General features: G+C 57.4%; 55 protein-coding genes and 1 tRNA gene (2 of these 56 running past the window's edge). 18 read left to right on the top strand and 38 right to left on the bottom strand.

Annotated features, from left to right (window positions below; translation table 11 throughout):
- The 5 genes from WNY39_RS12040 to WNY39_RS12020 form a co-directional block, all read right to left on the bottom strand.
- Positions 1–71, bottom strand: the 5' end (the start) of a protein-coding gene (locus tag WNY39_RS12040) for an efflux RND transporter periplasmic adaptor subunit (RefSeq protein ID WP_342845764.1). 1,087 nt of this gene lie to the left of the window's left edge; only the first 71 of its 1,158 coding nucleotides appear in the window; it begins with the start codon at positions 69–71; its stop codon lies beyond the left edge, outside the window.
- A 313-nt stretch (positions 72–384) separates the two neighbouring features.
- Positions 385–1,920: an alkaline phosphatase D family protein gene (locus WNY39_RS12035; RefSeq protein WP_342845763.1), complete on the bottom strand. Its 1,536-nt coding sequence runs from the start codon at positions 1,918–1,920 to the stop codon at positions 385–387.
- A gap of 181 nt (positions 1,921–2,101) precedes the next feature.
- The gene (locus WNY39_RS12030) at positions 2,102–2,830 is read right to left on the bottom strand and encodes a lysophospholipid acyltransferase family protein (protein ID WP_342845762.1); all 729 of its coding nucleotides are present in this window, start codon (positions 2,828–2,830) and stop codon (positions 2,102–2,104) included.
- Positions 2,830–3,729, bottom strand: coding sequence for an FtsX-like permease family protein (locus WNY39_RS12025; RefSeq protein ID WP_342845761.1), 900 nt, complete (start codon positions 3,727–3,729; stop codon positions 2,830–2,832). Before WNY39_RS12025 ends, WNY39_RS12030 begins: the two co-directional genes overlap by 1 nt.
- Positions 3,730–3,731: 2 nt before the next feature.
- The gene (locus WNY39_RS12020) at positions 3,732–4,409 is read right to left on the bottom strand and encodes an ATP-binding cassette domain-containing protein (RefSeq protein ID WP_342845845.1); all 678 of its coding nucleotides are present in this window, start codon (positions 4,407–4,409) and stop codon (positions 3,732–3,734) included.
- Between the two features lie 164 nt (positions 4,410–4,573).
- On the opposite strand from WNY39_RS12020, the gene WNY39_RS12015 reads away from it, so the two are divergent.
- Complete coding sequence (locus tag WNY39_RS12015) at positions 4,574–5,389, top strand: zinc-ribbon domain-containing protein (protein ID WP_342845760.1); 816 nt, start codon at positions 4,574–4,576, stop codon at positions 5,387–5,389.
- 27 nt (positions 5,390–5,416) lie between these two features.
- Here the strand turns inward: WNY39_RS12015 and WNY39_RS12010 are convergent, their stop codons facing one another.
- From WNY39_RS12010 to argH, 5 genes are read right to left on the bottom strand one after another with little or no spacing between them, the layout of a single operon-like run.
- Positions 5,417–7,945 carry a TIGR02302 family protein gene (locus tag WNY39_RS12010; protein ID WP_342845759.1) on the bottom strand — a complete coding sequence of 843 codons (2,529 nt, stop codon included), beginning with the start codon at positions 7,943–7,945 and terminating at the stop codon, positions 5,417–5,419.
- A 39-nt stretch (positions 7,946–7,984) separates the two neighbouring features.
- Positions 7,985–9,250 (bottom strand): diaminopimelate decarboxylase, encoded by a 1,266-nt coding sequence (gene lysA, locus WNY39_RS12005; RefSeq protein WP_342845758.1) that lies wholly within the window; start codon positions 9,248–9,250, stop codon positions 7,985–7,987.
- 40 nt (positions 9,251–9,290) lie between these two features.
- Complete coding sequence (locus WNY39_RS12000; RefSeq protein ID WP_342845757.1) at positions 9,291–9,608, bottom strand: DUF2834 domain-containing protein; 318 nt, start codon at positions 9,606–9,608, stop codon at positions 9,291–9,293.
- Between the two features lies 1 nt (position 9,609).
- Complete coding sequence (locus WNY39_RS11995; RefSeq protein WP_342845756.1) at positions 9,610–9,774, bottom strand: argininosuccinate lyase; 165 nt, start codon at positions 9,772–9,774, stop codon at positions 9,610–9,612.
- Complete coding sequence (gene argH, locus WNY39_RS11990; RefSeq protein WP_342845755.1) at positions 9,771–11,162, bottom strand: argininosuccinate lyase; 1,392 nt, start codon at positions 11,160–11,162, stop codon at positions 9,771–9,773. The genes WNY39_RS11995 and argH overlap by 4 nt, the downstream gene beginning before the upstream one ends.
- 22 nt (positions 11,163–11,184) lie before the next feature.
- Between argH and WNY39_RS11985 the strand changes: the two genes are divergently transcribed.
- A complete protein-coding gene (locus WNY39_RS11985) occupies positions 11,185–11,754 on the top strand; it encodes a TlpA disulfide reductase family protein (RefSeq protein ID WP_342845754.1) in 570 nt (189 codons plus the stop codon).
- 37 nt (positions 11,755–11,791) lie between these two features.
- On the opposite strand, the gene WNY39_RS11980 is transcribed toward WNY39_RS11985, so the two are convergent.
- Complete coding sequence (locus WNY39_RS11980; RefSeq protein ID WP_342845753.1) at positions 11,792–12,865, bottom strand: Hint domain-containing protein; 1,074 nt, start codon at positions 12,863–12,865, stop codon at positions 11,792–11,794.
- 166 nt (positions 12,866–13,031) lie between these two features.
- The gene (locus tag WNY39_RS11975) at positions 13,032–13,949 is read right to left on the bottom strand and encodes a lipid A-modifier LpxR family protein (protein ID WP_342845752.1); all 918 of its coding nucleotides are present in this window, start codon (positions 13,947–13,949) and stop codon (positions 13,032–13,034) included.
- A gap of 220 nt (positions 13,950–14,169) precedes the next feature.
- Between WNY39_RS11975 and WNY39_RS11970 the strand changes: the two genes are divergently transcribed.
- Positions 14,170–14,694, top strand: a complete 525-nt coding sequence (locus WNY39_RS11970; protein WP_341233301.1) for a winged helix DNA-binding protein — start codon at positions 14,170–14,172, stop codon at positions 14,692–14,694.
- Here WNY39_RS11970 and eda read toward each other — a convergent pair.
- Both eda and edd read right to left on the bottom strand, forming a co-directional pair.
- Positions 14,691–15,332, bottom strand: coding sequence for a bifunctional 4-hydroxy-2-oxoglutarate aldolase/2-dehydro-3-deoxy-phosphogluconate aldolase (gene eda, locus WNY39_RS11965; protein WP_342845751.1), 642 nt, complete (start codon positions 15,330–15,332; stop codon positions 14,691–14,693). The two genes, WNY39_RS11970 and eda, sit on opposite strands and share 4 nt — an antisense overlap.
- Before the next feature lie 21 nt (positions 15,333–15,353).
- Positions 15,354–17,153 (bottom strand): phosphogluconate dehydratase, encoded by a 1,800-nt coding sequence (gene edd / locus WNY39_RS11960; RefSeq protein ID WP_342845750.1) that lies wholly within the window; start codon positions 17,151–17,153, stop codon positions 15,354–15,356.
- Positions 17,154–17,323: 170 nt separating this feature from the next.
- Here edd and WNY39_RS11955 point away from each other — a divergent pair, with 170 nt between their 5' ends.
- Positions 17,324–18,199, top strand: a complete 876-nt coding sequence (locus WNY39_RS11955) for a BadF/BadG/BcrA/BcrD ATPase family protein (protein WP_342845749.1) — start codon at positions 17,324–17,326, stop codon at positions 18,197–18,199.
- Positions 18,196–19,326, top strand: a complete 1,131-nt coding sequence (gene nagA, locus WNY39_RS11950) for an N-acetylglucosamine-6-phosphate deacetylase (protein WP_342845748.1) — start codon at positions 18,196–18,198, stop codon at positions 19,324–19,326. The genes WNY39_RS11955 and nagA overlap by 4 nt, the downstream gene beginning before the upstream one ends.
- A 35-nt stretch (positions 19,327–19,361) precedes the next feature.
- Here nagA and WNY39_RS11945 read toward each other — a convergent pair whose 3' ends face one another.
- From WNY39_RS11945 to WNY39_RS11915, 7 genes are all read right to left on the bottom strand, one after another.
- A complete protein-coding gene (locus WNY39_RS11945; RefSeq protein WP_342845747.1) occupies positions 19,362–19,883 on the bottom strand; it encodes a UGSC family (seleno)protein in 522 nt (173 codons plus the stop codon).
- 24 nt (positions 19,884–19,907) lie between these two features.
- A complete protein-coding gene (locus WNY39_RS11940; RefSeq protein ID WP_342845746.1) occupies positions 19,908–21,497 on the bottom strand; it encodes a redoxin domain-containing protein in 1,590 nt (529 codons plus the stop codon).
- Between the two features lie 63 nt (positions 21,498–21,560).
- Positions 21,561–21,655: transfer RNA gene (locus WNY39_RS11935), tRNA-Sec, on the bottom strand.
- A gap of 41 nt (positions 21,656–21,696) precedes the next feature.
- Positions 21,697–23,583: a selenocysteine-specific translation elongation factor gene (selB, locus tag WNY39_RS11930; RefSeq protein WP_342845745.1), complete on the bottom strand. Its 1,887-nt coding sequence runs from the start codon at positions 23,581–23,583 to the stop codon at positions 21,697–21,699.
- A complete protein-coding gene (selA, locus tag WNY39_RS11925) occupies positions 23,580–24,965 on the bottom strand; it encodes an L-seryl-tRNA(Sec) selenium transferase (protein WP_342845744.1) in 1,386 nt (461 codons plus the stop codon). Before selA ends, selB begins: the two co-directional genes overlap by 4 nt.
- 67 nt (positions 24,966–25,032) lie before the next feature.
- Positions 25,033–25,950 carry an MYG1 family protein gene (locus WNY39_RS11920; protein WP_342845743.1) on the bottom strand — a complete coding sequence of 306 codons (918 nt, stop codon included), beginning with the start codon at positions 25,948–25,950 and terminating at the stop codon, positions 25,033–25,035.
- A 105-nt stretch (positions 25,951–26,055) separates the two neighbouring features.
- Positions 26,056–26,367 (bottom strand): ETC complex I subunit, encoded by a 312-nt coding sequence (locus WNY39_RS11915; protein WP_342845742.1) that lies wholly within the window; start codon positions 26,365–26,367, stop codon positions 26,056–26,058.
- 138 nt (positions 26,368–26,505) lie between these two features.
- On the opposite strand from WNY39_RS11915, the gene WNY39_RS11910 reads away from it, so the two are divergent.
- The 4 genes from WNY39_RS11910 to WNY39_RS11895 all read left to right on the top strand — a co-directional run bounded on the left by WNY39_RS11910 (position 26,506) and on the right by WNY39_RS11895 (position 30,238).
- Complete coding sequence (locus WNY39_RS11910; protein WP_341233290.1) at positions 26,506–26,790, top strand: antifreeze protein; 285 nt, start codon at positions 26,506–26,508, stop codon at positions 26,788–26,790.
- Positions 26,791–26,876: 86 nt separating this feature from the next.
- Positions 26,877–29,093: an excinuclease ABC subunit UvrB gene (gene uvrB / locus WNY39_RS11905; protein WP_342845741.1), complete on the top strand. Its 2,217-nt coding sequence runs from the start codon at positions 26,877–26,879 to the stop codon at positions 29,091–29,093.
- Between the two features lie 153 nt (positions 29,094–29,246).
- On the top strand, positions 29,247–29,432 hold the full coding sequence (locus tag WNY39_RS11900) for a PLD nuclease N-terminal domain-containing protein (RefSeq protein ID WP_093916737.1): 186 nt from the start codon (positions 29,247–29,249) through the stop codon (positions 29,430–29,432).
- A gap of 134 nt (positions 29,433–29,566) precedes the next feature.
- Positions 29,567–30,238 carry a hypothetical protein gene (locus tag WNY39_RS11895; protein ID WP_342845740.1) on the top strand — a complete coding sequence of 224 codons (672 nt, stop codon included), beginning with the start codon at positions 29,567–29,569 and terminating at the stop codon, positions 30,236–30,238.
- A gap of 38 nt (positions 30,239–30,276) precedes the next feature.
- Here WNY39_RS11895 and WNY39_RS11890 read toward each other — a convergent pair whose 3' ends face one another.
- Positions 30,277–32,565: a glycosyl hydrolase family 28-related protein gene (locus WNY39_RS11890; RefSeq protein ID WP_342845739.1), complete on the bottom strand. Its 2,289-nt coding sequence runs from the start codon at positions 32,563–32,565 to the stop codon at positions 30,277–30,279.
- 239 nt (positions 32,566–32,804) lie between these two features.
- Positions 32,805–34,385 carry a lysine--tRNA ligase gene (locus WNY39_RS11885; RefSeq protein WP_342845738.1) on the bottom strand — a complete coding sequence of 527 codons (1,581 nt, stop codon included), beginning with the start codon at positions 34,383–34,385 and terminating at the stop codon, positions 32,805–32,807.
- Positions 34,386–34,503: 118 nt separating this feature from the next.
- On the opposite strand from WNY39_RS11885, the gene WNY39_RS11880 reads away from it, so the two are divergent.
- Positions 34,504–34,926: a tellurite resistance TerB family protein gene (locus tag WNY39_RS11880; RefSeq protein ID WP_341233285.1), complete on the top strand. Its 423-nt coding sequence runs from the start codon at positions 34,504–34,506 to the stop codon at positions 34,924–34,926.
- A 6-nt stretch (positions 34,927–34,932) separates the two neighbouring features.
- Here WNY39_RS11880 and dacB read toward each other — a convergent pair whose 3' ends face one another.
- Positions 34,933–36,429: a D-alanyl-D-alanine carboxypeptidase/D-alanyl-D-alanine-endopeptidase gene (gene dacB / locus WNY39_RS11875; protein ID WP_342845737.1), complete on the bottom strand. Its 1,497-nt coding sequence runs from the start codon at positions 36,427–36,429 to the stop codon at positions 34,933–34,935.
- An 89-nt stretch (positions 36,430–36,518) separates the two neighbouring features.
- Here dacB and WNY39_RS11870 point away from each other — a divergent pair, with 89 nt between their 5' ends.
- Entirely contained in the window at positions 36,519–37,343 is an 825-nt protein-coding gene (locus WNY39_RS11870) for a DMT family transporter (protein ID WP_342845736.1), read from the top strand.
- On the opposite strand, the gene WNY39_RS11865 is transcribed toward WNY39_RS11870, so the two are convergent.
- The 3 genes from WNY39_RS11865 to WNY39_RS11855 all read right to left on the bottom strand — a co-directional run bounded on the left by WNY39_RS11865 (position 37,335) and on the right by WNY39_RS11855 (position 40,031).
- Entirely contained in the window at positions 37,335–37,937 is a 603-nt protein-coding gene (locus tag WNY39_RS11865; protein WP_341233282.1) for a nicotinate-nucleotide adenylyltransferase, read from the bottom strand. The two genes, WNY39_RS11870 and WNY39_RS11865, sit on opposite strands and share 9 nt — an antisense overlap.
- Positions 37,938–38,013: 76 nt before the next feature.
- Positions 38,014–39,579: an alanine/glycine:cation symporter family protein gene (locus WNY39_RS11860; RefSeq protein WP_342845735.1), complete on the bottom strand. Its 1,566-nt coding sequence runs from the start codon at positions 39,577–39,579 to the stop codon at positions 38,014–38,016.
- Between the two features lie 11 nt (positions 39,580–39,590).
- Positions 39,591–40,031, bottom strand: a complete 441-nt coding sequence (locus tag WNY39_RS11855; RefSeq protein ID WP_341233280.1) for a universal stress protein — start codon at positions 40,029–40,031, stop codon at positions 39,591–39,593.
- Positions 40,032–40,490: 459 nt separating this feature from the next.
- Between WNY39_RS11855 and ettA the strand changes: the two genes are divergently transcribed.
- Positions 40,491–42,146 (top strand): energy-dependent translational throttle protein EttA, encoded by a 1,656-nt coding sequence (gene ettA / locus WNY39_RS11850; RefSeq protein WP_342845734.1) that lies wholly within the window; start codon positions 40,491–40,493, stop codon positions 42,144–42,146.
- 64 nt (positions 42,147–42,210) lie between these two features.
- On the opposite strand, the gene WNY39_RS11845 is transcribed toward ettA, so the two are convergent.
- Positions 42,211–43,164: a response regulator transcription factor gene (locus tag WNY39_RS11845; RefSeq protein WP_342845733.1), complete on the bottom strand. Its 954-nt coding sequence runs from the start codon at positions 43,162–43,164 to the stop codon at positions 42,211–42,213.
- A 386-nt stretch (positions 43,165–43,550) separates the two neighbouring features.
- On the opposite strand from WNY39_RS11845, the gene WNY39_RS11840 reads away from it, so the two are divergent.
- Positions 43,551–43,757: a cold-shock protein gene (locus tag WNY39_RS11840; RefSeq protein ID WP_005851393.1), complete on the top strand. Its 207-nt coding sequence runs from the start codon at positions 43,551–43,553 to the stop codon at positions 43,755–43,757.
- Between the two features lie 137 nt (positions 43,758–43,894).
- Positions 43,895–44,446, top strand: coding sequence for a L,D-transpeptidase (locus WNY39_RS11835; RefSeq protein ID WP_341233277.1), 552 nt, complete (start codon positions 43,895–43,897; stop codon positions 44,444–44,446).
- Between the two features lie 76 nt (positions 44,447–44,522).
- On the opposite strand, the gene WNY39_RS11830 is transcribed toward WNY39_RS11835, so the two are convergent.
- The 7 genes from WNY39_RS11830 to WNY39_RS11800 all read right to left on the bottom strand — a co-directional run bounded on the left by WNY39_RS11830 (position 44,523) and on the right by WNY39_RS11800 (position 51,385).
- A complete protein-coding gene (locus tag WNY39_RS11830; RefSeq protein WP_342845732.1) occupies positions 44,523–45,503 on the bottom strand; it encodes an ABC transporter substrate-binding protein in 981 nt (326 codons plus the stop codon).
- Positions 45,504–45,543: 40 nt separating this feature from the next.
- Positions 45,544–46,383, bottom strand: coding sequence for an ABC transporter permease (locus WNY39_RS11825; protein WP_342845731.1), 840 nt, complete (start codon positions 46,381–46,383; stop codon positions 45,544–45,546).
- The gene (locus WNY39_RS11820) at positions 46,380–47,246 is read right to left on the bottom strand and encodes an ABC transporter permease (protein ID WP_342845730.1); all 867 of its coding nucleotides are present in this window, start codon (positions 47,244–47,246) and stop codon (positions 46,380–46,382) included. Before WNY39_RS11820 ends, WNY39_RS11825 begins: the two co-directional genes overlap by 4 nt.
- Before the next feature lie 69 nt (positions 47,247–47,315).
- Positions 47,316–48,098 carry an ABC transporter ATP-binding protein gene (locus WNY39_RS11815; RefSeq protein ID WP_342845729.1) on the bottom strand — a complete coding sequence of 261 codons (783 nt, stop codon included), beginning with the start codon at positions 48,096–48,098 and terminating at the stop codon, positions 47,316–47,318.
- Between the two features lie 110 nt (positions 48,099–48,208).
- Positions 48,209–49,669, bottom strand: a complete 1,461-nt coding sequence (hydA, locus tag WNY39_RS11810) for a dihydropyrimidinase (protein WP_342845728.1) — start codon at positions 49,667–49,669, stop codon at positions 48,209–48,211.
- A 77-nt stretch (positions 49,670–49,746) separates the two neighbouring features.
- A complete protein-coding gene (locus WNY39_RS11805; protein ID WP_342845727.1) occupies positions 49,747–50,070 on the bottom strand; it encodes a hypothetical protein in 324 nt (107 codons plus the stop codon).
- Positions 50,071–50,134: 64 nt separating this feature from the next.
- Positions 50,135–51,385, bottom strand: a complete 1,251-nt coding sequence (locus WNY39_RS11800; RefSeq protein WP_342845726.1) for a Zn-dependent hydrolase — start codon at positions 51,383–51,385, stop codon at positions 50,135–50,137.
- Positions 51,386–51,592: 207 nt separating this feature from the next.
- Here WNY39_RS11800 and WNY39_RS11795 point away from each other — a divergent pair, with 207 nt between their 5' ends.
- Both WNY39_RS11795 and WNY39_RS11790 read left to right on the top strand, forming a co-directional pair.
- A complete protein-coding gene (locus WNY39_RS11795; RefSeq protein ID WP_342845843.1) occupies positions 51,593–52,177 on the top strand; it encodes a TetR family transcriptional regulator C-terminal domain-containing protein in 585 nt (194 codons plus the stop codon).
- Between the two features lie 112 nt (positions 52,178–52,289).
- Complete coding sequence (locus WNY39_RS11790) at positions 52,290–52,760, top strand: hypothetical protein (RefSeq protein WP_342845725.1); 471 nt, start codon at positions 52,290–52,292, stop codon at positions 52,758–52,760.
- 6 nt (positions 52,761–52,766) lie between these two features.
- On the opposite strand, the gene preA is transcribed toward WNY39_RS11790, so the two are convergent.
- Together preA and WNY39_RS11780 are read right to left on the bottom strand one after the other, a co-directional pair.
- Positions 52,767–54,068 (bottom strand): NAD-dependent dihydropyrimidine dehydrogenase subunit PreA, encoded by a 1,302-nt coding sequence (gene preA / locus WNY39_RS11785; protein ID WP_342845724.1) that lies wholly within the window; start codon positions 54,066–54,068, stop codon positions 52,767–52,769.
- Positions 54,069–54,090: 22 nt separating this feature from the next.
- Positions 54,091–55,413, bottom strand: a complete 1,323-nt coding sequence (locus tag WNY39_RS11780) for an NAD(P)-dependent oxidoreductase (RefSeq protein WP_342845723.1) — start codon at positions 55,411–55,413, stop codon at positions 54,091–54,093.
- Positions 55,414–55,695: 282 nt separating this feature from the next.
- Between WNY39_RS11780 and WNY39_RS11775 the strand changes: the two genes are divergently transcribed.
- A complete protein-coding gene (locus WNY39_RS11775) occupies positions 55,696–55,902 on the top strand; it encodes a cold-shock protein (RefSeq protein WP_093917047.1) in 207 nt (68 codons plus the stop codon).
- 48 nt (positions 55,903–55,950) lie between these two features.
- Here the strand turns inward: WNY39_RS11775 and WNY39_RS11770 are convergent, their stop codons facing one another.
- Positions 55,951–56,598, bottom strand: a complete 648-nt coding sequence (locus WNY39_RS11770) for an arylesterase (protein ID WP_342845722.1) — start codon at positions 56,596–56,598, stop codon at positions 55,951–55,953.
- 48 nt (positions 56,599–56,646) lie between these two features.
- On the opposite strand from WNY39_RS11770, the gene WNY39_RS11765 reads away from it, so the two are divergent.
- A protein-coding gene (locus WNY39_RS11765; protein ID WP_342845721.1) for an ABC transporter ATP-binding protein crosses the window boundary here: on the top strand, positions 56,647–57,247 show its 5' portion. It continues 68 nt past the right edge of the window; the window shows 601 of its 669 coding nt (coding positions 1–601); the start codon lies at positions 56,647–56,649; the stop codon falls past the right edge of the window.

The following is a 57,247-nucleotide window of genomic DNA, read 5'->3' as shown; positions in this document are numbered from 1 at the left end:
GCGGGAAATGCGAGGGCAGCAAGCGTAAGGCAAAGCAACGGCAAGCGCCGGAAGGGGTGGATCGAATGCATGGTTTGATGGTCCCGTCAGACGTTGCGGATGACAAACTTGGGTTGAGTATAGCGCCTTGCGGCAAAATATAGTTGGCAGGTCAGAAACAGCGTTTGAAAATACAACGCTATATACTAAGCCAAGCTTACTAAACGCCTATTTATTTCGTACGGCGAAGAAGTCAATCCAAACCTTCTAACATATACTTGAACGCTTGCCGGATCGTAGTCCCGCAAGCGTCTATACAGCTCACAATACCCGTCGCAGAATGCACCTCTCCTTTGGAATCAAAGAAGGGGCGGCCTGTCGCAGCCGCCCCCGTTGATTGATCGTTCAGACTGTTTTTGGTTCCAGCTCGACCGACCACAGCTCGACATCTGCGCTGTCCATCAGGCGCACGGTCATCACGCCCGTGTCGGCGGCAATGTCGACCTTGCCAAAAAACTGCAAACCGTCGCTTGGCGGCAGGTTGGCTTTGCCTTCTTCGGGATGCTTGGCAAAGCGTACTTCGGGGCCAAAGGTGTTGTCATAGCTGGACGGGCCAAAGGTGCCAGCATGCAGCGGGCCAGACACGAATTCCCAAAAGGGCTCGAACTCCTGAAACACGGCACGATCCGGCGAGTAGTGATGCGCCGCCGTGTAATGCACGTCTGCGGTCAGCCAGACAGTGTTCGCGATTTCCGCAGCCTTGATAAAGGACAGCACAGCCGCGATGTCTTTCTCGCGCCCCAGCGCCGGACCGTCACCATTCGCCCCATTCTCCATATTCGTATCGCCGTCGCGCACCATCATCCCGATCGGCATATCTGACGCGATCACCTTCCAGGTCGCGGTGGAGTTCACCATTTCGCGCTTGAGCCATGCCAGTTGCTCTGCACCCAGAAACGGCGTGCCCTCTGCTTCGGTATTGGCGGTGTTGTCACCCCGATAGGTGCGCATGTCGATCACAAAAATATCCAGAAGCGGACCATAGGACACCTTGCGGTACACCCGCATCGGTTCAGCCAGATTTTGCCGCGTTGGCATCATCTCGTGAAACGCATGGGCCGCGCGCGCCGAAAGCGTCTGCATCGACTTGACCGCATAGCGGTCGTCGCTGGCAAGCACCTCGTTCGGGTACCAGTTGTTTGTCACCTCATGGTCATCCCATTGCGAAATCATCGGTACCGCTGCATTGAACGCCTGAACATTGCGATCCATGTAGTTGTACAGGTGCTGGCCCCGGAATTCGTCGAGGGTTTCGGCCACCTTGCTTTTGGCGGGCGTGACGATGTTCTTCCAGATTGTCCCATCTTCCAGCTCCACCTCTTCCTTGAGGGGGCCATCGGCATAGACCGTGTCGCCGGAATGCAGGAAAAAGTCAGGCATGTGGCCCAGCATCGTGGCATAGGTGGTCATGCCGCCGCGATCCTCGTCGATACCCCAACCTTGCCCGGCGGTGTCGCCCGACCAGACAAAACTGACATCGCGGTTGCCCATCGGGGCGGTCCGGAATTTGCCCAATGTCGGCTCTGACATGGTGCCATCTGCCAGATCGGTCATTGTCACACGGTAAAAGATATCCTGATCGCTGGGCAGCCCCGTCAACGCCAACTTGCCTGTGTAATCCGATGGGGCACCAACGGCCAAGGCGGGGACAGCCTGCGCGTCTGACATGCTCTCGGTCGTGGCCCATTCCACAAGCATCTTGGCCTCGCGGTCAGCACGGCTCCAGATCATCGCGCCGTCATGGGCAACATCGCCGGACATCACGCCGTGGGTAATAACAGGACGCGACTGCGCGCGCGAAAGGGACGGCATAGACAACGAAGCCCCAAGAGCGGCGGAGCCCAAGAGAGCCTGACGGCGGGTGAAGGAAATACGTGGCATAAACTGCGACTCCTGAATGATTTCTACAGACGAGACCATTCAGGCAGAGGGTTTCACTCCACCGACAGTTTTATGAAAGCTTTATGATAATGGGGGAGTGGGTAGGTGTTTCTTTATCGTAATTCTGCCAATCAACCTGCCAAACAGTTCTATTTCAGCATCACCCGCAAGGTCGGGAGGGTTAAACCCTCCCCGCGCCGGACTTTGCTTCGGCCAACAAGGCGTCCGACCGTGCTTCGACTGTCTGTTCAAGGCGGGACATGAACGCGTCGCGCGGCAGGCCTGCTGGGATCGGATCCAGAAACTCGACCACCGCCACACCCGGGCGACGGTACAGCCCCCGACGTGGCCAGAAATATCCGACGTTTGTGGCAACGGGCACACAGGTTTGCCCCATCTGTTCGTACAAGGCTGCTGTTCCCTTTTTATAGGGGGCAGACACGCCCGGTGCCACGCGTGTGCCTTGGGAATAGATAATCAACTGTCCCGCCTCGACGTGGCCTGCTTTGACGTCCTCAAGCATTTTCGCCACTGCCGCGCCGCGCTTGCCACGGTCAACGGCGTACATCTTCATCCGTTTTGCGTATTGCCCGATCACTGGCGTCCAGAGGATTTCCTTTTTCATAATGAATTTACCAAGCGGCACCGCCTGAAAGATCATCATGATATCTAGGAACGATTGATGTTTTGCGGCAATCAGGACCCCATCAACAGGGGGCGTGCCGCGCACTTCGCAACGCATGCCGACCAGATGTTCGGCGAGCCACATGATGAAACGGGAATAGCTTTTGCAGCAGACATAGGCACCGCGCAGCGAAAACATGGCCCACGGCGCATAGACCAGCCCAAAAATTGGCATGGCGATTGTGGATATTGCGACAAACGCCAGCGATCGTATCCATTGGAGCATCAAGCAAGTTCCTTTAGCGTGCGTTTGGCGGCGGCACCCGTGGCGGCAAAGGCAACAGCCCCGGCCAGAAACGGGATCAACAGCGGGACCAGCCAATGCCGCCCCTGAAAGCCTAGCCCCGTCAAAAATCCGCCGACGTCCTCTGTGCTGGGCAGCAGCAACATGGCCAGCATCCCCAGCACCGTCCCTGCGGCGGCCCCTGACAGGGCGCGAAAGGTGAAACGGCGAATAAAGGCTTGGGCGATATAGCTGTCGGTGGCCCCGACCAGCCGCAGCACCGCGATCACCTGCGCATTCGCCGACAGCGCCGCATTCGCGGCCAGCGTCACCATCGCCGCCAATGTGGCTGTGATCAGGATTGTCGATATCCACCCCAGCAGTTTCAACCGCGATGCGGCTTGAACCAGCGGCGCGCGCCAGCGGTTGTGATCGTCTAGAATGGCCCCCGGCACCTCAGCAGCCAACCGCAGGCGCAAGCCTTCGGGGTCCAGCCCTTCGTTATCCTCAACAATCTCGATCAGGCGCGGGACCGGCAATGCGTCAATCGCCAGCTCTGCCCCGAACCATGGGGCCAGCAGCGCCTGTTGTTCAGCGTCCGTTAACGCACGGGCAGAGGCGACGCCCTTGGTCGTTTCAAGAATACGCAGGGCTGCTTCGGTTTGGGCGGCACGTTGATCTACGGGGGCCACCACCCTGATCGTTGCCGTGCGCGCCAATTCCTGCCCCCAGATCGTGGCCAAGCGGCCCGACGCCAGTGAAAGCGCCAGCGCAAAGACAGCCAGAAACGCCATCGTTCCCGCCGCAAACAAGGTCAGTTGCGCCGTGAACCCCGAGGGCGGCACCACGCGGTCCGCTTGCCGGTCCCCTGTCCAAAGGGCTGCGATGGCAAATCGAAACATGTTCACAAATCCGCCCCCGCCAGTTGAATGCGCCGGTTGGCGATGCGCAAAACGCGGGCTTGCACATGCGCCTTGGTGGCGCGGATCAGGCCCAGGTCATGGGTCGCGATCAACACGGTTTTGCCCATCTTGTTCAGTTCGATCAGCAGCCTTAGCAAGCGTTGTGACATTTCCCAATCGACGTTGCCGGTCGGCTCGTCCGCCAGCACCACATCCGGCGACATGATCACCGCACGCGCCAATGCGGCGCGCTGCCGTTCCCCGCCGGACAATTCAGGCGGCAGCGCGTCGGCACGATTGGAAAGGCCAACCCAGGCCAGCAGCTCTGACAGGTCATCGCCGCCGGTTTCGGCGTGCCGGCCGGACACCGTTAACGGCAAGCCGATATTTTCAGCGACCGACATATGGTTCAGGAACTGGCAATCTTGATGTACGACCCCCACGCGGCGGCGCATCATCGCGATATCATCGCGGTCAAGGCTGCGTGCATCCCTGCCAAACAATGTCACATGGCCGGCCGTTGGCAGCAGTGCACCATAGCACAGTTTCATCAAGGTGGTCTTGCCCGCCCCCGACGGCCCCGTCAGAAAGTGAAACGAACCCGGTGCCAGCTTGACCGAGATATCGGACAAAAGCTCGCCTCCGCCGTAACTATAGGCCACGTTTTCAAATTCGATCACAGGCATATCCCATTTCGTTTGGACTGTTGTGCCTCAGCACCGCATGGGTTTCAATGCGCCCGAACACCCCACCCGACGAAGATTGCACTTTTACTGCGGTTTTCTAGGCCATATGGTGGCAAGCACGTGCAAACGATGGAGTTTTCAATGGGTACGGACGCGACATGAGATTGATCTGTCCCAATTGTGATGCGCAATACGAAGTGCCCGATGACGTCATGCCCACCTCGGGGCGCGACGTGCAATGCTCTAACTGTGGGCAAACTTGGTTCCAGCATCACCCTGATTATGAACCAGACGACACCCCCGGAGAGTTGGGCGACCCCGCGCCAACCCCGGACGAGGAAACAGCCACACCGCCACCAGCCGCGCCGCCGGCGAAGCCAACGCCAACGCGCAAACAGTTGGACCCGTCGGTCGCCGACATCTTGCGGCAAGAAGCCGAAGCCGAAAAACTGGCCCGGCAAAGCAAGCAGGCTGAAGTGCTGGAAAGCCAACCCGATCTTGGTCTTGATGATACACCCGATGAACCCGACGCGGATGAACGCGCCCGCTTGGCCAAAGAACGCACAGCACGCTTGCGCGGTGATGCCACGCCGAGCGAACCCGTAGCGACACCAAGTGCCGCGATGACTGCGTCACGGCGCAATCTTTTGCCTGATATCGAGGAAATCAATTCGACACTGCGCACCGGAAACGAGCGCCGCTCGGCGGACCCCGACCTGGAAGACACGACCATGGGTGCGGGTTCAAAAGGTCAAAGCGGGTTCAAGCGCGGTTTCGCCTTGGTTATCATATTGGCAGCGCTGCTTTTGCTTATCTACATCTTCGCCGCACAGATTTCATCGGCGGTTCCCCAGCTTCAGCCGCTTCTTTCCAAATATGTTGCCACAATAAATCAGGCACGTGTGTCGCTCGACAGCTCAGTGCAAGGCGTTCTGCTGTGGTTAGAGGCGAAAGCATCTCAATCCGGCGGCTAAGCCCGCCAGACGGTGTTCAACCCTGCCTTAAAACCGATCCAACAACCTGTTGAGGTAATCACGTTCGACCTCGGGGCGCTCTGTCTCGCCCGAACGGCGACGGATTTCATCCAGCAATTCGCGCGCGCGGCCATAGGCATCGTTATCCAACGCCAGATCTCCTTGGGTGCTTTCGCCCCCGTTTGACGATTGATCGCGCCCCAACGGATCGCGCTGATTAGCGCGCTGATTACCCTCTGCATTGCCTTGACCCGCTTGTTGCTGCTGCTCTTGCGCAAGTGCATCCCCTAGCGCACGCATGCCTTCGCGCAGCGCTTCCATTGCGCGGGCTTGATCGTCGATGGCATCCGCCAACTCGTTCTGGCGCAGGGCTTGTTCGGCATCATCCATAGCGCGGCCAGCCCGATCCAATGCTTCACGCGCGGCCTCTCCCTCCGCCGATCCTTGGCCGGGCAGGCGCCCCTCTTGGCGGTTCAACTCATTGCGCAGCGCTTGCTGACGTTCGGCAATGGAATCCTGTCCCGGCTGTTGACCCTCGCCCGGTTGTTGGCCTTGCCCTTCCTGTTGGCCGCCCTCTTCGCCCGGCTGATCCTGATTTCCATTGGGGTTGAACTGTTCTTGAAGATCACGAAACGCCTGATCGCTCAGCTCTTGCTGTTCTCGCAACGTATCCGCCAGACCCTCCATCGCCTGTTCGCCGGGGCTTTCACCCCCTTGACCAGGTTGGCCTTCAGTGACGCGCATGTTCTCCATCATCTCTTGCAACTCGCGCAGCGCCTGTTCGGCTTCGGCCATGCGACCCTGCTCCATCAGCTCTTGAATGCGGTCCATCATGCGTTGCAGATCGTCTTGGGTCATCTGCATGGTTTCACCTTGCTGACCTTGCTGCTGCTCGCCGTCTTGCCCTTCTTGGGCCTGCTGACGCTGCAATTGCTGCATGTACTCTTCCGTAGCACGGCGCAACTCGTCCATCAGCTCGGCAATCTCTTCGTTGGACGCGCCGTTTTTCATCGCTTCGGCCAAACGCTCTTGGGCGCGCCGCATCCGCTCCAACGCGTCGGCCAGCACCCCTTCCTCCAATTCAATCGCCAAGTCCCACAGGTCTTCCGCAATCTCGGCTTGCAGGTCATCCGTCAGCCCGTATTTGGCGCGAATGTCCAACCGATTGATCTGACGGCGCAAACGCAGGGCCGATGTCTCTGTCCGGAACACATCTTGTGGGCGGTATGACACCGCCTTGAGCAGTTGCACCAACCGCGGCGCATTCGCCTTTGACCATAGCAAATCACGGCGCTGTTCAATCACCGCAGCGGCCAGCGGATCAAAAAAACGCCGTCCCGGCAGGATCATATCGCTGGGCGCGGTGGTGAATTGCTGCTCTGACGCGTCCAACACGCTCAGACTGATTTTTACGGGCAGGTTCGCCCACGGGTGCTTGGAAAAATTCTCGATCAAGTTTTCTTCGAAATTCGTGCGCTTGCCCGAGATCGGCATGGGCAGTGGAACAGTCACATCTGGCCGCGCGTCCGGTTCAATCGCCAACCCATAGCGCCGGTCAACCGACGCCAGATCAAGGCTGATGCGCGCCTCTCCGGCCTCAACGCCGTAGTCGTCGCTGGCGGCAAAGGGCAGGCTCATTTCGCCCAAGGCTGCGACCTGCGGTTCACCCGCAATCTCGACCTTTGGTGCCGCATCGGGCAGCATCGCCACATCCCAGTTGCGCCCGCCGGGGCCATCGATGCCAATCCCGCCGCTTTGGTTCACTTTGAAATCAATCACCAAGGCTGGCTCGACATCAGCAGGTCGCCCCTGCCCCGACACAGTCTCGACCACCTCAAGTGCGCCAACCTCGCCGTACAGCCGCACGGTGATCAACGTGCCCTTTGGCAGGCTCAGCGGCCCTTCCTCAAGGTCCGCCAAATACAAGGTGGGTTTGCCGGTATAGCGCGGCGGCTCTGCCCAGCCTTCCCAAACCGGACCACTCGCCAGACCGCTGGCACCCGGCACCATCCCCGCAACAGACCCTACCCGCAGAACAGAGCCGAATATCAACGCGACCGTGAAAAATAGCAGCGCGACATAGCGCAGGGCATAGGGGTCACGGCCCGACACCCGCAGGTCGGCGGGTACCGCCCGCGCCGTTGCAGCCCGATCTGCCATGCATTTCTGGTGGGCGCGCCATACCGCCATGGATGCCGCATCGCCCGCACCAATCGCCTGATCATCCATCAAAGCCTGAATAGGTCGCCCCGGCAGGCTGGCGTCTAGCCGCGCCAGCGCCTCGGCCCGGGTCGGGATATAAAAATTGCGAAACGCATAGACCAGCGCCGCGCAGGCCGCGACAAACGCAACGACAGCAGCACCATAAACGATGTCTAAAACTACGACATCCTGCAACCCCAGCATCAACCCGGCAAGGACCAGTAAAACAACAGCCAGCATCGGCCACAGCGCCCGAACAAGGCTTTCCGCCCACATTCCGGCCCATGTCAGCCGAAGCGGCCCGCGAATTTTCGCAAGCCCGGGATGCTGATCATCGTCTTTGAATGGGGCCATTTACACCGATCTCCCGCGTGGCTGACACGCAGGGCGCGGTCAAAGCCATTCAGGGATGGTATCGCGATTTATCATTTCGTCAAAGGTCGGACGTGCGCGAATAACCGCAAATTGATCGCCTTTGACCAACACCTCGGGAATAAGGGCGCGCGAATTGTATTCGCTGCTCATTACCGCGCCATATGCACCGGCACTTCTGAACGCGACCAAATCACCCGCCGCCAGCTTGGGCATCATCCGTTGTTTAGCAAAGGTGTCACCGGATTCGCAGACCGGGCCAACAATGTCATAGGGCTGCTGCTCGGCCCCTGCGGCAGGTTCAACCACCGGCACGATATCATGGTGGGCCTCATACATCGCAGGGCGGATCAGGTCGTTCATCGCACCATCAAGGATCAGGAAATCGCGCCCTTCGCCAGATTTGACATAGATGACTTCGCTGACCATCAGCCCCGCATTGCCCGCGATCAAACGACCCGGTTCAATCTCGATCTCGCAGCCCAGATGACCCAGCTTGCGCTGTACCATCGCGCCATAGTCACTGGGCAAGGGCGGTGCCTCATTGCTGCGCTCGTATGGGATCCCCAGACCGCCGCCCAGATCAAGGCGTTTGATGGTATGGCCATCGGCGCGCAAGGTTTCGGTCAGCTCTGCAACCTTGTCATAGGCCATCTCGAACGGGGCCAGATCGGTCAACTGGCTGCCGATATGCACATCGATCCCGATCACCTCTAGACCGGCCATACCGGCGGCCATGGCATACACCTCACGCGCACGCGCAATGGGGATGCCGAATTTATTCTCGGATTTGCCCGTGGCGATCTTGGCGTGGGTCTTGGCATCAACATCCGGGTTCACACGAATGGTAATCGGAGCGACCACGCCCATGGATTGGGCAACAGCGTTCAACACTTCCATCTCGGGCTCGGATTCCACATTGAACTGCCGAATACCGCCCTCAAGCGCCAACCGGATTTCAGCGGCGGTTTTGCCTACGCCGGAAAACACGATTTTATCGCCCGGCACACCTGCGGCTTTGGCACGCAAATATTCCCCGGCTGACACAACATCCATGCCTGCGCCCGCCTGGGCCAAGGTCTGCAACACCGCCTGATTGGAATTTGCCTTCATGGCATAGCACACCAGATGGTCCATCCCCTCCAACGCGTCATCAAACGCCTTGAAGTGCCGCAACAACGTCGCTGTGGAATAAACGTAAAACGGTGTCCCGACCGCTGCTGCGATCTCGGCAATGGCGACATCCTCGGCGAACAGCGCACCGTCGCGATACAGGAAATGATCCATCTTCTCTGGCTCCCAAATATCCCCGCCGGAGGCTCCGACGCTATTTTACAGGGGCCGACCGCAGAAATAGATACAAAGGCAGGCCACAGCTTACCCCAATACCAAAGGTTGCGGGAATGGCAATCAGCGCCAGCCAATTTCGCCGGACTGCGACCTCGGCGATGATCCAAACGGTCAAGGCGACAGCGGCAATGGTCAAATCCCAGACCAGCCCGCTGGACGCTGCATTGGCATGCCACGCGTCAACCATCGCCATCAGATCAACACCGTTGGCGCTGAACCAGGTGATGAAATAATACATCGGATGAATGGCACCCCAGAGGGCCAGCGCCAAATATATCATCCGCAAAACCGACATTCTAAAAATTCTTAACCACCCCAAATTCGGCATAGCCTGAAACAGACACCCCCGGCTCCGTCGCCGAGGGTTGCTGGCGCTGGTGAACCTGCGGTGGTTTCGGCTCTCCGTCCGCGCCACAGGCCGCGAGGGTTATCAGCATGACAATCGCGATGGCGCGGTTCATCCGAGGATCCCTTTCCAACGGGCGACCTGCGCGCGGACCTGCGCGGGCGCGGTACCCCCGTAAGACATACGCGAATTGACGGAATTTTCCACGCCTAACACGTCAAACACATCCGCCGTGATCCCGTCATGAGCGGTTTTCATCTGGTCCAGCGTCAGATCGGGCAAGTCGCAGCCGTTCTTTTCGGCCAGCGCTACTAGCGATCCGGTGATGTGATGCGCATCGCGGAACGGCAGGCCCAACACCCGCACCAGCCAGTCGGCCAGATCGGTCGCGGTCGAAAAACCGGACCCCGCCGCCGCAGCAAGGCTGTCGCGGTTGGCGGACATGTCTTTAACCATGCCTTCCATCGCGGCCAGCGCCAGCATCAGGTTGTCAGCAGCGTCAAATACTTGCTCTTTGTCTTCCTGCATGTCCTTGGAATAGGCCAGCGGCAGCCCCTTCATCACCATCATCAGCGCCACATTGGCCCCCATGATGCGCCCGATCTTGGCGCGGATCAGTTCCGCCGCGTCGGGGTTTTTCTTTTGCGGCATGATGCTGGAGCCGGTCGAAAACCGGTCCGACAGGGTTACGAAACGGAATTGCGCCGACGACCAGATCACCAGTTCTTCGGCAAAGCGGCTAAGGTGCATTGCGCAGATCGACGCGGCCCCAAGGAATTCGAGCGCAAAGTCACGGTCGCTGACCGCGTCCAGCGAATTGGCCGACGGGCGGTCAAAGCCAAGCGCCTGCGCCGTCATGTCGCGGTCGATGGGAAAGGATGTGCCAGCCAGCGCCGCAGCCCCCAAAGGCGATTCATTCATGCGGGTACGTGCATCGCGCATCCGGCTTAGATCGCGGCCAAACATCTCGACATAGGCCATCATATGGTGGCCCCAAGTGACCGGCTGTGCGGTTTGCAGATGGGTGAAACCGGGCATGACCCAATCGGCACCGGCCTCTGCCTGACCCAACAATGCTTGGATCAACGCCAGCAAACCGCTTTCTGCGGCGTCAAACTGGTCGCGGGTCCAGAGCTTGAAATCCGTCGCCACCTGATCGTTGCGCGACCGGCCCGTGTGCAAGCGGCCTGCGGGTTCGCCGATTACCTCTTTCAGGCGCGCCTCGACATTCATGTGGATGTCTTCCAGCGCGGTCGAATAGGCGAATGTACCGCCTTCGATCTCTGACAAGACCGTGAGGAGGCCTTTCCGAATGGCATCGGCATCGCTATCACTGATGATGTCTTGTGCAGCCAACATGGCGGCATGGGCGCGCGACCCGGCAATGTCCTGGGCGGCCATACGCTGGTCAAACGAGATCGAGGCGTTGATCGCCTCCATGATCGCGTCTGGTCCGGCGGCAAAACGGCCACCCCACATTTTGTTCGAAGTCGTATCGGTCATCAGGCAACCCCTCGGAGGGAAAATGAAAAAGATAATGCTCGCGCTCGTTTATACGGCCCTAGCGGTCGGTGCAAACCCCAGCTTTGCGCAAACAGCCGACATCGCGGCTTTGCGGGATGGCGACATGAAGAAATTGGTCGTGCATGACGCGCCTGTGGCCACGTCCACGGTTGCCTTTGATCTGGCCGACGATGCAGGCAGCGCCACCCTAGAAGACTGGCGCGGAAAGTTTGTGCTGTTGAATTTCTGGGCCACATGGTGCGCACCCTGCCGCAAGGAAATGCCGCAATTGGATGCCTTGCAAAAGGAATTTGGCGGTGACGACTTTGGCGTACTAACCCTCGCCACGGGACGCAATTCGCCCGAAGGGATCAAACGGTTCTTTGAGGAAGCCGGCGTTGACAGCCTGCCCCGCCACCAAGACCCCAAACAGGCATTAGCCAGCCAGATGGGCGTCTTTGGCCTGCCCATCACAGTGATCCTAGACCCCGAAGGGCGCGAAATCGCGCGGTTGCGCGGCGATGCGGATTGGTCAAGTGACAGCGCCAAGGCAATTATTAAAGCGTTAATCGACAGCCGCGCGGACAGCTAAGCGGTTTCGGGCCCGCTGTATCGGAGCCCGAACCACCTTATGCAGCGTGTTGCAGGATCGCGGCCTCGGACATCGACAGGTTTCTGCGGGCATAGCGACCATAGCTTTGCGGATCAGAGTTGAGGTCGGGGTAATGCGCGGCCAAACGTTCACGGTCCTTGGCATCCAGACTGTCCAGCGCCGCCGATGCGGGATGAAAGCTTTCAGTTTCCACGCCGTTTGCCCACATGATCTGATGCTGATCCAGCAGCAGGTGGATATAGGTCACTTCGCGCAGATGTGCATCAATCGTAACGCTTGAACCATTCACCAAATCCCGCGCTGTCACCAACACTTCGCTAGTGTTAAACAGGCTTTGGGCCGCGTCACCGGTGATCAACATGCGATGGCTGGGCGAGACCAGCAAATCCTGATCCGGACGGGCAAGCCCCAAGGCATTAGCGTGAAACCGCACCGGGCGCAGTTGCGGCATGGTAAACAAGCGCGCGCCGCTCATCCGGCGTTTGCCGATCCAGCGCACCGGCTGCACACCGTTGTCTTTGGTCTGCACCAGATCGCCTTCGTGCAAGTCTTCGATCCGCGCCAGACCATCCGCAGTGCGGATCAACGTGCCGGGTGTGAAACAAATCACCCCGCCATTTTGCTGGGCGACTTTGTCCAGGGACGTGGTGCTGAGGCTGTGGTGCACGACCCAAAGGTCGCAATTGCGCGGGGGAATATCATCGATAAACATCAAAAGCGGCTGCTTGCCACCGCCGACCTCGATCAGCGTGACGGTATAGCTTTTGCCGCCATCAGTAACGACAAAGCTGTTATCCATCAGTGTGTTAAAGGGGTCATCGCTGTGGTCTTTGCGCGGTTTTGGCGCGTCTTTATCTAGCGCCGCACCGACAAGCCGATGCACCATACGCGCCGCGCGCTTGCGAAGTTCTTCTGCACCGTCTGCCTGATCCAGTCGCAAAACGTCAGATGGCCCGTCAACGCGTATCGCGTCGCCTCGCCATGCCCATGCAGCCCCTACCTCAAGAGATTGCACCGGCGCGGCTTCCAGCCCGTCTATGTCTGTCTGCGACCAGCTAATGACAAACGTGCCTCGAAAGCCCGTTTTCACCACTGTTCTGCTGCCTCATCGTGTTTTTATTACCGTTAGAGTAGCAAAGACCGTGAGATATGCAAAGACTGTAACTGCCAAATTTTCACGCGCGTTGCAAAAAGCGGGCAGGCCAGTCTGCAAAACGGCGGATTAGACCAGATAAACCATAGGTTGTGATGCCGTTTTAGAACGATAAGTTTATACGGACGGAGCCTACGACTTGATCATCGGGCTGGGTTTCATATTCTTTCCCCAACCATGTCGCGCCGTAAAAAATCGATGCGTTTTTGCCCTGCCAATGCACACCCAGCCGCACACGGTCACGGTGATCGGTCAGCATATAACCGCGGTTTTCTGGCAAAAACGTGCTTTCGCTGACATAGGCGACATCGGCCCCCGCAACAAAGCTATAGCCTTCGACCTTGTCATTCTGGATCACGCGGTAGCGGTGCCCGGATGTACTGTCTCGCACGAAAAACGCATCCTTTGCTGCCGCCCCGAATGTCACATCGAACCCTGCGCGCATCATCGTCTCAATACCCGCTTGGCCTTCAATAAACGGACGTATTGCTTTGTTTTCCCCGAGGGGGATCGTGCGCGCGGCCTCTACCAGAACGGTGGGATGAAAGCCGTTTTCGATCTGACTGTCCAAGGTGCTCTCACTCGGGGGCGGATCGCCGATTAGCTCGTGGAGTTCGCGTTGAAAGCTGCCCAAGCCGGTCTGCGGGCCGGTCACGTAAAGCGATGCACCGACAGCGTATTCGATATCCTTGGGCTTGAAATGTGTATGTATCCCCGCCGATATGGCCCCGGCCCAGGGGCGCGACCCTGAGGAGGGATTAGCGAGATTTGCAGGTGCCAGCACCTCGAACCCCAAGCGAAATTCAACCAGTTCACCAAGGTTCTTGGGCAATGCGCCCGTCCATTCCGGCCCCCAGACCCGCGAAGACTGCACTGCGCCGGTCCGTTCGCGGTCTTGCAAATCGCCAAGATAATCGTTGGTGATCAGCCGCCCATAGCCAAGATATTCGCGCCCTTCTGCGGCCCCGGCCTGCGGCAGGGACAATACAAAAATCGCGGCGGCGGCGATGGCCTTGAGCATCCTTGGGCTCTCCTGTGTTGGACCCGATTGGACAGCGCAGCCATTAGGGTCACCAGATTCGATGCTGCACATTGGCAACGCGATACCATCTAACGGGGAAATACGTCCAGAATTGGGCCGCTCATATTAAAATCAAATGCCCCGAAGTCATTCCCGAAACATTGCAAGACGCACACAAATCGCTAACGTAACGACAACAATAATCAGTTGTAGGTGCCCCATGTCAGACGCAAAATCGCAACCTTCCCGCCGGATTGTATCCTCACGCCACTTGGCCGAGGGCGAGGGATGGGAGGCGTCCGAGCTCGAATACGGGATGATCATCGCCTATAACGCCTTCAGCCGATGGATGTCGCGCTGCATGACGGCGGCGGGCAATTCTGATCTGACGCCTTTGGAAATTCTGGTTCTGCACAACACAAATCATCGGGGCCGCGAAAAACGTCTGACCGATATCTGCTTTATGCTGAACATCGAGGACACGCATACAGTCAACTACGCCCTGCGCAAATTGCTCAAGTCCGACCTGCTTGAGGCGGATAAGCGCGGCAAAGAAGTTTTTTACCGTACCTCAGCCGCCGGTGCCGAACTGATCGAGGCGTATCGCGCGGTGCGCAATACCTGCCTGATCGACAACCTAAATCGCACCGATATGAAAGGCGACGATCTGCGGGATATCGCCGCCCATCTGCGCGCCATTTCCGGCCAATATGATCAGGCCAGTCGCGCGGCTGCGTCGCTTTAGCGGCCCAACTGGCTGGCCGCGCGGGCCAGTTTCGTGATCGCTGCCCAGTCGCCTTTGCGCACCAGCGCGTCGGGGGCGACCCAACTGCCGCCCGCACAAACAACGTTCGGCAGTGACAGATAACTTTCAGCGTTGGCCGTGCTGACCCCGCCTGTGGGGCAAAACCGGATTTGCGGCAACGGCGACGCAAGCGATTTCAACGCAGGCGCACCGCCAGATGCTTCTGCGGGAAAGAACTTGAGCATGTCATAGCCACGTTCCAAAAGGCGCATCGCCTCGGACGCGGTGGCGGCACCGGGCAGCATCGGCAGATCAAGGTCTTCCGCGGCTTGCAACAAGATATCTGTCGCCCCCGGCGAGACGCCGAATTTAGCACCCGCATCAACCGCACGTTTCACATCCTCAGGCGTCAGCAATGTGCCTGCGCCGACAACGCCGCCTTCGACCTTGGCCATTTCGGCGATCACTTCCAACGCGGCGTCGGTGCGCAATGTCACCTCTAGCGCGGGCAGGCCACCAGCAATCAACGCCTCGGCCAAGGGGCGGGCGTGGGCCACATCATGTACCACCAGAACCGGCACGATGGGGGCGAGTTTGCAGATTTCGTAAGCGGCGGTGCTTGCGTCTTGCGGGGTCATAGGGATGGTCCTTTATTCAGTTCAAATGCTGCTGGCGCCGGTATCGGCGGCCCCGACAGTTTTGCGGAAATTCGCGAACAGCTCTCGGCCTTGGCCGTATTCATTGCCCGATAGATCGGCGGTGGCAAGCGCGCGGTCCAACGCACCGGGCGTTGTAACTTCTAGCCGGCCATCACGGGCATCCACACGGATCATATCGCCGTCTTGGATGCGGGCAATCGGGCCACCGTCCAAGGCTTCGGGGCAGACATGGATCGCGCTAAGCACTTTGCCAGACGCGCCAGACATACGGCCATCCGTAACCAACGCAACCTTTAGCCCCCTGGCTTGCAGGTTCGCCAGCACCGGCGTCAGGCTGTGCAATTCGGGCATGCCATTGGCCTTTGGCCCCTGAAAGCGGACAACCACGACCACGTCGCCGGTAAATTCACCGTTTTTATAGGCCTCTTTCACCGCTTCTTGGTCGTGGAACACCCGCGCGGGTGCTTCGACGATCCGGTGTTCGGGCTTAACCGCCGACACTTTCGTCACGGCATTGCCCAAGGACCCCGACAAGCGTTTTAGCCCGCCGGTCGGCTGGAAAGGATCGCCCATGGGACGCAGGATTTTATCGTTCAGGGTCTCTGTCGGGCCAGCGACCCATTCAACCGCGCCGTCTTTCAGCTTGGGGTCTTGGGTATAGCGATCAAGCCCGTCTCCGGCGATGGTTTTCACATCGTCATGCAGCAAACCGCCGCTCAGCAATTGACCAATCATATAGCCCAAGCCACCGGCCGCATGAAAATGGTTCACGTCCGCCAGACCGTTTGGATAGACCCGCGCCAGCAGCGGGGTCACATCGGCCAGATCGGAAAAATCCTGCCAATCCAGAATGATCCCGCCCGCGCGCGCCATCGCAACCAGATGGATCAACAGGTTTGTCGACCCGCCCGTCGCATGCAGCCCCACGATGCCGTTCACATATGCCTTTTCATCCAGCACGTCGCAGACCGGCGTATAGCTATTGCCCAAGTGACTGATCGCCAAGGCCCGCTGCGTGCCCGCAATCGTCAAGGCGTCGCGCAATGGCGTGTTGGGGTTCACAAAGGATGCACCGGGCAGGTGCAGGCCCATGAACTCCATCAGCATCTGGTTGGTGTTGGCCGTGCCATAGAATGTGCAGGTACCCGGCCCGTGATAGGCCGCCATCTCCGACGCCATAAGCTCTTCTCGGGTCGCATCGCCCGAGGCAAAGCGTTGACGCACCTCAGCCTTTGCATCGTTCGAGATGCCTGAGGTCATCGGACCCGCTGGCAGAAACACGGCTGGCAAATGGCCAAATGCTTGGGCGGCAATGACCAGCCCCGGCACGATCTTGTCGCAGACCCCCAGATAAATCGCGGAATCGAACGTGTTATGGCTTAGGCCCACACCCGCCGCCATGGCGATGATGTCACGCGAAAACAGGCTCAACTCCATCCCCGCCGTCCCTTGGGTCACGCCGTCGCACATCGCGGGCACGCCGCCTGCAACCTGTGCTGTGCCCCCGGCAGCGCGGGCCGCATCACGGATCAGTTCGGGAAACCGTTCGAACGGCTGATGCGCCGACAGCATATCGTTGTAGGTGGTGATGATGCCGATGTTGCCCGTGGATTGCGTTGCCAGTGCCGCTTGGTCCGCGCCAGCCCCGGCATAGGCATGGGCCTGACCGCTGCATGATAAATGCGCCCGTGCGGGACCGGCCTCAGCTGCGCCGTGCATACGGGCCAGATATGCCTGACGGCCTGCGCCGCTTCTTTCGACGATGCGGTCGGTGACGCGGGCGACGGTTTCATTCAGCATAACTATTCCCTTACTATCAATCTGGGCTGTCAAAGATGGGATTGCTCGATTAATGTTAGCGCTAACTTAGCATTAAAGCAGGTGTTTTGTAAATGCACTTGCTCAAACGCTTTTGCGCCAAGCGGGAAAATATCCTTTCCCCCACAAAACAGGTATCTTAGACAAGCCCCATGATGGATCAACACCCCCCCTTTATCATTGGCGTCGATGGCGGCGGCACCGGTTGTCGCGTTGTGGTCGGCACCGCCCAAGACGGCATATTGGCCGAGGCCAAAGGTGGCCGCGCCAATGTCAGCACCAATTTCGACGAGGCGATCGCCCATATTTTGGAAGCGACCCATGCTGCGGTAAAGGACGCGGGCCAGGACGTTGCGCAAATAAGCCAAGCGGTTGCCCATCTGGGGCTGGCGGGCTTCACCGGGCCCGACATCGGAAAACGCATCGCGGCCGCCCTGCCCTTTGGCAAAAGCGTGGTAACCGAAGACACGACAACCACGATTGTCGGGGCCATCGGTGCCGAGGACGGATATGTAGTGGCGCTTGGCACTGGCACGATCATTGCGCGGCAACGCGCGCAGGCGCAGACCTGCATCGGCGGCTGGTGTTATCAGGTGTCTGATCAAGCGTCCGGCGCTTGGCTGGGACATGGCGCGTTGGAACAGACGTTGTTGGCCGTTGACGGCATCGTGCCGGCAAGCCCCCTATCGGATCGGATGCTGGACAAATTCGGCGGGGCGGCTGGCATCGTGCAGTTCAGCCTCAAGGCGCGCCCCGGCGATTTTGGCACGCTCGCCCCCGATGTCGTGGAAACTGCAGCGGCGGGCGATCCGATTGGCATATTGCTGATGCAGCGCGGTGCGGATTACCTGCAAAACGCGCTGGCCGCGCTGGACTATCACACGAATGATTTATTGTGTCTGGCAGGCGGGGTCGGGCCGCATTATGCGCCCTACCTTCCCGCAGAAACGACGGCCAATCTGATCTCTGCAAAAGGGCGGGCCGTCGATGGTGCCTTTGCCCTCGCCAAAAGCGCGGCAGCGCAATGACCCAAGCGCGGTCGGCCTATCTCGGCGCGCGCATTTTCGACGGTGCGGCATTGCTGGACGACCACGCGCTGTTGGTGCTAACGGACGGAACCACCCGCATCACCGCCCCCCAAGACCTGCCATACGACTGCCCAATCCATACCCAAGACGGGGGAACACTGCTTTCGGGCTTTGTGGACCTGCAAGTTAATGGCGGCGGCGGCGTGATGTTCAACGATGCCCCGACGGTGGAAACCCTAGCCACCATCGCCGCCGCGCATCGCGGGCTGGGCGCGGCGGCGATCCTGCCCACGTTGATCACCGACACGCCCGCCCAAACGGCCGCTGCGATCAAGGCGGTGACAGAAGCGCTGGATCAACACATTGTGGGCATCGCAGGCCTGCACCTAGAAGGACCGCATCTTAGCGTTGCCCGCAAAGGCGCGCATGACGGCACGCTGATCCGCCCGATGCAAGACAGCGATCTGCGCATGCTTTTGGATGCCGCCGATCGCATCCCCAATCTGGTGGTCACCGTCGCCCCTGAAAACGTGTCGAACGCGCAGATCAAGGCGCTGGCGGATGCGGGGATCATCGTATCGCTGGGCCACAGCGACTGTGATTACGACACCGCCATGGCGGCCTTTGACGCAGGCGCATGCTGTGCCACTCACCTGTTCAACGCGATGAGCCAAGCACAAGCGCGCGCGCCCGGTCTGGTGGGCGCTGCGCTTAGCCACCCAATGGCGACCTGCGGGCTGATTGCCGATGGCGTGCATGTGCACCCCGCGATGATCCGCGCCGCATTGGCCGCAAAGACGGGGCCACGCGATATTTTTCTGGTGACCGATGCCATGGCAACGGCGGGGTCAGACATCACCAGTTTTCAGCTGAACGGTCGTGAAATCCTACGCAGGGATGGCAGACTGACCTTAGCAGACGGCACCCTCGCTGGCGCTGATCTAACGATGCCGCAGGCGATCCGCGTGATGGTTGAGCAGGTTAAAGAGCCGCTTGAAAAGGCGCTGGCCCGCGCCACCACGATCCCTGCTGGCATGTTGCGCAGCCCGCCCTCGCGCAATCAAGCCGATGATCTGCTGTGGCTCAGCCCAGACATGACCCAGACGTGCTGGATCGCAGAACTGTAAAAGCGGCCCAAGGTTTCCCCTGCGCCGCCCTATCTTCACTTATCGCGCAGCGCCGCCATGATCTGATCATAGGCTTCGCGCGCTTTGATGCGCATTTCGTCATCGGTAGCATCCTGAATGGGATGTGGCACCAAGACGTATCGCGCGCCTTCCATACCAAGCGCCTTGCGCTGCGTTTCAGCAGCTTGGCCAAACGCGCTTGAGGCGACGGAAACGGATGGGATCCCCTGGATTTCAAACCAGACTGTATCGTGCATACTGCACGTGGTACATGATCCTCAGTCCGCCAATGCCTCTACCAAGAAATCGCACTCATCGCGAATTTGATGGCGCAATGCGTCAGGGCACGGCTTGGCAAATGTCGGTTTGGTATAGCGCCGGATTTCCACACCGGGCGCGCCTTCGGCCAGCAAACTGTCCAGTTCATCCAGCAGGATATTGCCGCGTGGTTTGCTGATATTCAGCAACCCCACAACCCCCCGCACAGCCCCCGATCGTTCGGCAATCTGACGCGCGACCGGGATGCGTTCATCCGTCGGGTCGAGAATTATTGTCATTCATGTCCTCCTCTTATGCCTATGTTACCCCAGATCGATCTTTCTGGAAACGGAAATTGACCCCACAGCCCCCGTGGCCCAGCCATGAAAGACCGACGAAAACTTGCCTGCATCGCCGCCCGCGACGACGATGTGGATATATTCTTTGCCTGCGAATTTCGGGACCAACTGCGCCAGCTTCTCCGGCCCCATCTTTTCGGCATCGGCAACGGGGATACCCGCGCCCGAATGATCATCCTGCACCATTTCGCTGAGGGGCCGCGATGTGACCTCTTGAATGCGGTCGCGCAGCCGGTCTTTGGAGTATTCCCCATCAACGGTCAGCGTGTTGATATGTTCGGGGCACACGACCAGCAGCGCGTCGATGGGCAGGTTATGGAGCTTGGGCATAAACACCCCTTCAAGCCCCTGCCCCAAGGACCCTGCAATCTGATCCGGTTTGCGCGATGTCTGATCGACGATATGCACGGGGCCGCCGGTCATCGCAAAAACGGTCACAACGGAATCGTCTGCCTTGAAACCACGCTCGACATGCAGCGGTTCCCACGGCGACACGGCCTCATTCTCGGCAAAGCACATGGTGTATTTCATCGGGTTGCCAAGCGTTGACCGTTCAACGCCCCCCGTCGTCGCCCCGCCGACATTGCGGATCACCAACCGCAGCGCGCGCCCGATTGTGGCGTTGGCACGGTTGCCCGCCCCCATCGCGCCAAGGCCCGCGTTCATGCCGATTTTCTCCACCACAGGCCCGTTCACAATCACGACCGTTGCAGCGCCCATCGTGGTTGCCGTGACCCCGTGAATGTTAAATTCATCGGTGCAAACGGCCTCGACTGCGGCGATCACCACGGGCAGGTATTCCGGTTTGCACCCGGCCATCACCGCATTGATTGCGATTTTTTCAACCGTGCCGACGCCCATGTTCGGGGGCACGGTTGCCACCACGTCTTGCGGGTCGCGGTGTGTGCCCGCCAGCATCCGCATCACCCGTTCAGGCGTCGGCGGCACCAGTGGCAAACCGTCGGAAAACCCCTGATCGAACATGAACTCCGCCACATCATCACCGCTGGCGACCTCAACCTTGCGGGCACGCAAAACGCTGCCATCCGCCTCGGCGCGCAGCTTGTCATAAATCTCGGGGTCAAAGTGTTTTGACCCGCAACCGGGCCGCCACGCGGGCAGGCTGTCCCAATCAATCTGCGCTGCGGGCTGGCCGGTTTCCGTCGCGATCTGATCTGACAGTGCTTGCCAGTCATCGCGCACGAACCCTTCGAATTTGGTGACAACGGTGCCGTCGGCATCAATCCAGAACACGGCGGGCACGATTTCGATATCCCAATCAAACGACGCCTTGCAGCCCGCATCGCCCAACACCGGCATCGTCAGGCCGTGACGCTGCGCAAAATCTGCGTTTTTATCGCCGGACTGCCCCAACACGACCGTGTCGATACCGCTGCCGTAGCCCTTGAACAGCCCCTCAAGGACCGGACCCGCGATGTTGCAGGTTTCGCAATCCTCTTTCACGAAACACACCAAGCTTGGGCCGGTGCCGTCAAAAACGTAGGGTGTCCCGTCAAGATTATTAAGTGTGAAAGCCCGCGCCGCGTCGATCATCTGCCACCCTCCCAAGTATGCATTTGCATATTGATGGTGAATTCTACGGAATGTCCAGAAACTTGGCGGAGGTGGATGGGAATCGAACCCACCACACGCCGTGTCGACGCGTCCATGGTTTTGAAGACCAGGGAAGCCACCAGACTCCAGTCACCTCCGTTTGGGCGGACCCTAACGGCACGTGTAGGCGGGCGAAAGATCAATCCGCAGGCTGTGTCATCAGACGCAGGTCGCCATCACGCTGCGTCACTTTTTCAGCGTCAAAATATTCAAGCAATGGAACGATGAATTTGCGGCTGGTGCCCAATGCTTCGCGCGCCTGGCCCGTGGTGAACCGCATCGGCGGGGGGAAAGCACCACGCAAGGTTTCCGCAGCTTGGGCGACTGATTCCCCGTGAAAAACCAACCGTTGGTTCAGACCGATATTTACCATGGCAATGGCTGACTGACTGGCAATCAACATCTCGACCAGATCAGCGTCGTCACTGTTCTGCACGATCTCGCTTAGGCCGGGCGGCATGGTGCCACCGTCCTTCAGCTGCGCTTCAATCTCGGCCATACGGTCCCGCTGCAATGGTGTCATTGCCGCTGCAGGGTCATGGGCGGCCAGCTCGATCTGCCCCTCGGCCACGCGGATATCACCCGCCGCAGCCAAGCTGTTTTCAACATATCGGGTCAGGATCGGCGATTGTGTGCGGCCCACGATTTTGGCGCGGGGGGCAAAGCGTTTAAGCGGGTGCGCCGCATGAAACTCTTTCAAATTCGAGAGCAGACCGTTCTGCGCGTCCTTGACCGTTTGCGACGATGCGATCCACCCGGTATCAACCTCCTCGAACGCGCTCCCCAGCATTGCCAATACACGCTCCGCATTGCACCGCGCGATCCGCGCGACGTCCGCCAGCTTTGCGCTGCCCCGACCTTGTGCGCAAAGCGCATTCGCAATGTCAAAAGCACCACCATCAGCGGCCGCCTGCATCACCGCCAAACGCAGCCTGTCACCGGATTTCACGCCGGTTGAAACCGGATCAAGCACGACAGCGCCGCCAATCGTTTCGGCAGGGGACAAGCTGCGGATGATCATCCGCTGACCAGCATAGCCCGTGACAGGTTTGCCAAATCGCAGCTGCGCGAAAGCGGTATGGCCTTGTTCGACCTGCCCCCCGCCCATCAGCCGCAGGGTCGCAACGGCGTGGGTCGTGCCAAACAGCACCCTGATGTCGGTCATGTGCTTGATCGGTTTCGCCGCATCCGCCAGCAGCGCCAGCTCAACATCCATGCAATCGCTCGGCGCGCATAGCCCGTCAGCGGCCAGAACATCGCCCCGCTCAATATCTTCCGGCGCAATCCCGCGCAGGTTAACCGCGGTGCGTTCGCCATGGGTAACCTTATCGCGGGCCGCACCTCGCGATTGCAGCCCGCGGATCGTCACCGTCCGGTTTGGCGGGTGCAGGGTGATGGGATCAGAGAGGGACAGATCACCGCCCAGCAAGGTGCCGGTTACGACGGTTCCCATACCCTGCACTGTGAAAACACGGTCGACGGGCAAAAAACTACCAGCGGGGTTTTGCGTCTGATGGGGCTCGGCCAGCAGAGTCTCTAACCGCTGATGTAGCGTCTGGATACCCGCATCTAAATCCGCCGAAACAGGGATCACCGCCACATCCCCTACCCCCAATTTCTGAAGCCCTTGGTGGATCATTTCAACGCCTGCATTCAGATCATCAGGGGCCAGTAAATCAGCCTTGGTCACGGCGACAAACCGAACGGGAACGCCGAGCAGTTTCGCAATACGCAAATGCTCAAGCGTTTGTGGGGCGATGCCGTCGACGGCGGAAACCACCAGCAACGCCGCCTGCGCGCCGGTGGCCCCTGCGACCATCGCGCGGATGAAATCCTCGTGGCCCGGCGCGTCGATCAGATCAACAAAGCCGGAGGGGTAGCGGCAATAGGCAAAACCCAGATTGATCGACAGCCCGCGTTGCTTTTCCTGTGCCAAGGTGTCGGTTTCCATGCCAGTCAGCCGGCGCACCAACGTGGTTTTTCCGTGGTCCACATGGCCAATCACAATGACGCAGGCAGAGGTCATTTCGCGCGTGCTTGGCCGATTGCATCTGCGATCAACGGCAGCTCTGTATCCGTCACGGTGCGCATATCTAGCAAAATCTGATCTTGATGAATACGACCGATCACCGGCACCGTCGCACGGCGCAATGCATCAACCAATATTTCCGCCGTCATATCAGGATGGGTAATGCTCACCGCAAAGCTTTGCAGACCTTGTTGGGGCAGCGTCCCGCCCCCGACAAAGGCGTCTGATGGGATAACCGAGGTCGCAACCAGCCCGTCCAGCAGCACGGCAAGCGCATCTGCTCGCGCCTGCACATCGGTCAAAGGCTCTGACAGCATCTTCAGGACAGGAATGGATTTGAACGGATCATGCGGCGCGCGGTAGAGACGCAAAGTCGCCTCGAGTGCTGCAAGGGACAGCTTATCGATCCGCAGTGCGCGCAGCAGGGGATGCGAGCGGAGTTTTGCGATCACATCGGCCTTGCCCGCGATAATGCCAGCTTGGGGCCCGCCCAGCAATTTGTCGCCGGAAAACATTACCACATCCACGCCGGCCTTTAGGATATCCGCAACAACGGGTTCGTCCGTCATCCCATAGGGCGACAGATCGGTCAGGACACCGCTGCCCAAATCCTCCATCAAAATCAGGTTTCGGTCTTGGGCCAGCTTTGCCAAACCCCGTCGATCTGGGGCCGAGGTAAAGCCGACGATCTTGAAATTACTGGTGTGGCTTTTCAGCAGAACCGCGGTGTCATCATCAATGGCATCGGCATAATCGCTTAGCCGGGTTTTGTTGGTCGCACCGACTTCGCGCAGGATGGCACCGCTTTGCGCGATCACGTCGGGCAGCCGGAATGATCCGCCGATCTCGATCAGCTCCCCCCGCGAGGCGACGACCGTGCGCCCCATCGCTGTGCCCATCAGCCCCAGCACAACGGCGGCGGCACAGTTGTTCACGATCAATGCGGCCTCTGCGCCCGTAAGCTCGCAAATCAGCGCCTCTGCATGATCATAGCGAGAGCCGCGTTTGCCTGTCGTCAAATTCAGTTCGAGGTTTGATGCGTTCAGCCCGACGTCATGCATGGCTTGGATCGCTTGCGGTGCAAGTCGAGCGCGGCCCAGATTGGTGTGGATGATAATCCCCGTCGCATTGACGACGGCGCGCAGGTTCATATGCCGGTCTTGATCGATCATCTTCCGCAAGCTGTCCGCAAAGGCATCGCCAGCAAAATCAGGTAGTTGCACCAGATCGCCCTTGGTGATCGCGCGGCGCAAGTTGGCCAAGGTCATGCGCAAGGCGGCGACAGTTTCATCACGGCTATAGGCATCGACCAACGCGTTTATGGCGGGATAGGCCAGCATCGCCTCGATCTGGGGCAGTTGTCTAAGTTGATCGTTCACGCAAGCACCCGCCCTTTGATGCGCTCAGTCTATCCCCGTGGCAGACAAGGGCAAGGCGGATCAAGAATTACATCGCGTCTTTGACGGCCAGATCAGCCATTTCAAGCGCCGCTTCGCGCGTCGACGCAACGGCGATGAACAAACCGTTATGGCAGAATTTCGCGCCTTTAACACCGCAAGCGGCCTCAAGCGCGTCATCGGTCAGACCGGCCCATGCGGCGGGCAAATCGGCGCGCTGCTCGAACCCGTCGCCGCTCAGTCGGATGCCGGTAATTGCCCAATCGCTGTCTCTAGGGTGAACGACGAAGAGCATATGATCGGCACCGGCTGTCTCAATCGCTTTGCGGAATGGCATGCCCATGGGCAGTTCCAACACGCGCGATTGACCTGCTTGGGCAATCGCCTCCAGCACGACGGCCTCGGCACGGCGCTTGGCCGCTTTGCCTGCAATCGACCCTTCGATAAAGGCGCGGGCGATCGGCAGGGCGGCAGCAAAAGCGCGATCATCCGCATCGGCGCTGCGGTCATCAAACACCGGCTTGAGGGTGCCCAACAGCGCGGGCAAGGTCAGCCCGGCAAGCTGTCCGGCGGTTGCGGGGGCCAGATCGCCGTTGTCGACCAGATCAATCGGCAGAACAAACCCGTTGTCAAAGCTGCCGTGGATGTCATCGATATCAGCGTCAGGCACACCAAAGTCGCGCAGATAATCGCGCCCGTAATGCGCCCAAATCAACCCGAATGAACTGTAGGGCTGGCCATCTTCGCGCAGGGGGTTGGGGCGTTGGTGATGGTCAAATATTTGCGCATCGGCGTCATAGGCGCGGCCCACGTCATAGATAATCTTGTCCGGTGCGGGTGTGGTCCAAGCGGTATCGCGGCTGCGCACCAATTCGGCCTGTGGAAACAAACGCGTCAGAATGACAGAGGACAGCAATTCATCAGCATGAAAACCGCCGGAATGTGTAACAAGATGGGTAATGGTCATGTGCGGCCTTTAAAATATTATGCTGAACAGCGGCTGAAAAAAGCAAGACGCCACCCGATGGGAAGCGTCTTAGGCATGGTCATTCCGTTGATATAGGTGGCGGGCTTAGTGGGTCCAGGCACCGCGGCGGGCTGTGGCAAAGTTTTCACCATAGCCACCGGGCCGAATGTTGGAGCGACGCTTGTGCGGCTCTTGCACGAGGGCATCGATGCCGTGTGCAACCGCATATTCAACGGCTTCTTCTTTGGTCTCGAACCGCAGTCTGACCTGCGTTTGCGTATCATTGGACGATGTCCACCCCATCAAAGGATCAACCTCGCGCGCGGTTTCTTGGTCAAACTCAAGCAGCCAAACGTGCGTTTTGGCTGTGCCAGATGACATTGCTGTTCGTGCTGGTTGGTAGATGCGAGCGCGCATGGGTAATTCTCCGCTGTGGTGGCGTACGTATCGGACATTTAGGGCAAGGTATCAAGTTATCACTGGCATTTGTAAATAAAACACCTTGCAAATGCTGCACTGCGGCATACCTTAGTCACAGCCCATCGGAGCACCTGTATGAATCCCCTGAATTTATTCGCCCTAAATACCCAATTTGCGTCGCTATTGTTTGATACTCAGGCGGTGATGACCCTGCGGATTCTTGGGATGGCAGGGTTAATGCCACATGCCAGCGGCGAAAATTCACGGATGGTCAAAGAAAAAGGCCCCGCGATGGCCCAAGCGTATAAATCCGCGACCAAGGCCGCGATGGCTGGCGGCAGCCCCGATCAGATCATGACGGCGGCGATGGCACCGGTCAGCAAAAAGGTCCGTGCCAACCGCAAGCGCCTCACAAAATAAGAGGTTTCTAACCCCTTCGCGCGGCTGCCTCTTGAACCTGCGCAAAAACATGACACCTTAGGGGCGACCCCCAAAGGACTGTACTTATGGCCTACGCCCACTCTGACAGCTTGCCAGAACGCAAGCTACCAATGTTATCCAATCCCGCACTCGATGTGCGTGACCGCCTCAAGCTTGAAGGCGGCAAAAAGTTTGTTTTGGCAACGGAATTTGAACCTGCCGGCGATCAGCCCACTGCGATCAAAGAGTTATCCGAAGGTGTGCGCGCAGGCGAGCGTGATCAGGTTTTGCTGGGGGCAACCGGTACAGGCAAGACGTTCACGATGGCCAAGGTTATCGAGGAAACGCAGCGCCCGGCCATCATTCTGGCCCCGAACAAGACATTGGCCGCGCAGCTATACGGCGAATTCAAAGGGTTCTTTCCCGACAACGCCGTCGAATATTTCGTCAGCTACTATGACTACTACCAGCCCGAGGCCTATGTGGCGCGGTCTGACACGTTCATCGAAAAAGAATCGCAGATCAACGAACAGATTGACCGGATGCGCCATTCGGCCACGCGGTCACTGCTTGAGCGCGACGACGTGATCATCATCGCGTCGGTGTCGTGTATCTATGGTATCGGGTCTGTCGAAACATACGGTGCGATGACCCAAGATATTAAGGTCGGCGCATCCTATGACCAGCGCAAGGTCATCGCCGATCTGATTGCCCAAGCCTACAAACGCAATGATGCCGCGTTCCAGCGCGGCACGTTCCGGGTGCGCGGCGATTCGCTCGAGATTTTTCCGGCCCACCTTGAGGATCGCGCATGGCGTCTGTCCTTTTTTGGCGAGGAGTTGGAAAGCATCACCGAGTTCGACCCGCTGACGGGGGAAAAGACCGGCACGTTCGACCAAATTCGCGTCTACGCCAACAGCCACTATGTGACGCCAAAGCCCACGATGAATCAGGCCATCATCGGCATCAAGAAAGAGCTGCGGATGCGCCTGGATCAGCTTGTGTCCGAAGGTAAACTGCTTGAGGCGCAGCGGCTTGAGCAGCGGTGCAATTTCGACATCGAGATGTTGGAAGCCACGGGCGTCTGTAACGGTATTGAAAACTATTCACGCTATCTGACGGGCCGCGCACCGGGCGAGCCGCCCCCCACGTTGTTTGAATTCATCCCCGATAATGCGATTGTTTTTGCAGATGAAAGCCACGTTTCCGTGCCGCAGATCGGCGGGATGTACAAAGGCGACTATCGGCGCAAATTTACGCTGGCCGAACATGGTTTCCGCCTGCCGTCTTGTATGGATAACCGCCCCCTCAAGTTCGAGGAATGGGATGCCATGCGCCCGCAATCGGTGTTCGTGTCCGCGACCCCTGCGGCGTGGGAGATCGAACAAACCGGCGGTGTGTTTACCGAACAGATCATTCGCCCCACCGGCCTGATCGATCCCATGATCGAAATCCGTCCCGTTGAAATGCAGGTCGATGATCTGCTGGACGAGGTGCGCAAAGTCGCGGCCGACGGGTTCCGGACGCTCTGTACGGTTCTAACCAAACGCATGGCCGAAGACCTGACCGAATACATGCACGAACAGGGCATTCGTGTGCGCTATATGCACAGTGATATCGACACGATTGAACGGATCGAAATCCTGCGCGACTTGCGTTTGGGTGCGTTCGACGTGCTGATCGGCATCAACCTTCTGCGCGAGGGTTTGGACATTCCGGAATGTGGGTTGGTGGCTATTCTGGACGCGGATAAAGAGGGTTTCCTGCGCTCTGAAACTTCACTGATCCAGACCATTGGCCGCGCTGCGCGCAACGCCGAGGGGCGCGTGATCATGTATGCCGACCGCATTACCGGGTCGATGGAACGTGCGATGGGCGAAACAGATCGGCGCCGCGCCAAGCAGGTCGCCTATAACGAGTTGCACGGCATCACGCCCACCACGGTCAAAAAGAACGTCGATGATATTCTGGCCGGCCTCTACAAGGGCGATGTGGACATGAACCGCGTCACGGCCAAGATCGACAACCCCTTGGCTGGCGGCAATTTGCAGACGGTTCTGGACGGGCTGCGCACCGATATGCGCAAGGCCGCCGAGAATCTGGAGTTTGAAGAAGCCGCGCGTTTGCGTGACGAGGTGAAACGGCTTCAGGCTGTCGATCTGGCAATCGCGGACGATCCGATGGCGCGGCAATACGCCGTCGACAAGGCCGTTGATGATGCGCAAAAGGCGTCTGGCCGATCAACCGGTGGCCGAGGTGGCATGCGCGGTGGCAAATCCAGATATGGCGGTAAAAAACGTTAACGCTTTGAGACGCGGGGGCGGCCATTCTGCCCCCACGTTTGGAGGGTTCACGTACACCTACTCACTACAATTTGAAGTTCTTCTCACAGGATTGGGAACAATTTGGCCCATTGGCTAGTTGTCCACCCAGAACAACTCATAAGGAGAACAACAATGGAATATGGCATCCTAGGCCTCATCATCTTGATCGCTGACATTTATGCGATCGTCAAAGTCATCGGCTCCGGCGCGTCGACACTGGCAAAAATCCTGTGGATCGTCGGCATTCTGGTATTCCCAGTCGTTGGCTTTATCGTATGGCTGCTGGCCGGCCCACGCGGTGGCACAATCAACGTCTAATTCTACGTGACGTGACGAATAGGGTCTGCAGTTTATTCTGCGGGCCCTTTTCTTTTGGATAAATCATTTCAAACCGTAAGCAATTTATTAAGCACAATTGAGCATGTTTCCCGCGAAAGGGCGGGACTTCGGACATGCTGCGTATCTTGGCGATTGTACTGCTTTTTCTCGCGACCTCGCCCGCGACCGCCGGTGCGTGGATGCGTGAAAAGGGCAGCGGATACTCCTCGATTACGATCAGCACTACGCTCTCGCGCGACTTTTCAGAGAGCACATATCTTGAGTTCGGCGTGCGTGATGACCTGGCACTAGGTGCCGAAGTCGCCTTTTACGCATTCTCCAATGGTGTTCAGTCAGGCTCCGCGATGGTTTTCCTGCGGCGTCCTATCGGTAGGGATGACCGCCCCAGCGTTTATGCATATGAACTTGGCTTCGGGGCCGGATGGTCCGGTGACATCGTCCGCCCCTACATTCGGGGCGGGCTATCATGGGGGCGCGGATATCAACTCAGACGGCTGAATGGATGGATGGCGGTCGATGCATCGCTCTTTATCGATACCTACTATGGGGAACATCTGATGAAAATTGACAGCACCATCGGCCTTAATTTCAACGATCGCTTTGCCGGCATGATACAGATTTTTCACGCCGCCACGTCTGACATCAGCGCAACATCAATCGCCCCTTCGATCTTGTTCAAACCTATCAAGAACAGGCCCGAGCTCAGGTTACAGATTGGCACGGAAACCCAGATCGGCAACACAGATAACTCGGCCTTCAAAATTTCATTCTGGAGAGATTTCTAGGGCCCTTCGCCATGTTAGCAGCGAAAGGCCCCGTTTGGTTAACGCTTGTCCATACGCGCCTGCAAAAAGACGGATCCCTTTACACTGGTGTTCCACACAAGGTTTAATAAATCACGGTTCGGGCCCTGATCGGTCAGCACATAGGGCGTCGTGAACTGCGCCACATTTGATGCATTCCGGATAGGGCCATCCATCGCGACGCTGTCCACTGCAATTGCCCAGCCGCCGAAAGGGAACCGTTCGGAAATATCGACAGTCCAGTTTTGCGCCGGACTGGATTGTGAATGTTCAACCTGGACGGGGTTTGCGACGGGATAGGTCACGCCGTGAAACGAATTGCCGGTCATTTCAATATTCCGCATGCGCGAAAAATCCATGTCGGCAAAGCTGGTGTCGATGCGTTCAACCCGGTCAATCCAACCGTTCAGGCTGCGGAACCGGTTGTCATTAATCGTCAGGCCGTTGATCACATGCCCCGATCCGTGCGGCTTGATCACGATATAACTGAACCACGGCGCGACCTCGCCCGACAGAAAGATATTCCCGCTGATCGCCAAGGAACTGAACGAATATTCGTTGCTATAATCGGGTGCTGGGTCTTGTTCATTCGTCCATTCGATAAAGCAGTTATCGATATAATTGCCCTGCACCACCGATCCGGTATGCTGCGCAGCAAGGATCAAACCCGCAGAGCGAATACCGTTCGTCACGGTGTCGCCTTGGAAAAAATGGTTGCCCGTGATGATGTTGTTCTGCCCGGCAATCAATGCAAAATGCCTGAACCGGGTGGCCCGGTTGTCGCGAATTTTCACATCATTGGCGTTACAGTTGATCCCGATGGTCTTGCGATCTGCGACGTTCAGGTTGTCTTCCGATGACAGAAACTGGCAACGGTCAATAAACATCCCCTGACAGCCGCCGCCAATCGACGTAACGCCCCGATCTTTCGGACGGGAAACAAAGCAGTCGCGCATATGGAAGGTGACGCCAGAGGGCGCAAGGTTTACGCCGCTTGCCACGTTGTTGCACTGGATTTCGATATCAGACAGCACGAATTTGCTGAGTGATCCGTAATTGCTGAAATCCAGCATGTATTGAAACCGGGAAAAGCTGAAGCTCTGCGTGCCAGCCGCATCATAAAGCGGGGCATTCAGGGTGATCTCTTTGCTGGCCACGTTTTTCGACCGCACGTAAATTTCGCGCCCGACGCCAGCCCCAGATACCAGCGCACCGACCGGCACATTTGCGATATTGGTCACATTGGTCAGCTTGCGCGCGTTCGACGGGGTATATGTCGCGTTCGACGTAACAGTGACGGTATCCCAATCGCCACCGCTGGCCGCTTCAAACTGTCCATTTCTGATGACGCGGCGGGTGGCATAGCTTGTCCGCTCGGGCGTGGCTGCCTGCATGTCGATCGGCCCAGTCACATAAATTTTGCGCCCGCCCATATCCAAGGATTCATGATCCGAATTGTTCAAAAGCGCCTGATACGCCTTACGAAAAGCAATCTCTTCAGTCTCGAATGCGTCGATATAGTTTGGCAGATTAAAGTTGCGGCGCAGTTGCAGGATTGCATTTGCGGGCATGGTCACCTTGCCCTCGAACAGGGTTTCAGTGTCAAAAGTGACATCCCCGTTCAGCAGATACGTCCCCTTTGAGATCAGTACCCGCCGACCTGCCGACGCGGCATTAGCCGCATTGAAGGCCGCAGTATCATCGGTAACCCCGTCGCCCACCGCACCAAAGTCACGCACATCAATCTGCGCCAGCATGTCCACCAGAAACGCGCTGGTGATATCTTCGACCTGCAGATCATCGATACGGACCACGCCGCCATTTTGCCCTGTCAGATCAAGGCCGAAATGCCCGTAAACAGGTTCGGTGCCCCACACCATGTCCACGCCGTTGCGCTGGCCGGACCCAACAATCGCGCTGACCTCTACAACTTCGCCATAGCTGGAAAGCTGAACAGACGGCCCAACTTCGGTCAATCCGCCCACCCGGCTGCCGTTGCCAAGGGCGGGATAACCCGCAATCCGAACAGCCGGAAGGTTACCGCTGACCGCTTTGACCTTGGCCGTTATGCGCAGATAGCAGCCGGGCAACAGCGGCGTCTGTCCCATATAGCGCAGCCTTTGTGTGCTTTGCGTCTTAATCAGCTCTAACGCGCCGCCAAAATCCTGATCGGCTGGGATGAACGCCGCGTTGATCGCATTGGCATAGGTATCCGAACCCGCGGTACCGTCCCCGCTTGAATACACATCCAACCCGTTGGCAAAGATCGCTGGTGTCAGGACAAGCCCGTCCGTAATCGCCTTGTTCATCACTATCCCCTTTCAGAAACCGCGGCATACGCCCGGCGGCCCATCTGTTGCGTAACCCCGGCGGTATGCCGGCATGCGCAGTTGGATAGTTACGGTTCGTTAACCGGCGCTAAGGGGAGCGCACGCTGAAAACAAAAATGCGCCGCTTACCACACCAACTGGGGTGGGCAAACGGCGCAGTATTTTGGGGATGGTAAGCGACCGAGCCCAGGCGTCGGCCCCGTCGCTTTTGAATAAATTTACGCTGAGACGAGTTTGCCTGCCAATGCATCCTCAATCAGCGCCACAGTCTCATCCACACCGTATAGCGCAATGAACCCACCGAAACGTGGCCCTTGGCTGGCACCCAAAAGCACCTCGTAAAGCGCTGTGAACCAATCACGCAATGGATCGAAGCGTTCTTTGCCGACCGCAAACACCATCGTTTGCAACGCTTCGGCATCTAGGCCCCCATCCCATGCTTTCAACTGATCGTGCAGATCTTCCAATGCCTCGCGTTCCAGATCGCTGGGCGCACGGAACACCTTGGTCGGCTTCACGAAATCATTGTAATACCGCACCGCATGATCGGCAGCGGCGTCCATGCCCGGATTGCCTTCGGGCGTCGCATCAGGCGCATAGCGCTGGATAAAGCCCCAGAGCTGCGATTTCTCCTCGGCCGAGGATACCGACGCCAGGTTCAGCAGCATCGAATAGGGCACGATCATATCGGACTTGGGCACTTCACCGCCGTGGATATGCCAAACCGGGTTGTTCAACTTGGCCTTATCATCCTGTGTCTCATAGGCGCGCAACTGCTGATGATACTCATCTACAGCCTTTGGGATTACGTCGAAATACATCCGCTTTGCCGTCTTGGGCTTGAGGTACATGAAATACGACAGCGATTCCGCGCTGGCATAGGTCAGCCATTCGTCAATCGTCAGGCCATTTCCCGATGATTTCGAGATTTTGTGACCGTCCTGATCCAGAAACAATTCATAGGTGAAATGCTCGGGCGCACGCGCACCCAGAATTCGGCAGATCGAATCGTAGATCGGTGTGTTGGTCGAATGGTCTTTGCCATACATTTCGAAATCGACGCCCAAGGCCGCCCAACGCGCCCCGAAATCCGGTTTCCATTGCAGCTTCACATTGCCACCTGTCAGCGGCAGCGTCATCTCTGTTCCGTCTTCATCGTCAAAGGTGATGGTGCCCTCTTTGGCATTCACTTCTTTCATCGGCACGTAGAGGATACGGCCGGTTTCAGGATGGATCGGCAAGAATATCGAATAGGTCTGGCGACGCTCATCGCGCAGTGATTTCAGCATCACAGCCATGATCTCATCGTATTTTTCAGCGGCCCGCAAAAGAATCTCGTCAAATTGGCCTGAACCGTAAAATTCCGTGGCCGAGATGAACTCGTACTCAAAGCCGAATGTATCCAGAAACCGGCGTAACATGGCGTTGTTATGTGCACCAAAACTGTCATGCGTCCCGAACGGATCCGGCACAGATGTCAGCGGGCGTTGCAGGTGCTCGGCCAGTGCTTCGGGGTTGGGAACGTTGCTTGGCACCTTGCGCATGCCATCCAAATCGTCCGAAAAACAAACCAAACGGGTCGGAATGTCGCTGATCAGCTCGAAAGCGCGCCTAATCATCGTGGTGCGCGCAACTTCGCCGAAGGTCCCGATATGCGGCAGGCCCGACGGGCCATATCCGGTCTCGAACAAGACATACCCCTTCTCGGGCATCTTATTTCCATAGCGTTTCAACACCCGGCGTGCTTCCTCAAAGGGCCATGCTTTGCTGGTTAAGGCGGCTTCACGCATCTGCGACATCTTTAAAATCCATCAATTTTGCCTGTCACCCTATGTGTACAAGCAGGCTGTTCCTATTGCGTCCCCCTCTGGCCGTCAATAATCTGCCCTTGATGAGCAGGCGATACAGGATATCCCAATGACCGAAGACACCTCCCTGACACTAAGCGCGCAAGATTGTCTTGTCGCGCTGATGATTGCGGTTTCCGCGTCGGACGAAGACATTCGCACGACCGAGCTGATTAAAATTCAAACTGCGGTGAATATCCTGCCCATTTTTCTGGACTACGATAATGACCGCATCAGCACCGTTAGTCAGATGGTCTTTGACCTGTTTGAACAAGAAGACGGGCTGGACGCGCTGTTTGGTTTGATAAAAGGGGCGCTGCCAGACCGGTTGAACGAAACGGCCTATGCCCTTGCCTGCGATGTGGCCGCAGCAGACGGCAAACTGGAAGAGGCCGAACTGCGCCTGTTGGAAGAAATCCGCTATGAGCTGGAGCTTGACCGCCTGCACGCCGCTGCGATTGAGCGTGGTGCGCGGGCACGCCACGTTACATAACGTGCTCTAACTGACGTAATACGCCGCCCAACGTTCGATCAGCTTTTGCTGTAAACGTTTGGCGCGCGCATTCCACGCCCTGCCGCCATCCGGGCGTTCGCGTTGTGCCCGGCTTAACTTGGCCCGTCGTGGTTCATCGGCTGAAAACACCACAAACGCCATCTCGCGTCCGCTTGGGGCCTGAATATAACCCGCTAGGGTCGAGACAAAGTTCAACGTCCCCGTTTTGGCATCAACCTTGATCGGGTGATCGCGTCTGGGTCTGCCCTTTTCATCCCGCAGAACGATGGTCTTGAGTATGGGCTTCAAAGTGCCGGATTTGTTCACCTTCACCAAAGCAGTCAGCATGTCGCTTGCTGAAATCCTGTTTTCCGACCCCAGACCTGAATGATCAACCAATGCAGGGTTTTGCATTCCCAGCGTGGTCTTGGCCCATTGGTTCATTTCGGCCGCTGACTCTTTGAGGGTTCGCGGCGCTTTCCCTCGGGCAATTGTCGATGCCAATCCGGTCATCTCTGCTGTCAGGTTGGTTGAGTATTTCAACATATCGCGCAAGATGTCGTGCAAGGGCGCGCTTTGCTGCGTGACCAGCACCTCCGCCCCAGTCGGCAGCGCATCGATCACCTGAAGGTTCCGCAGCCTTATCCCGTTTGCACCCGCCATCGTGGCAAAGATATCTCCGGCATAAAGGCCGGGCTTGCGCACGGGCAACCAGCGCGCACCGCTTTGGCCCAACGCGCGCTTTGCCACCGTCCAAGTGTCACGTTTGATATCGTCACGGTACGTATACACCGGGTCCGAGCGGTCTTGGACTTGCATCACCGCCATCGCGACCTCGGGGCGGTATCTGGCCGAGCGGCCATCCATCGTTACCGCATAGCCGCTATTGCCACGCTTCCATTCGAAATGAACACGGTTAAAGTTCAGTGCCAACCCAGTGACACCGGGATTATACCCGACATGGTCAGGCTGTTCCGGGTCGATCCTGCTTACACGCGGGAAATCCCCCTCATAGACCCTAAAGCCACCTTTGACACTGTGAATACCCGCGTCCTTAAGCCGCCCGGCCATCGCGGCTAGGGCATCCGTATCCAAGGTCGGATCGCCACCACCAACCAAGATCAGATCCCCCTGAACCTCGCCTTCGATGATCCCGCCAGTCGCGACGATCTGTGTCTTGAACATGTGATCTGCACCCAAGGTTTCTAGCGCATAAAGCGCGGTAATCGCCTTGGTCACACTGGCGGGCATCAGCCCCATCGTTGGTGCCTTTTGTTCCAGCACCGTTCCGGTTTTGGCATCCGCGACAACAAACGCCACCTGCCCTTTCAGGTTTGAAGCCTCAATCAGCTCTGACGCCGTTGGAATGGTATGCCGCAACAGATCAGCGCCGCGCAGCACAGGGCGCAAAGATGTGTTCGGCGGGGCGGCAAAGGCACTAGGTGCAAGAACACCCGCCGCCGCAGAGCTCAGAAAAAACCGACGTGAAAATTGCTGTGTCATAGTGAAAGGTTAAAGCCGACGATGCGTGGTGATACAAGCATCTGCAATTCACATTTTAATGGGTCATGACCCATGCTAGTGAATGCCTTATGCAGCGGGCGATCCTTATCATGTTTATGGCCATGTCATTGATCCCCGCCGGGGACAGTGCTGGCAAGATATTGACCTCGCAAATGGGGGTAGCTCCGGTTTTCGTCGCGTGGTCACGGTTCGCGATTGGCCTGATTATTCTGATCCCGTTCGTTCCCGATCACACACGCGCATTGTTTGGCAATTGGCGCATCTGGGTGCGCGCCGCGATGATCTGCGGCGGCATCACCTGCATTCAAACAGCCCTACAGACCGAAGACGTGGCGAATGTCTTTGCCGCCTTTTTTATTGGCCCCTTGCTTAGCTACGTCTTGGCGGCGGTATTTCTGCGCGAACCCATCACCCTGCTGCGCAGTGCATTGATCGCGATAGGCTTTGCCGGTGTCCTGTTGGTGGTACGCCCCGGCGTTGACGTCAGCGCCGGTCTGCTTTGGGCGCTCGCGGCGGGCACGTTTTATGGCATATTCCTAACGATGTCGCGCTGGCTGTCCGATCTGGCGACGCCCCTGCAGCTTTCTGTCACGCAATTGGTCATCAGCACTGGGTTGCTGCTGCCATTCGGGCTGATGCATCTACCTGAATTCACCGCGCCCATCGCCGCCCTTACAATAACCAGCGCGGCCTGTTCGATGTTGGGAAATCTGCTGATGCTTTATGCCTACCGCATTGCCCCGGCGACCAAAATCGCCCCGATGGTGTATTTCCAACTGCTGTCGGCTGTTGCGTTAGGCTGGGTCTTGTTCGGAGCCCTACCTGATGCGATGACATGGATCGGGCTGGCAGTCATCCTAAGCGCGGGCATCGCGTCGACCCGTCTAAGATGACCACTTGCCAGCGGCGCGTATCGCGGTCGAGCTGACGTCCGTCATCGGGACATTCACAAAACACCATGCTGGCGCATCGGCATACCCCAAAAGCTGGCTTTGCCTGCCGGGAATACGGTACTTTGCATAAAGTGCCGCGGCCCTGCTCATCCGTGCGGAAATGCGCTGACCGGGGCGGGCCATTACGCCAATCGGGACCGTTTCAACAATCTGCTGCCAGTCCTGCCAAAGATGCAATTGCGCCAGATTATCCGCGCCCATCAACCACACGAACCGCACGCCGGGGTGGCGCGCCCGCAAGGCGGCAATTGTCTGTGCGGTAAAGCGCGTGCCTAACTGCGCCTCTACATCGGTGACATCAACGCGGGGGTGCTGCATGACTTGGCGCGCGCGCTCCATACGTTGCGCAAGCGGCGCAGGCCCCTGCGCCTTGAGCGGGTTACCGGGGCTGACCAACCACCAAACACGATCCAAGCCAAAGCGTTTCAACGCCTCGCGTGTGATATGCGCATGGCCCTCGTGGGCAGGATCGAACGATCCCCCCAAAAGCCCGATCACCTGACCCGGTGCCACATATGGAAATGGATAGCCCACGAAAACGGCCCCCGAAATGCATCAGGGGCCGAAAGGAGAGGGTCTTGCCCTCTTTGTCAATTAGCTAATCGACGGATCAGTCGACGAACTTCTTCAGCTCGCCCGATTTCAAGCGTGCGAAATAGCTGTTCATCTCGCGCTTGACGATGGGCATGAGGAAGTACAGCGCCGTGATGTTCACAACCGCCATCGCAAAGATCATCGCATCAGAGAAGTCGATGACAGCGCCCAGATTGGCCGCGGCACCCACGATGATGAAAAAGCAGAAGATGACCTTGAACACGATCTCTTTCGTCTTTCCTTCGCCTACCAGATAGGTCCAAGCCTTGAGGCCATAGTAGGACCAGCTGATCATGGTCGAGAATGCGAACAGCACCACCGCAACAGCCAGAACATATGGGAACCAGCTAAAGCCAGTTGCAAATGCCGCCGATGTCAGTTGAACACCGCTGGAGCCGTCAATGGTTTGGATTGATGTGCCAGCTTCGTTCAGAACGAAGTTACCGGTTGCCGGATCCACAAGCAGAACACCAGAGATGGTGATCACAAGCGCTGTCATCGTACAGATCACAACTGTATCGATGAACGGCTCAAGCAAGGAAACCACACCTTCGGTCACTGGTTCTTTGGTCCGCACGGCAGAGTGTGCAATCGCAGCCGACCCAACGCCCGCTTCGTTCGAGAACGCAGCACGTTTGAACCCTTGGATAAGAGCACCAACAAAGCCCCCCGCAACACCAAGACCGGTAAAGGCACCGTCAAAGATTTGACCAAACGCCCAGCCGATTTTGTCGTATTCAACGATCAAGATCACCAAAGCTGCTGCCACATAAAGGATGCCCATGAACGGCACGACTTTTTCCGTCACCCGCGCGATGGATTTGATCCCGCCCACGATAACTGCGAACACCACCGCGGCAAAGATTAGGCCCGTGATCCAGCCGGGGTAATCGCCGAGGATACCAGAAATCTGCGCATGCGCCTGGTTGGCTTGGAACATGTTCCCGCCGCCCAATGCACCACCGATGGTAAAGATCGAAAATACGATGGCCAGAAATCCGCCAAATGGCAGGCCGCGTTCCTTGAACCCCTTGGTCATATAGTACATCGGACCACCGGAAACCGTGCCATCTGCGTATTCGTTGCGATATTTCACACCCAGCGTACATTCGGTGAACTTTGATGCCATGCCCAAAAGACCCGCTAGGATCATCCAGAATGTGGCACCCGGCCCACCAATACCAACCGCCACGGCAACACCGGCGATGTTACCAAGGCCGACAGTGCCCGACAGGGCTGTTGTTAACGCTTGGAAGTGGCTGACCTCGCCCGCGTCATCGGGGTCGGAATAATCACCTCTGACCAGTGATATCGCGTGGCCAAAGGCCTTAAGCTGGATGAAACCAAAGTAGAATGTGAAAACGGTCGCACCAACGACAAGCCAAAGCACGATCCAAGGAAAGGACGCGCCGGCGATTTCGAACGGCAAGGGGGCAAAGATCAGGTTAACAAACCACCCCGTTGAGCCTGCGAAAATATCGTTAATGCGCTGATCCATGCCCACCGCGTCCTGCGCGGAAGCGATCGCAGGCAAAACGGAGGCCGCAGCCGCCCCAAGCCCGGTTGTAAGAAACTTATTCATGATCTGCTCCCTTATGGAATGATTGTGACTGGAACGCTGGATGCGACGGCCAAACGGCCCGTCACGCCACCGAACATCCGCTCTTTCAAGCCGCGCAGACCGACGCGGCCCACCACGATTTGCAGCGCTTTGTTCTTTTTGGCGATGTCATCCAGAATATCCGCAACATCGCCATGTTTGACGATCCCATCGACCGCTAGGCCCATTTCTGTTGCAGCTTTAACAGCCGGGTCCATGATCCGCTCGCGCGCCATCGAAAGCTCTTCTTCACGGCGCTTGTGGCGCTCCGCGTTTTCTTCCGATGTTTGAAAGCTGAATGGAGACCATTCAATCACATAGACAATTTTTAGGGTGCAGTCCCCAATTAATTTGGCTTGGGTGGTCGCAAAAGCCAGGGCTCGATTGCCTGCCTCACCCCCGTCAAGTCCAACGACGATAGTGGATGTTGTCATTATTTTGTCCCTCTTGCTACGGCACAGCCTCTTTCGGGCCGCGTTAACCCCAAGGGCAAAAATCGCCCCTAGATAGAAAGACGATAACTGACAACGTGAAAATAATTCGCCTCATTTTTAAGCAATTTGAAGTCGATTTGACCGAATTAACCCGAGATGGACGATAATATGCGTCGTTTTGTCCCACCGTATCGCCGACTCAAAGTCGTGAATCTTTGCATTTCATATGCTTTTGGTTGTGTATTCAGCGGGCTGTGCACCAGTGGCGCGGCGAATAGGTGTCTCTCCCCGACTTGGCATTATCCACGGCGCGACCCCGTCATTGGCCCCCGCTCAGACAGGCCGGCGACCAGCACCTTCAAATCCGCATTCGGTGCTCATATATTGAGTGTTTGATCTTGCCCGCCTTGGGCGATATTGCACACCCCAACCCGTAAGCAGCTTATCCGAGGATTCCCAATGGCCGCCTATCAATATGTCTACCACATGTCCGGTGTCTCAAAGACCTATCCGGGCGGCAAGAAATGTTTCGACAACATTAACCTGAACTTCCTTCCCGGCGTGAAAATCGGTGTGGTCGGTGTCAACGGTTCGGGTAAATCCACGCTGATGAAAATCATGGCCGGCCAGGACAAGGATTTCTCGGGCGAGGCATGGGTCGCTGAGGGAGCCAAAGTTGGCTACCTCGAGCAGGAACCCTATCTGGACCCCGCCCTGACCGTTCGTGAAAACGTTATGCTGGGCGTGAAAAAGAAAAAAGACATCCTGGATCGTTATAACGAGCTGGCGATGAACTACTCTGACGAAACAGCCGACGAAATGGCCGCGCTGCAAGATCAGATCGATGCCGAAAACCTGTGGGACCTCGACAGCCAGATCGACGTGTCGATGGAAGCGCTGCGCTGCCCCGCCGACGACGCCGATGTGACAACCCTATCCGGTGGTGAAGCGCGCCGCGTTGCCTTGTGCAAACTGTTGCTTGAAGCCCCTGAAATGCTGCTGCTCGATGAACCGACCAACCACTTGGACGCGGAAACCATTGCTTGGTTGCAGCAACACCTCATCGACTACAAAGGTACGATCCTGATCGTTACCCACGACCGCTATTTCTTGGATAACATCACAAGCTGGATCCTCGAGCTCGACCGCGGCAATGGCATCCCATACGAGGGGAACTATTCCAGCTGGATCGACCAAAAGGCCAAGCGGCTTGAGCAAGAAGCCCGTGAAGACAAATCCAAGCAAAAGACGCTGTCGCGCGAATTGGAATGGATGCGTCAGGGGGCCAAGGCCCGTCAGGCAAAATCCAAGGCCCGGATCAAATCCTATAACGAGATGGCAGATAGTTCAGAGCGCGAACGCTTGACCCGTGCGCAGATCGTTATTCCAAACGGTCCACGTTTGGGCAGCAAAGTGCTTGAGGTCGAAGGCCTGTCCAAAGCAATGGGCGACAAGTTGTTGATCGAAAACCTCGAATTCTCGCTGCCACCCGGCGGTATCGTCGGTGTCATCGGCCCCAACGGTGCGGGCAAATCGACCCTGTTCAAAATGATCACCGGCAATGAAAAGCCAGATACAGGCTCCATCAGCCTCGGTGACACTGTCGATCTGTCCTATGTGGATCAGTCGCGCGATGACCTGAACCCTGACGACAACGTATGGCAGGCCATCTCGGGCGGGGCGGAAATCATCAAACTGGGTGACGCCGAAGTGAACTCCCGCGCGTATTGCGGTGCTTTCAACTTTAAGGGCGGCGATCAGCAAAAGAAAGTCGGCCTGCTGTCAGGCGGTGAACGCAACCGCGTGCACATGGCGCGTTTGCTCAAAGAAGGCGGCAACGTTTTGCTGCTCGATGAACCGACCAACGACTTGGACGTTGAAACCCTGCGTGCGCTCGAAGATGCGCTTGTGGATTTCGCCGGTTGCGCCGTGGTCATTTCGCACGACCGTTTCTTCCTTGACCGGATTTGTACGCATATCCTCGCCTTCGAGGGCAATGCCCATGTCGAATGGTTCGAGGGCGGATTTTCCGACTATGAAGAAGACAAAGAGCGCCGCCTGGGCGCTGACGCGATGGAACCAAAGCGCCTGAAACACAAAAAATTCTCGCGCTAAGGCAAGGCCTTTTGAGACAAAGAAAATGGGGGCATCAAAAGATGCCCCCGTTTTGCGTTTGATCCTACATTTCCAAAGAAACCAGCCGGTCAATATCCTTCATGGTATCTTTGGCCTTAAGCGCATGCTCGCCGATATATTCGCGCACCTTGTCGCAAGCAGACCGCCCCGTCCATAAACGTTGGTTCGAGATCGAGTGGACAGACAAATCCACCCCTATGTCGTTGCCAGCGCTAGAGTGCATGGGCTTTTTCGCCAAATCCGCTTTGATAAGGTGTTGAATGGCCGCGGGGTTGACCCGGTGACGCGCCAATATCGCCGCAACCAGAACCCCGTTGCCCACATAGCCCAGAATGTAACGGTGGCTTTGCAGGGCGTTGATTGATGCTTCCGTAACATGGGCCATCTGATCGCAGAATTCGGTCGGGGAAAGCGTTTCAAAGATATTGCGCATTTGCGGCAGCTTGATTGCCAGCAGGTTCATCGCATAGCACCCTTCGGGCAGCCCCTTCAGACGGTGTTCGAAGCCGTTCAGATCGACCACGTCCGGTACCCCCAGATCAAAACCTTCCTCGCGGCTGGCTTTGATCTGCTCGGTAAGCTCGGCCAAGGAACGGCGCGCGTCTTGTTCGCCCCGCAGGCTTTCACTCAGCAACCCTGCCGTATTGATACGCGCGCCCAAGTCGACGCCGTTCAACGGCTTATAAACAAAATCGGTCGCCCCCGCCTCGAACGCACGCTCCATCAGGTCATGACTGGTGCTGGATGTGATCATCAGGATCGGGGTCTTTTGATGCTTTTTCAGATTCCGCAGTTCGGCACATAGCCTGATCCCGTCGATGCCCGGCAGCATGATATCCAACAAGAAGCAGTCAAAATCCGGACCCGGTTCATTGAGTAGAACAAGCGCCTTTTCCGCATCCTCGGCACAGACCAGATCAAACCCGTGTTTTGGCGTTAGATAGTCGGACAACATATCCAGAACTGTTGGATCATCATCTACTGCTAAAATTCTCATAATCTGCCTTACCTACGATCTACGGGCGACACTGCCCGAGCACCCGCTCTAACGCGTAACATTCCACGCTTTTCCGGCAATTTTATGGTCCGTTATCGAAAACAAATAAGGCAGCCGGGTGGGGCTATGACCTTTAAAACAAGGCCGACTTTGGGCGGCGCGCATCAGAACATGTCAATAATGTGAAACCGTCGGCGCCATTTCGCTGTGCGACACACGCCTAATGCGACCCCCTTGCGCGAATCCCCTGCCTCTGGCATACGGGCAAGGCAAACGTTATTCTTTTTCGACCCACTGTCTCCTTATACGGCGTTCAGACTTCGATCCAGACCGACCACGCCAAGCCATCGCACGATGCGGATGGTACACTAGAGGAGACTACGGATATGGCCACTGGCACCGTAAAATGGTTCAACACAACAAAAGGCTTCGGCTTTATCGCACCCGATGGCGGCAGCAAAGATGTATTCGTACACATTTCTGCCGTTGAGCGCGCAGGCCTGACCGGTCTGGCCGACAACCAGAAAGTGACTTTCGACATCGAAGCCGGCCGTGACGGTCGCGAATCTGCGTCGAACATCGCACTGGCATAAGTCAGTTAGGCTTCGGCCTACACAAAGAATTGACCGGCTGACCCCATGGGACAGCCGGTTTTTTTATGTCTACAGGGTTGCCAAGAAACGCTTAACCCGCATCATGTATGATCAAGAAAACCAGTCAGGAACATCACATGCGTCGCCGTTCATTTATCGCAGGCTCCTTGGCCGCACTTGCCTTTCCGAAAATGCTTTTTGCCCAAAACGCTGCCTATGATCCAGCGCCACAGCTGGTCGAAATCAAAAACCAGTATGAAGCTGGCCAGTTATTGATCCTCCCGCGCAGCCATTACCTGTATCTGGTCACCGCCCCCGGCGAGGCGATGCGCTATGGCGTTGGCGTCGGCAAGGCAGGTCTGGAATTCACCGGTACCGCGACGATCTCGGTTAAGAAAGAATGGCCCACTTGGCGCCCCACGGACGAGATGATCGAACGTGAGCCCAACACATACGCGCGTTTTATTGGTAACACCGACGCCCAACCGGGCGGCCCGCAAAACCCATTGGGCGCGCGCGCGCTGTACCTGTTCCAAAATGGCAGAGACACCTATTTCCGCATCCACGGTACAACGCAGCCCAACACCATTGGGCGTTCGGTATCAAACGGCTGCATTCGCATGATCAACGAACATGTAAAAGATCTCTACGAACGTGTGCCGATTGGGACGACGGTTACTGTTCTTTAATCAAATGACATTCCATTGAATGACAAAAAGGGCCGGTGTTTCCACCGGCCCTTTCTCGTTAATAACGCTTTAAATCTTAGTTCAGCGCTTTGTCGGTGATGTCGTGGGTCCAGGCCCCTTCAGGTGCCTTGGTGATCATGCCACCTTCCATTGTGATGTCCGCGCTGCGCTTGAACGCCGCCTCGTCCAACGCACCGTTGCTGCCAGCAGTCAGCTTGGCAATCTCGCCCATCATGCGCTTTTGGTGCTTTTCGGTTTGCGCGCCGGTTTGATCGTTCTCAAGCACGATTTCAGCCGCCTCATCGGAATGCTCTTCGGCGTATTTCCAGCCCTTCATCGACGCGCGCACAAAACGTACCAGCTTGTCTTGCATTTCAGCATCGGCCAGATTTTCTTCTGTGGTATAAAGACCGTCTTCCAGCGTCGAGATGCCTTCGTCTTCGTATTTAAAGACAACCAGATCGTCCGGCGTCAGACCCGCATCAATAACCTGCCAATATTCATTGTAGGTCATGGTCGTGGCGCATTCGACCTGCTTTTGCAGCAGCGGATCGACGTTAAAGTTGATCTTTTGAATGGTAACACCGCCATCCGAGCCGTCGGTCGCATAGCCCAGTTTGCCCATCCAGCTTAGCAGCGGGATTTCGTTACCAAAGAACCATGTGCCCAATGTGTGCCCGGGGAAATCCTCAGGCTTGGTGATGCCGTGCTCTTTCAGGCAGGTCAGCATGAGGCCCGATTTTGCAAAGGGTTGCGCGATGTTCACAATCGGCGCGCCTTTTTCGCGGGCTGCCAGCGCGGATGGCAACCAATCCACCATCACATCAGCGCCACCGCCCAGCAAAACCTGCACAGGTGCGATGTCGGGGCCACCCGGCTTGATCGTAACATTCAGGCCTTCCTCTTCGTAAAAGCCCTTGTCCAATGCGACGTAATAGCCGCCAAATTGCGCTTGCGTGACCCATTTCAATTGCAGCGTCAGATCATCGGCGGCATGTGCCATGCTGCCCCAAAGACCCAATGCGAGCCCGGCTGTCATCTTGGTGATATTTTTCATTATTATAGTCTCCCTTGTTGTGTTGGTCGTTTCTCTACGTTTAATTTCGTTGGCTGGGATGCCAGGATGTAATCCGCCGTTCGATCAACGCCATAGCGCCATAGAACGCCGATCCGGCAATCGCCGCCACGACAATCTCGGCCCAGACCAGATCAAGTGCAAGCTGCCCCACCGAGGTCGAGATACGAAACCCCATTCCCCGGATAGGAGAGCCAAAAAATTCAGCAACAATTGCGCCGATCAACGCCAGCGTGGTCCCGATCTTGAGGCCATTGAACACGAAAGGCATGGCGGCAGGCAAGCGCAGCTTGAACAGCGTCACCCAATAGCTTGCCCCATATGTCCGCATCAGATCGCGCTGCATCATGTCCGTTGCTTGCAATCCCTGCACGGTGTTCACCAGCATCGGAAAGAACACCATAACCACGACCACCGCCGCTTTGGATTGCCAGTCAAACCCGAACCACATCACCAGAATGGGTGCCATCCCGATGATCGGCAAAGCCGCCACAAAATTGCCCACGGGCAACAGCCCGCGCTGCAAAAACGGAAACCGGTCCACCGCCACCGCGATCAGGAACGCAGCACCACAGCCGATAACATAACCCGACAGCGCGCCTTTCAGCACGGTCTGCACGAAATCGACCCAAAGAATATCAAGCGATGCACCAAACCGCGCCGCAATTGCAGTGGGCGGCGGCAGCAATACTGGCGAAATCTCAAGCCCGCGTACCACACCTTCCCAAATCGCAATCAGCGTGACCCCGAAAACGATCGGCGCGGCCAAGGACCGCCAGCGCACAGGCCGTCCCCGTGCAAGACGCATGTTGGTCCACCAGCCAAGCGCCCAAGCTGCTATTGCAAAAATAACCCAACTCATCGCGCCATCCCCATGCGTTTCAGGGTGACCCGCTGAACGATTCCAATAATGCCGACCAAAACAGCAGCCAACGCGGCGGCCATAAGCAATGCACTCCAGATCTGGATCGTCTGACCATAGTAACTACCGGCCAAAAGACGCGCGCCCAGCCCCGCAACAGCACCCGTGGGCAGCTCCCCGATAATCGCCCCGACCAAGGACGCCGCCATGGCGACCTTCAGCGAGGTGAACAGATACGGCATCGACGCCGGCAACCGCAGCCGCCAAAAGGTTTGCGATGCGCTCGCATGCCACGTCCTCATCTGGTCCAACTGCATCTGGTCCGGGCTGCGCAACCCTTTGACCATGCCAACAACAATCGGGAAAAAGGACAGGTACATGCCGATCATTGCCTTTGGCAGCAGGCCAGAAATTCCGACAGCGTTCAGCACCACGATAATCATCGGTGCAATGGCCAGAATAGGAATGGTCTGGCTCGCGATCACCCAGGGCATGACCGACATATCCATGGTCCGGTTATAAACGATACCCACGGCCAGCAAGGTCCCCAAAACAGTCCCCAACCCGAACCCGAGCAATGTCGCGCTCAACGTAATCCACGAATGATAGATAAGAGACCGTTTCGACGTTATCTTTTTCTCAACCGTCGTGCGCCAGATCTCGGCGACGACCTGATGCGGCGCGGGCAGTTTGGGTTTTTCCTGCGCCCAAGTATCCTTGATCAGGGATGTGGTCGTCACGACCTCTCCTGCTCGCCGCGCCTTGTCATATGTCCAATCCGCGTTCAGCCAAATGGCCGCCGCGTACCAAACCACCAAAAGCAATCCAACAACGGTCAAAACCGGGGCAAAGCTCTGCCTCACAAGACAGCCCCCCGCTTCTCTGGCTCACAAATATCCTCCCCGAAGGGCCGGCCTGCCACAAACGCACATTCAGTCATCGCCATGCCCCGCCCTTAGCCCTTCACGGACACGGTGCGCGATCTCCAAAAACTCCGGCGTCTCGCGGATTTCCAAAGGCCGCTCTTTCGGCAACGTGCTTTCAATCACATCCGTGATCCGACCCGGTCTCGGGCTCATCACAACAATCTTGGTGCTCAGATACACCGCCTCGGGTATGGAATGGGTTACAAATGCAATCGTCTTTTCCGTCCGCGCCCAAAGCCGCAACAACTGCTCGTTCAGGTGATCCCGTACAATCTCGTCCAGCGCGCCAAACGGTTCGTCCATCAACAAGATGTCCGCATCAAAGGCCAAAGCCCGCGCGATGCTGGCACGCTGCTGCATGCCGCCAGACAATTGCCACGGGAATTTCTTTTCAAACCCTGCCAGTTCCACAAGCTCCAGCACCCGCGCCACACGCGCCGCCTGATCCGCTTTGGAATACCCCATAATCTCAAGCGGCAGCCGAATATTTCCACCGATTGTCCGCCAAGGATAAAGCCCTGCCGCCTGAAACACATAGCCATAGGCCCGAGCCATCCGCGCATCTTCGGCGCTAACGCCGTTCACCGTGATTGACCCACCTGTGGGCTGTTCCAGATCTGCCATGCACCGCAAAAACGTGGTTTTCCCGCAACCAGACGGCCCGATGAAACTCACAAAGTCGCCCTTTTCAATATCCAACGACACGTCCTTAAGCGCGTGGACAGGGCCATCATTGGTCTCAAATGTGAGGGAGAGATTCTTGGCAGAAATAACAGGGGCTAACGTCATATTACCCGCCCGTTTTCTGTCGTATGGTGTGCTCGCATTGCAGCTGGCCTCTTTCTTCTTTTCGTGGGCACGGCAACACAGCCGCCGCGCCGCTTAGGGGCAATTTTGCGTTAGATGCCCGCAGGAATATTCAATGGATCGCGCTGGATCATCTTGGGGGCCGTCAGCTCTTTCCACTTACTAAGCGCAACATTGCCCGAAGGGAACGCTGGTCGCGGCACAAACCGGCCCCGGCCCGGGTTAGGCTGCGAATTTTGCCCCCAGGCCCAAATCACCTCACCCCGGCTCAGCGTGTACCGGCTTTGCGCGGTAACGTTGAAGCCCTCGAACACGTTATAATCCAGCACAGAATGGTGGTTCGTCGGCGAAATCGTTTTGCTGATCTTCGGGTCCCACACCACGATATCTGCGTCAGCCCCCTCAACAATCGCACCTTTACGCGGATAGATGTTCAGGATTTTTGCAACATTGGTCGATGTCGCCGCAACGAACTCATTCGGCGTCAACCGACCTGTCTCAACGCCCTCGGTCCATAACACTGCAAGGCGTTCCTCCAGGCCATTCGACCCGTTTGGAATGATCCGGAAATCATCCTTGCCCGCGCGCTTTTGCGCCGTGGAAAATGCAGCATGGTCCGTTGCCACAACCTGCAAGGACCCGGCCTGCAACCCAGCCCACAGACTGTCCTGATGATCCTTTGACCGGAACGGGGGCGACATCACCCGCCGCGCGGCATGGTCCCAATCCTTGTTGAAGTACTCTGACTCGTCCAAGGTCAAAAACTGGATCAACGGCTCGCCGTAAACCCGCATGCCCTTTTGCCGCGCGCGCCGGATCGCCTCATGGGTCTGTTCACAAGACACATGCACGATGTACAGCGGCACACCGGCCGTATCAGCGATGGTAATCGCCCGGTTCGCCGCCTCACCCTCCAGTTCCGGCGGGCGGGAATAAGCATGACCCTCGGGGCCAGTGATCCCTTGATCGAAATACTTTTGCTGCAGCTCGGCAACCAAGTCACCGTTTTCGGCATGCACCATGGGCAAGGCACCCAACTCCGCACAGCGCTTGAAGGACGCGAACATCTCGTCATCCTCAATCATCAATGCACCCTTGTAGGCCATGAAATGCTTGAAGGAATTGACGCCCATATCCACGGCATCTTTCATCTCGTTGAATACATTCTCGTTCCAACCGGTGATCGCCATATGATATCCGACGTCAGAACAAATCTGCGGGGCAGATTTACGGTGCCACTCATTGATCGCATTTTTGATCGACCCGTCCTCGCCCGGAAGACAGAAATCAACGATCATAGTTGTCCCCCCAACGGCGGCAGCCCAAGTCCCACTCTCAAAGGTTTCAGCCGCAGTCGTGCCCATAAAAGGCATTTCAAGATGGGTATGCGGATCAATACCGCCGGGAATGACATAGGCCCCCTCGGCGTCGATATACTCATCCCCGACAAGGTTCTCGCCAATCCGCGCGATCGTCTCGCCTTCAATCAGAACGTCCGCTTTCCACGTCCTGTCAGCGGTACACACCAGTCCACCTTTGATTACCTTGCTCATCTCAACTCTCCCATCTCATCTCTCATTCCAAATGGATCAAAATCCCGGGGGCGTGGGGGCTGGCCCCCACTCACCGCTCAAACCGATCCGAAACATCCTAATGCTGGCCCATGAACACCGATGTCCAGCGGGCCAAAGTCGCTCTCAACACATAGCGAAAAATACCCCGCCCGCGGCATGTAAACGACGCGGTAGGTCCCATCGCCCTTTGACACCGACCAACAGCGTTGCGTGATCCCACCGCTAAAATTCACCTTGATCTGCCTCGGTGGCCGCAGGGTCTGCCGAAACGCTTCGGCCGTACGCCGAAGAACCATGTCCTGACTTTCCAGGGCTTCATCAATTTCCGCGTCAATCAGCGCAGAAATCCGCTCTCCTATGGAAAGATCCTGCTCAAGCATCACGCGCCGCCACGGAATTTTTGAAAATTCCGGCCCGTTTTCTTTGAAAGAAAACGATCCCACATCACCCGATGATCTCCGCAGTCTCTAGCACCGCGTGCAGCAACACATCTGCCCCGGCTTTTGCCCAATCCTTTGTGATCTCTTCTGCCTCATTATGGCTTAGACCATCCACGCAGGGGCACATGACCATCGCCGTCGGGGCCACGCGATTGATCCAACAGGCGTCATGACCTGCACCCGAGATCAGATCCATGTGGCTATACCCCAGACGCTCAGCGGCAGACCGCACAGCAGTAACGCAACCTTCGTCAAAAGCGACAGGGTCAAATCCGCCAACCTTTTCAAACGCAACCTCCAGCCCCATGTCATCGGCGATCTCCTGGCCTTGCGTCCGAAGTTGCGCCTCCATTTCTTCGATCACCAGCAGGTCGGGCGATCTGAAATCAACGGTGAACACGACCTTTCCGGGGATCACATTGCGCGAGTTCGGATACACATCTATATGTCCCGCTGCGCCAACAGCATGTGGGGCGTGCGCCCATGCGATCTGGTCAACAGCCTCCAAAATCCGCGCCATGCCCAGCCCGGCATTCTTTCGCAAGGGCATCGGTGTTGAACCAGTATGTGCGTCCTTGCCGGTTACTGTCACCTGCGTCCAAGACAGGCCCTGCCCGTGGGTCACGACGCCAATGTCTTTTCCCTCGGCCTCAAGGATAGGGCCCTGTTCAATATGTAGCTCAAAGAATGCATGCATCTTGCGTGCCCCGACTTCCTCATCGCCCCGCCATCCGATCCGGTTCAGCTCATCACCAAAGCTTAACCCATTGGCGTCGGTCCTGTCATATGCCCAACCTTGGGTATGAATACCGGCGAAAACGCCCGACGACAGCATCGCGGGGGCATAGCGTGTGCCTTCTTCGTTGGTCCAGTTCGTGACAACAACGGGATGCTTTGTCTTGATCCCCAAATCATTCATGGTGCGCAGGATTTCCAGACCACCCAGCACCCCTAGCACCCCATCGTATTTGCCGCCCGTGGGCTGCGTATCCAGATGCGACCCGACATAGACCGGCAAGGCATCAGGATCGGTGCCATCACGCTGGGCAAACATATTGCCCATCTGGTCAAGACCCATGGTACAGCCCGCAGCCTCGCACCATTTTTGGAACAGGGCGCGGCCCTCGGCATCCTCATCGGTCAGCGTTTGGCGGTTATTTCCGCCCGCAACGCCGGGGCCGATTTGGGCCATCTCCATCAGGCTGTCCCACAAACGATCAGGATTGATCTTCAGGTTTTCACCAGGTGCGGCCATAGGAAGGCTCCTCATTCAGACTAGCTTGCGCATCACAAAAATTTTTACCATTTGGTAAATCCACGATTGCGGTTAGCCTTGTATCTGTCAAGAAATGCTTTCAATTGAATCTATGTATGCCACGGTGCATGCTGATTTTTCAGGCACCGATGCAGAAAGAGATACGCTTTGCCCGATGGCGTCCCGAAAAAACCTAGCCGCATTCAGATGCGCAACCGCCGCGTCATCCTGGATGCCGCGCTAAACGTATTTTCACAGCATGGATATCGGGGGGCCACCCTTGATCAGATCGCCGCCGAAGCGGGATTGAGCAAGCCGAATATCCTCTATTATTTCCAAGGCAAGGAACAGATTCACCTGACTCTGCTAAGCCAGCTGATGGAGACATGGCTGGACCCCTTGGTCGAACTTGACGCCGATGGTGACCCGAAATCCGAGATTTTGGATTATGTGCAGCGCAAACTGGATATGGCCCGTGACCTGCCACGCGAAAGCCGCTTGTTTGCTGGTGAAATCCTGCAAGGTGCGCCCCGTATTGGCCCGCGTCTGCACAGTGAATTGAAACCTTTGTTTGATCAGAAATGCGCCGTGATCGCAGGCTGGGCCAAAGCCGGTAAAATTGCAGATATTAATCCGCAGCATTTGATCTTTTCAATCTGGGCGACGACACAGCATTACGCCGATTTCGAAGCCCAAGTATCGGTGCTTGTTGGCGGGGATCCCGATGCTCATGACACAGCATCACAGCATTTACGCGAGATGTTTGGCAGGATGCTTTGCGTCAAGGATTGATTAACCGACTTACCAAATAACAGGTGATTTTGATGTCTGATTAAGACAGGCTGATAATTAGTTACTGCGTGGTGGCGGGCAACTTTAACCTTGTTTTATAGGAGTACGGAAAATGGCATCTATCTCAACTGTCAGCACTTTGCTACCGCCTCAACATCATTCGGCCCCGGCTCAGACATCCATCAGCGCGGCAAATCCGCCCCCTGATATTGCACCGGTATCAACCTCATCCTCTAGCGGCGATAGCGGCACATCTGCAGACAACGGGGCCAGCGCGGGCCGGGGATCGCAGGATGATGCACGGGCTTGGATAAAGATCATCGACACGGGACCGTCCAATGCCTCGGCCAAATCTGTGGTTGATGCAAAAGCCGAAGCAGCCGGTCAAAAACTGGCCGATGAAACCTTGCGCAACGCGACCAAGGAAACCGGCAACGTCGTCTTGTCAGAAATCAAATACAACGCGTCCGAACCCGATGGCGGGTCCGAGACATCGCAAGCGACGCTGCCCAAAGCCGAGGGCCCGCTGCCTATCCCGACCGCAGATATTCTGCTGAAGTTCAAAAACAGCCGGGCACCCTAAGGCCAGTTACTCAGCTGCGGTTGCAGCTGGGTTGTTGGGATGCGTCGTCCAGTTGGCATAGTGAGGTTCAACAACTTTCCCTGTACGCGGATCGGTAAGACCGGGGGTCATGGCCTCCATCGTGATGCAATCCTCTACCGGGCAAACATTGACGCACAGATTGCAGGCGACACATTCGTCGTCGATGACGGAGAAAACGCGGCCCTCGTCCATTGCGATCGCCTGATGCGACGTGTCTTCGCACGCGGCAAAGCAACGGCCACAAGAAATGCACAGGTCCTGATTGATCTTGGCCTTGGCAATATAGTTCAGGTTTAGCTGATTCCAGTCGGTCACGTTTGGTACCGCTTTGCGGACCAATTGATCGATCGACGTCATGCCCTTTTCATCCATATATTCAGACAGGCCGCTGATCATCTCTTGGACGATCTTGAACCCGTATGTCATGGCCGCCGTACATACCTGCACGTTGCCAGCGCCAAGGGCGATGAATTCCGCAGCATCGCGCCACGTCGTGACACCGCCGATCCCGCTGATCGGCATACTGGCCAAGCCCGGGTCACGGGCAATTTCGGCCACCATATTCAACGCAATCGGTTTAACCGCTGGCCCGCAATAACCGCCATGCGCGCCCTTACCGTCGATTGTTGGCTCCGGGGCGAACAAATCCAAATCCACCGAAGTGATCGAATTGATGGTGTTAATCAGGCTGACCGCATCGGCACCACCGCGCTGCGCGGCCTCAGCTGGTTTGCGAATATCGGCGATGTTTGGCGTCAGCTTAACGATGACGGGCATACGCGTGCTGGCCTTGACCCAACGGGTGACCATTTCGATATATTCGGGCACCTGCCCCACCGCCGCGCCCATACCGCGTTCAGACATCCCGTGCGGACACCCAAAGTTCAGCTCGACCCCATCAGCGCCGGTTTCTTCGACCAAGGGCAGAATGTATTTCCACGGCTCTTCCTCGCAAGGAACCATAAGCGAAACCACCATGGCGCGATCCGAATAGTCACGTTTTACAGATTTGATTTCTTGCAGGTTCAACTCCAAGGGGCGGTCGGTGATCAATTCGATGTTGTTCAAGCCCAACAACCGGCGGTCAGCGCCATAGATTGCGCCATATCGCGGCCCGTTGACGTTCACCACGGCTGGATCAATGCCCAGCGTTTTCCAGACCACACCGCCCCAGCCCGCTTCAAAAGCGCGGCGCACGTTGTATTCTTTATCGGTCGGCGGCGCAGAGGCCAGCCAGAATGGGTTTGGGCTTTTGATCCCTACGAATTCGCTTCTTAGATCCGCCATTTGCGTTCTCCCCTCGGGTGGTTCAACCCACCAATGTCGTGTGAATATCCATCGCCGCATCGCGCCCTTCGGCAACGGCAGTCACGGTCAGATCGTCGCCGCCGCTGGCGCAATCGCCGCCAGCCCAAACACCATCAACACTGGTGCGTCCGGCGGCATCGACCTTGATCTTGCGCCCCTCAAGGGCTGGCAACGCGTCGCCTTCCAGCGTCTGACCGATGGCCTTGAACACCTGATCGGCAGCAAGGCGCAGCATCTGCCCCGTTCCTTGCATGTCGGCGTCGACATATTCGAACTCGATTTCGCGCACGGCACCGTTCCCATGCACGGCAACTGGCACGGCGTGGTTCACAATCCGTACGCCCTTTGATGCGGCAAGGTCTTGTTCAAACACGCTTGCGTTCATCCGGTCACGACCACGGCGATAGACCAATGTCACATTCAACGCGCCCAACAGCTTGGCCTGAACCGCAGCGTCAACCGCGGTCATACCACCCCCGATAACCACGACATCGCGCCCGATAGGCACCTGCGCTATATCGTCTGCTTGGCGCAGATCGGCGATGAAATCGACGGCGTCCAAGACCCCGGCCTTATCCTCGCCCACGGCACCCAAGGCGTTTACACCGCCCAATCCCATACCAAGGAACACAGCATCATAGTCGGCTTTAAGGCCCTCGAGGGAAATCTCGGCCCCCAAGGCGGATCCGGTCTGCATTGTGATGCCACCAATCTGCATCAACCAGTCCACTTCGGCCTGTGCGAAACCGTTTGGCGTCTTATAGCTCGCGATGCCGTATTCATTCAGCCCGCCCGGCTTGGGCCGTGCATCATGCACAACGACATCATGCCCCATCATAGCCAGACGGTGCGCGCATGACAGGCCTGCTGGCCCGGCACCGACAACCGCAACACGCTTGCCCGTTGGGGCCGCGCGTTCAAACGGGTGCTTGCCTTGCTGTTGCAAATGATCCGTCGCAAAGCGTTGCAGCTCGCCGATTTTCACCGGTTTGCCTTCAGCGATTTCGCGCACGCAGACTTCTTCGCACAATTGTTCTGTCGGGCATACGCGGGCGCACATGCCGCCCATGATGTTCTGGCTAAGGATCGTTTTGGCGGCAGCATCGGGCGTACCCGTTGCAATCTGCCGGATGAATAGGGGGATATCGATATCCGTCGGACAGGCGGTGATGCATGGCGCATCATGGCAAAAGTAACACCGATCCGCCGCGACCAATGCCTCGTGTTGGTCAAGAGGCGGATGAAGATCGGAAAACTGATCGGCATAGGCCGACGCCTCTAGCCGCCCTGCCGTGATACCCGGCTCAAACATTTTCTGCGACATTGATACACCTCTGCTGTCACCTGCTGTTGTTTGAACGGTGCAACGGATTGATTTTTTTATCAACTGGTAAAATTATTTCAAAGTTGTGAAATTTCATGCGCAACTGCCCGCCGATAGGGCGTTCTGCGACAAAAACTCTTGATTTTAGAAAGGGCGCTGGCAATATTCTCGTGCGACGCGAAAAACTTTCGACCTCTTTGGCTTTGGCCACGGTTCGATCAAGTTATGACCGAGCCACGCTGCCGCATAATGCGGGCAGCCCAAAGACAGGAGAAACGGGGCATGGCAACTGGCACCGTAAAATGGTTCAACACAACCAAGGGTTATGGATTTATTGCGCCTGATGGTGGCGGCAAGGACATCTTTGTTCACATCTCGGCGGTGGAACGCGCAGGCCTGACGGGTCTGGCTGACAACCAAAAGGTGACATTCGACATCGAAGATGGCCGTGACGGCCGCGAAAGCGCGGGCAACATCGCCCTCGCCTAAAGCTGGCGGGTTTATATCAAGACAATTGCGGGCACTTCGGTGCCCGTTTTAGTTTGCTTTGATATCTTCGATCAGCGCCAACACCTTTGGCCCCATCGCAGTGACTATTTTCGCCACGCCTTCTTTGTTGGGGTGTACGCCATCTGGCTGAAAGAACGCTTGGGCCTGCGACAACTCTGGCATTTCCCCATCGACCGCCAATCCAGCAAAAAAGCTGCTCAGAAATTCTGCGCCGTATTGATCGGCCAACTCGGGGTACAAGGCATCGAATGCCGACTTATATTCCGGCCCGTAATTCCCCGGTGCCGTCATTCCGACCAGTAACACTTCGACATCGGCCCCTTTGGCGGCCTCTAGAATACCGTCGATATTGGCGCGGCTCACCGCCGGGTCCAGCCCGCGCAGCAGATCATTGCCGCCAAGCGCCACGATCATCCCATCCACATCAGGCGTCAGGGTCCAGCCCACGCGGCTTAGCCCGCCTGCGGTCGTGTCACCCGACACGCCAGCATTCACCAGCGTCACATCTGCACCGTTTTCATCCAGCCAGGTTTGCAATTGCGGCACCAACCCATCTTCGGCGGGCAGGCCATAGCCCTGCGTTAAACTGTCACCCAAGGCGGCGATTATCACCTGCTCCGCGACCGCAGGGCCTGCAAAAACCATAACAATGCCAGCCATAACCTTGTGCATCATTGCGAAAACTCCATATCCAACAGGGACGACCAACAAAAAGGCAGCCTAATGACCGACCCCGTGTTCCAACTACAAGATGCGTCTTTACAATTGAATGGCAACGCCGGGGAGGTCGATATCTTACATGGGATCACTTTGGATGTTGCACAAGGCGAAACGGTTGCGCTGACCGGCCCGTCCGGTTCTGGCAAGTCATCGCTGCTGATGGTCATGGGCGGACTTGAGAAAGCGACCGGTGGCACCGTTCGCGCCTTGGGCCAAGACCTGACCGCAATGAGCGAAGACGGATTGGCCAAATTCCGGCGCGGGCGCATGGGCATCGTGTTTCAGTCGTTTCACCTGATCCCCACCATGACCGCGCTGGAAAATGTCGCCACCCCTTTAGAGTTGAACGGCGTCGCCGATGCGTTCGAACGGGCCGAGGCTGAACTGATCACCGTGGGTCTTGGACATCGCCTGAACCATTACCCGGCGCAGATGTCGGGCGGCGAACAGCAACGGGTGGCCCTTGCCCGCGCCTCCGCCCCACGCCCCGCGATTTTGCTGGCGGATGAACCCACCGGCAATCTGGACAGCACAAACGGGGCCGCAATCATGGACCTGCTGTTTGATCTGCGGGAAAAGCACGGGGCGACGCTGGTGTTGGTGA

Source organism: Sulfitobacter sp. AS59 (genome assembly GCF_038899995.1).
Classification (GTDB): Bacteria; Pseudomonadota; Alphaproteobacteria; order Rhodobacterales; family Rhodobacteraceae; genus Sulfitobacter.
This window is presented reverse-complemented; position numbering and strand designations above follow the sequence as displayed.

Bases quoted from the DNA above. Each gene is read 5' to 3' on its own strand.
- WNY39_RS12035 (WP_342845763.1), bottom strand. From the start codon at position 1,920: ATGCCACGTATTTCCTTCACCCGCCGTCAGGCTCTCTTGGGCTCCGCC.
- WNY39_RS12030 (WP_342845762.1), bottom strand. From the start codon at position 2,830: ATGCTCCAATGGATACGATCGCTGGCGTTTGTCGCAATATCCACAATC.
- WNY39_RS12025 (WP_342845761.1), bottom strand. From the start codon at position 3,729: ATGTTTCGATTTGCCATCGCAGCCCTTTGGACAGGGGACCGGCAAGCG.
- WNY39_RS12015 (WP_342845760.1), top strand. From the start codon at position 4,574: ATGAGATTGATCTGTCCCAATTGTGATGCGCAATACGAAGTGCCCGAT.
- WNY39_RS12010 (WP_342845759.1), bottom strand. From the start codon at position 7,945: ATGGCCCCATTCAAAGACGATGATCAGCATCCCGGGCTTGCGAAAATT.
- lysA (WP_342845758.1), bottom strand. From the start codon at position 9,250: ATGGATCATTTCCTGTATCGCGACGGTGCGCTGTTCGCCGAGGATGTC.
- WNY39_RS12000 (WP_342845757.1), bottom strand. From the start codon at position 9,608: ATGTCGGTTTTGCGGATGATATATTTGGCGCTGGCCCTCTGGGGTGCC.
- WNY39_RS11995 (WP_342845756.1), bottom strand. From the start codon at position 9,774: ATGAACCGCGCCATCGCGATTGTCATGCTGATAACCCTCGCGGCCTGT.
- argH (WP_342845755.1), bottom strand. From the start codon at position 11,162: ATGACCGATACGACTTCGAACAAAATGTGGGGTGGCCGTTTTGCCGCC.
- WNY39_RS11985 (WP_342845754.1), top strand. From the start codon at position 11,185: ATGAAAAAGATAATGCTCGCGCTCGTTTATACGGCCCTAGCGGTCGGT.
- WNY39_RS11975 (WP_342845752.1), bottom strand. From the start codon at position 13,949: ATGCTCAAGGCCATCGCCGCCGCCGCGATTTTTGTATTGTCCCTGCCG.
- WNY39_RS11970 (WP_341233301.1), top strand. From the start codon at position 14,170: ATGTCAGACGCAAAATCGCAACCTTCCCGCCGGATTGTATCCTCACGC.
- eda (WP_342845751.1), bottom strand. From the start codon at position 15,332: ATGACCCCGCAAGACGCAAGCACCGCCGCTTACGAAATCTGCAAACTC.
- edd (WP_342845750.1), bottom strand. From the start codon at position 17,153: ATGCTGAATGAAACCGTCGCCCGCGTCACCGACCGCATCGTCGAAAGA.
- WNY39_RS11955 (WP_342845749.1), top strand. From the start codon at position 17,324: ATGATGGATCAACACCCCCCCTTTATCATTGGCGTCGATGGCGGCGGC.
- nagA (WP_342845748.1), top strand. From the start codon at position 18,196: ATGACCCAAGCGCGGTCGGCCTATCTCGGCGCGCGCATTTTCGACGGT.
- WNY39_RS11940 (WP_342845746.1), bottom strand. From the start codon at position 21,497: ATGATCGACGCGGCGCGGGCTTTCACACTTAATAATCTTGACGGGACA.
- selB (WP_342845745.1), bottom strand. From the start codon at position 23,583: ATGACCTCTGCCTGCGTCATTGTGATTGGCCATGTGGACCACGGAAAA.
- WNY39_RS11920 (WP_342845743.1), bottom strand. From the start codon at position 25,950: ATGACCATTACCCATCTTGTTACACATTCCGGCGGTTTTCATGCTGAT.
- WNY39_RS11915 (WP_342845742.1), bottom strand. From the start codon at position 26,367: ATGCGCGCTCGCATCTACCAACCAGCACGAACAGCAATGTCATCTGGC.
- WNY39_RS11910 (WP_341233290.1), top strand. From the start codon at position 26,506: ATGAATCCCCTGAATTTATTCGCCCTAAATACCCAATTTGCGTCGCTA.
- uvrB (WP_342845741.1), top strand. From the start codon at position 26,877: ATGGCCTACGCCCACTCTGACAGCTTGCCAGAACGCAAGCTACCAATG.
- WNY39_RS11900 (WP_093916737.1), top strand. From the start codon at position 29,247: ATGGAATATGGCATCCTAGGCCTCATCATCTTGATCGCTGACATTTAT.
- WNY39_RS11895 (WP_342845740.1), top strand. From the start codon at position 29,567: ATGCTGCGTATCTTGGCGATTGTACTGCTTTTTCTCGCGACCTCGCCC.
- WNY39_RS11890 (WP_342845739.1), bottom strand. From the start codon at position 32,565: ATGAACAAGGCGATTACGGACGGGCTTGTCCTGACACCAGCGATCTTT.
- WNY39_RS11885 (WP_342845738.1), bottom strand. From the start codon at position 34,385: ATGTCGCAGATGCGTGAAGCCGCCTTAACCAGCAAAGCATGGCCCTTT.
- WNY39_RS11880 (WP_341233285.1), top strand. From the start codon at position 34,504: ATGACCGAAGACACCTCCCTGACACTAAGCGCGCAAGATTGTCTTGTC.
- dacB (WP_342845737.1), bottom strand. From the start codon at position 36,429: ATGACACAGCAATTTTCACGTCGGTTTTTTCTGAGCTCTGCGGCGGCG.
- WNY39_RS11870 (WP_342845736.1), top strand. From the start codon at position 36,519: ATGCAGCGGGCGATCCTTATCATGTTTATGGCCATGTCATTGATCCCC.
- WNY39_RS11860 (WP_342845735.1), bottom strand. From the start codon at position 39,579: ATGAATAAGTTTCTTACAACCGGGCTTGGGGCGGCTGCGGCCTCCGTT.
- WNY39_RS11855 (WP_341233280.1), bottom strand. From the start codon at position 40,031: ATGACAACATCCACTATCGTCGTTGGACTTGACGGGGGTGAGGCAGGC.
- ettA (WP_342845734.1), top strand. From the start codon at position 40,491: ATGGCCGCCTATCAATATGTCTACCACATGTCCGGTGTCTCAAAGACC.
- WNY39_RS11845 (WP_342845733.1), bottom strand. From the start codon at position 43,164: ATGAGAATTTTAGCAGTAGATGATGATCCAACAGTTCTGGATATGTTG.
- WNY39_RS11840 (WP_005851393.1), top strand. From the start codon at position 43,551: ATGGCCACTGGCACCGTAAAATGGTTCAACACAACAAAAGGCTTCGGC.
- WNY39_RS11835 (WP_341233277.1), top strand. From the start codon at position 43,895: ATGCGTCGCCGTTCATTTATCGCAGGCTCCTTGGCCGCACTTGCCTTT.
- WNY39_RS11830 (WP_342845732.1), bottom strand. From the start codon at position 45,503: ATGAAAAATATCACCAAGATGACAGCCGGGCTCGCATTGGGTCTTTGG.
- WNY39_RS11825 (WP_342845731.1), bottom strand. From the start codon at position 46,383: ATGAGTTGGGTTATTTTTGCAATAGCAGCTTGGGCGCTTGGCTGGTGG.
- WNY39_RS11815 (WP_342845729.1), bottom strand. From the start codon at position 48,098: ATGACGTTAGCCCCTGTTATTTCTGCCAAGAATCTCTCCCTCACATTT.
- hydA (WP_342845728.1), bottom strand. From the start codon at position 49,669: ATGAGCAAGGTAATCAAAGGTGGACTGGTGTGTACCGCTGACAGGACG.
- WNY39_RS11805 (WP_342845727.1), bottom strand. From the start codon at position 50,070: ATGCTTGAGCAGGATCTTTCCATAGGAGAGCGGATTTCTGCGCTGATT.
- WNY39_RS11800 (WP_342845726.1), bottom strand. From the start codon at position 51,385: ATGGCCGCACCTGGTGAAAACCTGAAGATCAATCCTGATCGTTTGTGG.
- WNY39_RS11795 (WP_342845843.1), top strand. From the start codon at position 51,593: ATGCGCAACCGCCGCGTCATCCTGGATGCCGCGCTAAACGTATTTTCA.
- WNY39_RS11790 (WP_342845725.1), top strand. From the start codon at position 52,290: ATGGCATCTATCTCAACTGTCAGCACTTTGCTACCGCCTCAACATCAT.
- preA (WP_342845724.1), bottom strand. From the start codon at position 54,068: ATGGCGGATCTAAGAAGCGAATTCGTAGGGATCAAAAGCCCAAACCCA.
- WNY39_RS11780 (WP_342845723.1), bottom strand. From the start codon at position 55,413: ATGTCGCAGAAAATGTTTGAGCCGGGTATCACGGCAGGGCGGCTAGAG.
- WNY39_RS11775 (WP_093917047.1), top strand. From the start codon at position 55,696: ATGGCAACTGGCACCGTAAAATGGTTCAACACAACCAAGGGTTATGGA.
- WNY39_RS11770 (WP_342845722.1), bottom strand. From the start codon at position 56,598: ATGATGCACAAGGTTATGGCTGGCATTGTTATGGTTTTTGCAGGCCCT.